Genomic DNA, 41,476 nt, shown 5'->3' with positions numbered 1-41,476 from the left:
TGCGCCCGGTCATCCTTGAGACGCTGATCGGCCGCGCGGGCGTCGGCGTTGGCCTGCCCCTGAAGCGCCTCGAGATCCGAGGCGGCGCGATCATCCTTCACCGCATCCGTCAGGATCGACCGGACCGCCAGCACGAGCGCTGCCACGGCGAGCAGGCAAAGCGCGATCCCGGCGATCCACGGCGCCGCCTTCGCCGCGGCGCTACAGGACAGCCCCAGGCCGACAAGGCAGCGCGCGATCCACGCGAACAGCATCAGGCCGCCAGTCCGGGCAGATACTGCACGCGCCCACCGCGCCGAACGGCAGTCAGCTCCATGTTGCGCATGCGGTGCGCGCTGAAGCTGGCGTGGATCCAACCACTCTCGCCGAATTCGTAAATGAGCTGGTCGTAATCGAGATTGTGCCAGATCCACTTGAAGACGACGATGTTGTGCTGGCCGAGAACCCGGAAGTCCGCTGCCTCGCCGTTGCAGTGCTGGCTCGTCTTCGATCCGCCGATCGTGACATTGAGTTGCGGGCAGCGATAGCCGCTGCTCACGATCACCGGGCTGTTGAAGTGCGCCCGTACCGGCTCGAGGACATGGACGCACAGTGCTTTGAGGTTGGCCACGACTTCAGGCGACGGGGTATTGTCGATGCCGAGGCGCGCCGCCGTTTGAGAGCGGACCATCTCCTCGAGCGTGAAGTTTTCGGACAGTTGCATGGGGTCAGTCCTTTCGGTGGGAGAGGAAGTCGAGAACGTGCGTCACCAGCCCGCGAAACTGCGGGTCGATGTCGACGATGCGCAGGTGCAGGCGAAGCGCGCGCCAGTAGCCAAAGGCAGACGCCGCGACCGACACCACGACGATCAGGACGACCCAGAAGACGGTCACGGCGTCTCGTCCTTCATGGCGCCGCCGTTCATCCCCATGCGCTTGCGCACGATCGTCTGCAGCGCATCAAGGAAGAAGGCGAAGCCCAGAGCGCCCAGCACCATCGAGAACAGCACGACCCCCTCAACCGGCCATGCCCGGATCTTGCCGACCATGACCGAGATCGTTGCGAAGGCGGGCAATGCCGATATCTCGGAGATCACCAGCCAGCGGCGCTTGCGGCGCCACAGATCAAGCGCGATGGGATCGGCCGGCGGCACGGGCGCCACGCCGAAGAGCAGCCAGCCCAAGCGCGCGCCGCAAAGGGCAAGGCCGCCGAACAGCGAAAGCAGCCAGAGTACGAAATCGTCGAACTTCACTTGAACTTCCCCCCATCGAATTGACCGGGCTGGATGGAAAGACCGCGGACCACTGCCTCAGTCGTCGCTGGGTGCCGGGTCGGCCGGCACCGCGGTGATGACGCCAGCAGCGATCTTGTGCGCCACGCCTAGCGCGACTTCCTCGACGCGGGCCTTGGTGGCGGCCTTATCGTAGGTGCCGTCAGCCTTCAGCACGGCGTTGACGTCGCGCTTGTGAACGATCTCGCCGCTGGTGAAGGTGACGGAGACGGCGCGGGTATCGGCGTTGAAGGCGCCGATCCTGAAGGTGAGTTCGGACACGGGAGGTTCCTTTCTAGGCTGGAGCGACCGGCCATTCGACGGCGGCCGGATCGGTGACGGTTTCGGGAAGATCGCGCAGGGCCTGACGGTAGGCGGCCCAATCGGCTCGGAGTTCATCGGTCAGCGGGCTGTCGGGCAGCTGCGTGAAGTCGGACGCGGCCAGCAACCGGTCGCGCTCCGCACGCAGTCGCCTGCGCAATTCGGCGTCGTCAGGCGGGGGAGGTTCCAGCGCTACCGGGTCGCCGTTCTCATTCGCAGCGATCAGCATTCCGGCGCTTGCGCTATCCATCAATTCGGCGTGCCGGGCGCGGGTAATTTCCCGCGCGTCACTTGGAATGACGGAATGCACGCCATCATCGAAAAAGCCGCAAATGCTCGCGCTAAAGAACAGTGCCATCTCGCTCTAATCCTTCAAACTTTGCCAATCGCGATCCACCAGGCGTTCCCGCCGCCCGGCGCTGCATTGTAAACGTTCATGTTCGTTGCCGATGCGCCGTAGGGGAGCGGGCCGTTGCCCTGGGCGTCTGCGTTGCCGACTTCCGTTGCGCAGCCGCTGTCGACGTAAAAAGGGGCCGCGCTGAACGCTATGGGGAAAGTCACGACGCCGTAGCCGGGGCGCGTCGTTAGGTTGATCCGTCCCCATTGCATGAGCAGCCCGCCGGTCAATTTCTGGTAGCCGGTGGCGGAATGGTCGGCCGCGAAGTCCGCGACTTTCGCGAGGGCGCTGGCCTGGTAGCCGTCCACGGTGTCCGCGTCCAAGCCGCTGCCGCTGCCATCGTTGCCAGCGTTCCAAACTTCATTACCGCCGGCCGTAACGCTTGCTGCGGCAAAATTGATAGCCGTCACGCTGTTGCCGGAACGTGTGATTTGCAGCGGGATAGAAGCGGACGATTGCGCGTCATTAAGCGCTCTTATCTGGAGAAGCCCAGATGATGCGCGAATATCCCAAATCTTTCCATTAACCCCCTCGTCAGACTCATTAAATACTAGGCGCGGCGCCGTATTGACTAGGGAAAGACTTCCACTGAACTCGTTGTTAGCGCTTAATTGGGCGAATGCGCTGGCTTGCTGTCCGTCGAGCATGTCCGCGTCCAAGCCGCTGCCGCTACCATCGTTAGCTTGGCCCCATAATATGCCCTGCGTAGCCGTTGACACGGAGCCACCATAAGTGGCCACCAAAGCATTAACAAAGTCAGATGCAAAATAGTCGCCCGAATACTGCAAAATTAGGCTGTTCGGCGACGATCCGTTGATAGTAGAAATCATGCGCCAAGAGGGGCCAGCGTTGCCGTCTAGCCTTATTTCCTGCGAGGTTGTCTTTTTGATGCGGAGATAGTCAGCAAACACATTGGCTGCGTCCGTCCTGGCGTAAAAACTACCCTGCACCCCATCCAGCAAATCGGCATCCAAGCCGCTGCCTGCGCCGTCGTTGGCTGCGTGCCAAACAGTCGCGCCGTTGAACGTAAGCGAGGACTTCACCTCCAGACCATTGTTCATCGTGACAAGGCCGGTCGCGAGCGTGATATTGAAGGGACGCAGGTTGTTGTAGGTGCCCGATGCTTCGGCCCCGGCATCACTCAGGAGGAGATAGAAGTTATTGGCATCCGCACGCACGATCGTGCTCGGGGCATTCGCCCCCGCATAATGGATGACAATTTGGCTGCCCGTCACGTCGAATATCTGGGGGACCGTGAACACGTTTTGCAGCGACATTCGCGCAAATGCGCTGCCGTGCAATCCGTCCAACAGGTCCGCGTCCAGCCCGCTGCCGCTGCCGTCGACCGTCAACAGTTTGCTTCTGACATCGCCCGCCGTGTAGCTGCCGGTAGGCAGGTAGTAGGCCCCCTGCTGACCGTCCAACAGATCCGCATCGAGACCGCTACCGCTGCCATCCTGCGCCAGCAGCCACCCGAGGATGGCGGCCTTGGCCGCTGCAGGCGTGAGAGCGCGCAAGGCGTCGATCCCGGCCTGTGCTTCCGCCGTGGTCGCCAATTCCACCACACCCTGCTGGCTGGTGGTGGCAGGGGGATTGAGGAAATTCGCATCGCCGAACGTCAGGGCAGCGGCATCGATGTCGGCGAACTGGACGTCGATCGCGAGCAGCATGAGTGCCTGCGCCGACTTCTCGACCAGCACATCCGCCTGCCCGTAGATCGCGAAGAGCGTGCCGTCACCGAGGTAGAGCGCAAGGCTGCGCACGGTGAAGACGTCGGCGGTTTCATCCCGCACGATCAGGTGGATCGTATCGTCGGCCACGACATCGCCCGACAGCGTGGCGATGCGCTTGAATTCGCCGGGCAGGTTCGTCGCCCTGACATCAGGCGTGACGGCCGTTTCAGTCAGGCCAACCTGCGCGATCGTAACCGGGGCGGTGCCGGTATTGGCCGCGTTCACAAGAGCGGCCCTGCCGGCATCCGTGACGATCATGTTGAAGGGCATGGCTTCTCCGCTCAGGTAGCTGCCGGCGCCGTGCAGGGCAGGCGGGCGTAGACGGTGGGACGCACGGCCGCGATCAGGCCGATATCGGCCTTCGCGTTGATGCCCTGCGTGAAGGTGAAGGTGCTGCGCACCGGCTTGGCGCGGTTGACCTCGGCGATGACCTGATCGACGAACGCGGCCGAAGCAGGTGCGTCCGCCTGGTCGAGGTTCAGGACAAGATCGAAGGTGTGGGGATCGGACTTCGGCTCGCTCTGCCACCATTCGCGAATGGCGACCGAACCGCCGAAGCTGGCAACGACCGATCGCACCGATTCCGCGGTGCCCTTGCGCCGCGCAATGGAAATTGCCTGCCGCACGCGCTCGCGCTTGATCGGCTCGGGCCAGTTGGTCGACCAGTTATCGAGGCTGAGGCCCCACGCCAGCCACGGCAGCAGCTCGATCGGGCAATCATCCGGCGACCAGACCGACCGGACAGCCGTTGCGATATCGAGCCGGGTGGCCGCGATCTGCTCGAGCGACTTCTCAAGCGGCGTGGATCCGGGAGGCAGGAGGCTCGGGTACGTCATTCCCCGGTCCCGGCATAATTGACCGTGGTGCCGGTGCAGTACGGCGCCTGCGTGCGCGAGATGACGATATCGGCAGCAGGCGTCGTCAGCTCGACATTCTGCACGCCTTCGACGTGGAGAGCCGCGAAGATGGCCGAGCGCGTGATGTCGCGGCCGATACGGTGGCTGGCCTCGATGTAGGCATCGAGGCTGTCCTGCGCTGCGGCCAGCACGACGCCGCCATCAGGCCCGCTGAAGGTGGTGAGCGTGGCATCGACCGCATATTCGACGATCTCGGCCGACTGGACGGTGACAAAGTCGGTCAGCGGGCGGCGGGTTTCGTCCGAGACGTAGGCATCGACGGTGTCGACCAGGTCGACCGAAGCCGCGCCGCTTCCAGTGCGTGAGAGGACAGAGACCAGCACCTCCCCGGCCGCCGGGCTGGTTGCACTGGCGTCCAGCACGTCCGCATCGGCCGAAAGCGCGTGGAAGATGTAGGCGCCTTCCGGCCCTGCGACCGAATAGCCTTCGGGCGCCAACACCATGCGGCGTCGGAAATCGGCATCGCTTTCCATGACGGCGGGAATGCCCAGCGCCTCGTCGGCCGGGGACAGGGTGAAACGGGTGATGCCGAACAGCGCGGCGATGTTGTCGAGGTCGGCGCCCACGGCATAGGCAGGCATAACGGCGCGCGCCGCATCGTTGATCCGCTGGCGCAGGAGCAATTCGCGGTAGGCGAAGAGCTGCAGCAGCTTGACGACCGGATCGCTCTCCACCGTCGCATCGAAGTCGGGCAGCAATTCCTGCAGCTGGTCCAGCGCGGCCGCGTAGATCGTCTCGAAGTCGAGCGCCTCGACGATATCGGGCGCATCGAGGCGGGACAGATCGACAGCGGTGAAGGTTGCATCGGCCATGTGGCAAGCTATCGGCCAGCCCCCGGCATCTCTGCCACCCGTGCGCGTTGTGAAAGCCGCGCTCTACAATACCACTGGGTGGCGGCATCGCGCGGCATCGGCATTTTCGCTGTCATGCGAACTCCACAGGACACGCCCACCGATCCCGATGCGCTGCTGCGCTACGTGACGATCGCCTCGGTCGACCTTGCCGCCGCGCGCTGCACGGTCACGATCGATGCGAGCGAAGATGGCGGCGCGGTGGAAAGCCCGCCCCTGCCCTGGCTGGCGCCGCGCATGGGCGAGACGAAAGCATGGCTGCCGCCGAGCGTCGGCGAACAAGCCCTCCTGCTCTGTCCCGGCGGCGAAATTGGCGCCGGTGTCGTCGTCGGCGGTCTCACCAGCAATGCCAATCCGGCCCCGATCGACGAGCCGGTCGTGCTGCTGCGCTTCAAGGACGGTGCGAGCCTGTCCTACGATCCCGAGGCGCACGAACTGCTGCTGCAGTTGCCTGCCGGCGGCACCACGGTGCTGGCCTCCGATGGCGGGATCGACCTGATCGGCAACGTCAACCTCACCGGAACACTCACGGCCAGCGAGGACGTGACCGCAAGCGGCGTGAGCCTGAAGAGCCACAAGCACGGCGGTGTCCAGGGCGGCAGCGGCCAGACGGGAACCCCGGTATGAAGCCGCGCTGGCTCATCGCCCTGGCCATCCTGACCTTGCCTGTTTGGTTCGTCCCTGTCTGCGCATGGGTCGGCATCCGCACGCATGGCAGAAACACCCTGCGCGATGTGCCCGGTGCGATCCGCTACGTCCTGCGGGGGCGCCTGTGACCAGTCTTACTGGCATGGCGCGCGATACCGGCGCACAGCTCCTGGGCGAAGATCACCTGGTCCAGTCGATCGGCGACATCCTCAGCACGCCGCTCGGCAGCCGGGTGATGCGCCGCGACTATGGCTGCCTGCTCTTCGACCTGATCGACCGCCCTGCGAACCGCGCCACGATGCTCCTGTGCACGATGGCCGTTGCCATGGCCCTAGCCCGTTGGGAGCCGCGCATCGCCGTGCGGCAAGTGGCCTTCGAAGGCGATCTCGCCGCCGGGCAAGGCACGGTCACGATCACCGGCAACCGCACAGACGTTGCCGCCAATGCCTTCACCCGCCTGACCATCCCGCTCACCCGATAGGAGCCGACCAATGTTGCACGGCATCAAGACAAATATCCTTACCGCAGGCACCCGCGCCATTGCCGCCCTGGCGAGCGGCGTCATCGGCATCCTCGTCACCGCCGACGATGCCGATGCGGTCGCGTTTCCCCTCGACACCCCGGTCCTCGTCACCGACCTGCGGGCCGCTCTCGCCAAGGCCGGGACCACCGGCACGATGAAGCCGTCGCTCGAGGCGATCTACGACCAGGCCAGCCCGATCCTGATCGTCGTGCGCGTTGCCGAAGACGATCTCGACCAGGACACGGTCGTTATCGGCGATGCGGGAACCTACACCGGCCTCTATGCTCTGCTCGCGGCGGAATCGGTCTGCGGCGTGCGCCCGCGCGTCCTTGGCGCGCCCGGCCTCGATACGCAGGCCGTCACTACCGCGCTCGTCACCGTCGCCCAGAAACTGCGGGGCATGATCTATGCCGCCGGCATCGGCGACACGATCGCGGATGTCGTGCTCTACCGCGCCAACTTCTCAGGCCGCGAGCTGATGCTGATCTGGCCCAACTGGTCGAACGGCTTTGCGGGCGATGCCGTCGCCCGCGCGCTCGGCCTGCGCGCCCGGATCGATGAAGAGACCGGATGGCACAAGTCGATCAGCAACGTGGCGGTGAACGGCGTTACCGGCATCTCCAAGAGCCTGTTCTTCGACATCCAGGACGAGACCACCGATGTCTCCACGCTCAACGATGCGCAAGTGACCGCGCTGGTGCGCTCGCCTGCAGGCGGGTTCATCTACTGGGGCAACCGCACCTGCTCGGACGAACCGCTCTTCGCCTTCGAGCCTGCCGTTCGCACCTCGCAGATCCTGCAGGACGAGATCGCGCAGGGCCTCGTCTGGGCGAGCGACAAGCCGCTCACCAAGTTCCTGATCAAGGACGTGCTCGAGACGATCAATGCACGGATCCGCAGCCTCGTCGTGCAAGGCCGCCTGATCGGCGGAAAGGCATGGTTCGATCCGGCCCTCAATGCCGATGCCGACCTCGCCGCCGGCAAGCTGGTGATCGACTACGAGTTCACCCCCGCCGCCCCGCTGGAGGGCCTGACGCTCAACCAGCGCATCACCGACAAGTACTACGCCGACCTCGCTGCCGAACTGGCCGCCTGATCGACCTGAAACAGGAGAAATACGATGGGCTTCCCCTCAAAACTGAAGGACATGAACCTGTACGGCGACGGCGACAGCTGGAAAGGCGAAGTCCCCGAAGTCACCATCCCCAAGCTCGTCCTCAAGATGGAGGAATGGCGCGGCGGCGGCATGCTCGGCCCGGTCATGATCGACCAGGGCTTCGACAAGATCGAGTTCGAGTTCAAGGCCGGCAGCCTGCTGCTCTCGCCGCTCAAGCAGTTCGGCGCCGTCACCGTAGATGCCGCGCAGCTGCGTTTTGCCGGTGCCTACCAGAACGATGCCACCGGCACGGTCAACGCGGCCGAGATTGTTGCGCGCGGCCGGTACAGCGAAGTCGACTTCGGCAGCCAGAAGCCGGGCGATGACACCGAGACCACCTACAAGATGGCCTGCAGCTACTACAAGCTGATCCTCGACAACCAGGAGCTGATCGAGGTCGACCTGGTCGCGGGAATCTTCACCGTCTTCGGCGTCGATCGCCGCGCCGAGATCCGCGAGGCCATCGGCTCGTAACGCCTTTCGGGGGCGTTTCCTTCCCCTGGGGCGCCCTCACCTTCCCCCTCCCGGCGAATTCTGGCGGGCGCGCCGGGAGGGGTTTTCCGTTTCGCCTGCCGCTGACAAGGAAAGTCCGCCATGGCCGAAGCCGCCACCCCCAAGCCGCCCCAGACCATCACCGTCACGCTCGCCGAGCCGATCAAGCGCACCGGCGGCGACATCGCCGAAGTGACGCTGCGCAAACCCAAGGCCGGAGAGCTGCGCCACCTCAAGGTCGAGGACCTGTTCGCGACGGACGTGAACGCGCTGATCGTACTGCTGCCGCGCATCACGAATCCGCCGTTGATCGTATCAGAGATCGAGCAGCTCGAGACCGAGGACCTTCTCGAGATCGCCGGTGCCGTGAAGGGTTTTTTTATGCCGGCAGCGATGAAGGAAGCCATCGCGAAGGCATTGGGCAACGACCAGACCTGATCGAGGAGTGGATCGCGGACATCGCCGCGATCTTCCACTGGCCCTTGCCCCACCTCGAAGCGATGGATCTGACCGAGCTGGCCATGTGGCGTGAGCTGGCCGTCAAGCGATGGAACCGGATGAACACGACGGAGAAATAAGGTGGCCGACAACAAGCTGAACCTGCTGGTGAAGTTCACCGGCATCGACAAGCTCTCCGGCTCGATCAGGAACATCGTCGGCGCGGGGAAAGCAGGCTCGGCCGCACTCAATGACCTGCGCAAACAGGCCGGCCAGGGCAAGGCGGCGATCCGCACGCTCAATACCGAGATCCGGGAGAACCAGAGCGAGCTCGCGCGCGTGCGGGCCGAGCTGACATCCGGATCCATGCGCAGCGGTCTTGTCATGGCCGAGCGGGAGCTGGTGCGCGCGATCAACGACGCCAACCGGCAGATCGGTGAGCAAGAAGCCGCGCTGGGCAGGCTCAATCGGCAGATGGATGCACAGAAATCGAAGCTTGAACGGATCAACAACATCCAGTCCCGCGCCTCACAGGTGGCATCGGCCGCTGGCAAGGCCGGTGCGGTCATGTCGGTGGGCATCACGGCCCCCGTTGTCGCCCTCGCTGGATCGATAGGCAATCTGGCTCAGCGATCCAAGGAATTGCAGAATGCGGCCTCCGTCGCCGGCACCGGCTTCGAAGCTTTCCAACGCGGCGCCTATGCCGCCAGTACCGTTGGCATCCAGTTCGACAAGTTCGGCGACATCCTCAAGGACACGCAAGACAAAATCGGCGACTTCAAGGCAACCGGCGGCGGCGAGGTTGCCGACTTCTTCCAGAACATCGCACCCAAAGTCGGAGTGACGGCGGACAGCTTCGCCAAGCTTTCCGGAGCGCAATCGCTGCAGCTCTATTACGATTCGCTGGTGAAGGCCGGGGTCAGCCAGAAGGAAATGGTCTTCTACCTCGAAGCAATCGGAGACGAAGCCAGCGCGCTCTCACCGCTACTTGCCAACAACGGCGCCGGCATGAAGGAACTGGGGGCAAACGCCGCCGTCATCAGCGAAGCCGACGCGGCCGGATTGAAGAAATACACCGATTCCCAGATCAAGCTCAGCAACTCAACGCAGAAGCTGCAGATCGCCCTCGCCAATTCTGGCCTGATCGATGTCATGACATTGCTGGCAGACAAGGGCGCGGCGGCGGCGGATTGGTTCGGCTCCCTATCGCCCGGCGTACAGCAATTTACCGTTGGCCTCGGGATGGTGGCCGCCGTGGCAGGGCCGGTCCTGATCTTCTTTGGCGCAATCGCTTCTGCTGTCGCCACGCTCGCCCCGATCGTCGTGGGGATTGGAGGCGTCTTCTCCGCTGCGGTGCCCATTATCGGCGGCGCGGTGACTGCGATTGTGGGCGCCGTGGGCCTGCCCTTCCTTGCAATAGCTGCAGCCGTCGCAGCGATCGGCGTCCTGATCTACGCGAACTGGGACACCATCAAGAGCGCCTTCATCACCGGGTGGGCAAAGGTGAAAAGCTTCTTCTCCGGGCTGCCTGACTGGCTCAAGACCATGGGGGCCATGATGATGGAGGGCTTGCTCATGAGCCTGAACCCCGTGTTGCTGGTAAACAAGCTGATCGGCATCGCCAAAACCGGCGTGACGGCATTCAAGAACTTCTTCGGCATCAAGAGCCCTTCGCGCCTGTTTATGCAAATGGGTGGCTTCATCAACGAGGGCCTTGGGATTGGTATCGAGCAGAACCAAGACAGACCGGGAAAAGCGGCCACAAACATGGCCCAAGCGGTAATGAATGCAGCGAAATTCCCAGAAGGCTTCGGCAAATCCAATGCCGCGCGCCTCATGGCGAAAGAGAATTTGGCTTGGAACATCGGCAAGCCGAAGATGGCAATCCAGGCCATGAAGGCCACGCAGATCCCGCAGGTGATCCTCAGGCCCAATGCCGCAAACCTTTGGGCAAAAAAGCAGCGGGTAGACAATGACGCCCCCGACGCCGGACCGTTCGCAGGGAATCGACAACGGGAACTATCCGTCGCCAGGATCGCCAGTGCGGGAGCCTTGATAGCCGCTCCTGCTGCGGCGCAACCCGCACAGGCGGCGGCACCATCGAAGATCGAGATCCACATTCATCAGCAGCCCGGTGAGGACGGCGAGGCGCTTGCTCAGCGCGCGGTGCGGATCATCGAACAAAAACAGCGCTCCCAGCGCCTTGGCCGATTTGAGGACAGCTTCTGATGCTCGCAGCCCTTGGCATGTTCGTATTCGAGACCAACTCGGCCCTGTTCGATCGCATGGGTCGCGATCGCGACTGGCGGCATGAACGCACGCCCCGCTTCGGCGCGCGCGCCGCCAGCCAGTTCACCGGCCCCGGCGAGGACCGGATAACGCTGGTCGGCACGCTGGTACCGGAAATCGCAGGATCCTATTCGGCGATCGAGAAACTCGCCGAAATGGCGGACGAAGGCGAAGCCTGGCAGCTCGCGGACGGGCGCGGCAACATCTACGGAACCTACACCATCGACCGGATGAGCGAGGACAGGACCAACCTGCTCGACGATGGCGTTGCACGGCAGACCGGCTTCACCATCGAACTTTCGCGCGTGGCCTGATGGCGGGATCCACCTACAGCCAGGCGAAGGCCGCGTGGAAGGTGACGCTCGACGGCAAGGACCTGACTGCAAAGCTCGCGCCGCGCCTGATCTCGCTTCGCCTCTCGGAGAAGAACGGCGAGGAAGCCGACGAGCTGGAGATCATCCTCCACGATGCCGATGGCAAGGTCGCCATCCCACCCGAAGGTGCGGTCCTGCGCGTCCAACTGGGCTGGGAGCGCGGCAGCGCTGTAACGCCAGGTCTGGTCGACAAGGGCAGTTTCACGGTCGACGAGGTGGCTTGGGACGGCCCGCCCGACCGGCTGTCGATCCGCGCCCGCTCGGCAGACCTCAAGGACAGCTTCCGCACCAGGCGCAACAGGACGTGGAAGGACACGACCATCGGCGCGATCGTTGACGACATCGCAGTTCGCCACAGCCTGACGCCGCGGTGCCATGCAGACCTGTCGGGCAAAGCGATCCTGGCCGCCGAACAGGGCAACAAGAGCGACATGCAGTTCCTGCGCGACCTTGCCCGGCGCTACGACGCTACCGCGACCGTTAAGGCCGGGACGTTGATCTTTGCCCCGATCGGCGCGGCGACCACGGCCACCGGTGCCACGATCCCGACCTTGACGATCTCCCGGCAGCAATGCTCAAACCACTCCTGGCGGCGCGCCGCGCGCGAAAAGGCGCAGGACGGTGTCGAGGCGCAGTGGCATGACAAGGACGGCGCAACCCGCAAGACGGTCAGCACCGGCGGCACGAACCGGAAGCGCCTCAAGAAGGTCTATTCCAGTGAGGTGGATGCCAAGGCGGCAGCTGTGGCGGAATCGAAGCGGCTCAAGCGCGCCGCGGCCAATCTTGAGCTGACGATGTCATATGGCGATCCGCGCTTGGCGCCGGGCATGAGGATCAGCGTCTCTGGCTTTAAGTCAGAAGTAGACGGCACGTTGTGGGTGATTACGAGCACAGACCACGAAATGGGCGATCGTGGTCTATCGAGCCGCTTGTCTCTTAAAGTCTTGGCATAATGCTGAACGCTTAGCTGGCATTCGAACGAACTCCCAAGAAACCCAAACGATATTCATCGCCGTCAAAAAAGGCCTTCGCCCTGAGCCCACAGGGCCCATGAACGAGCACGTCATGCAACCGAAGGACCGCAACCATTTGCACGGAGTTTCTACCGTTTTCATCGTGAAGATCCGGAAATTTCGTATCTACCGGTAGGCCAGGCCAAGCCATCTCTACTTCGGCAACAACCTTGCTTTCACCATTCGTGTCTTGTGTAATCTTGATACCAAGAGGCTGTTCAGGGGTGTCGGGGTCAATTCGGAAGTGCACCTCCACACACAACAACGGTATCCTTGAAGGATAATTAGCTGATAGAATTATTTCCGAATTATAAACTCCAACTAAAGTCCTCTTTCCAGTAACTTCTTCTCGAATATCATCGCAGAAAATTGCATTACCATTGGGTAAGGGTGGATATTTTATCATGCCGCGATACCATCTGTTTCAAATACAGTTACGCTTACACGCGGAGTCTGACTTTCTGAGCGGGGAATAGATATCACATCTAGGGAAGATCTTGTCGAATCCGGATATACGATGCCATGAGAAGTATAGACTTTCTCACTTGAATAATCTTTCGCAGAAATCTGAAGTTCGACTCCCAGAGCCGAAGCAAGATCAGAGACAGTATTCATTTCCCAATTTGGAGTTCCATTAAACCAACGAGAGATCACAGATTTGTTAACACCTAGAGTATCAGCAAGTCGCTGAAGAGTATACCCTTCTGGCCCCTTCTTTTTCTCAGAAATAACAGACCAAAATAGGCTCACCATCTCAGATTTGAGAATGGTCCTATCATATTCCTTGGCGTCGACATCGAATCCTGAATTAGCCATTGTCCAGATCTCTCATCACATGACCTAAATAGTCGGAATTGCTATCAGATCTCAGCGGCCGAATACCACCAGTTTCTCCATCCCAATGCTCAGCAACTTCGCTTGCCATCCGATGATAGTTACTTTTTGCCCCCAAATCGCTTCGCAAATAGAAACGAGTGCCAACAAAAACATCTTTATGAACGAAGCGACCAAGAAGCCGTGCCTGAAAATCTTTCGGCTTTCGAACGGCAAACGTCCAAACTTCATCTAGATCTTCAAGCAGCTTAAAATCTGGCGCGCCGTCCTCGCTCCTACCCACCGAAACGAGGTAACCGGCCTTAAACGTATCGAAAGACATAGCAGCCGTGGTGCGAGGGAACGGAGGAGAAGGCGCTGAGAGCATGGAGGCAATGGCATCGGTAACCATCAAAATCCTCCTTCGCTCGTACCCAAGCTTCTGACGAGCGAATTCAAGCTCGACAAACCCCGCTTTCTTCAACTGTTCAACACATAATGGTGTTGATATAAAAGTCAACTTCTTACCCCTGAGCTGGCGTTGACGCCCTTCCTCGAAACCGCGAACATGGTTAGAGCAACCATCAGATGTCGCCTTCAACCCGCTCCGAGGCAGCCGGAATTTCGATTTCGACTAGATCCCACCCCACCCCATCGCGTTTAAAAATCATGCGAGGTACCTTTTCACCTTCGTCCACTTCGGGCACGGCGACAAAGCGGTCAAAGCCGTGGCGCTCGATCACCCACTCGACGTCCCTGCCGCCACCTGATGAAGTATCCTCGGGCCCCTTCATCTTCCCACTCTCGACCATAGCCTTCATGCCTTCGGGAGAGACGATGCCATCGATCAGATTGTCGACCAATGACATAGCAAAGGCTGCACCTAGGGCGCCGAACGGATTGTCGTCCTTCTCCTTGGCCATCTCTGCAACGAGGTAAGCGCGCATCTGGCTCTTCAGGGACTCGCGCACCGAAGGAAAATCGACGCGTTCTTTCATCTCGTCCTTGTCGCCACTCATCACCGCGTCGTGCAGTCCGGACATCGCGAGTACTGGCGACGCCAAGTACCAGGCACCTGCAGCGATAAGCAGCCCCACCGTGCCGCCCCATATGACCCTTTTCATGCTTTCCTTCGATCAGTTCACTTGGCCGTCGCGTCCAGCTCGCTCACCCGCCCCAACAACGCGTCAGCGTGTTGGTAAATGTCGATCGGTCCCGCCACTGAGTAACGTTCCTCGTCCTTGCCTGAGAAGAGGCCGAGGTAGCGGGCGGTTGGGCTGTTGAAGTGTAGGCGCGCGATCGTGCGGCGGTTGTTGTCGTCCAGGAGAACGGCGCAATAGGACTTTGCATCGCGCATCACGATACGCTCCGGGTTCACCGACTTTGAGCAAATGGCCCGGATGATGTTGAAGCCGTCGATCTCAACCTGCGTGGTTTCGATGCCGTCGCTTTCGGCCGTCGGCTCGTCGACTGGTTCGGGGTCGTCATTGCGGTTCATGGCGTTTTGCAGGCGCTCGTCGATGCCTTGCCGGATGATCGCACCGATCGCCTGAGTGATTGCGCCCTGGTATTTCTCACGCACCTGCTTGGTGAGCATGCCGTCGTGCAGACGCGAGGCCACTACGCGCACGAACTCCTCGGAAGGTTCGGCAAACTCCTTCTTCAGTTCGGCCATGACCTGGGACTGCAGCTTGAGTGTACCGGCTTGGGCGACGATGCGATCGACATCAAACTCGGCCTTCTGGAAGGCGCTGAGATGGCGCAGGTCCGACTTGCGATACTCGTCGAGGTTGAACGTGAAGAACGGCTTCTCGTCCATCATGTTGGCTTTGTCGGAGTCCGTGAAGAACTTGTAGACGACGCCGTTGGTGAGGAGCGCGACACGGGCATCGGTCGCCGCAAAATATCGGAAAAGCTGGCTGGCGTGCTTGATCGACAGATCGCCGTTGACGGGTTTGCACTCGACCAGAACAGTGACCTCACCGCCTACGCAGAGGGCATAGTCGACTTTCTCGCCCTTCTTCGTGCCAACATCGCAGGTAAATTCTGGTTTCACCTCGGCCGGATTAAAAACATCGAAGCCCAACGCCCGCAAGAATGGCATAACTAGCGTCGTCTTTGCGGCCTCTTCAGTTTCGAGAATTTCGCGGTGCTGGCGTAGACGAGCCTGCAACTCGGCAATGTTGGTTTCGAAATCCATGGTCCCCCCTCAGCATTCAGGCCAAATGCCGCGACCGTTCCATGTGCGCGACAAATCAAGGCCCCTACTAAGGCAAATGAGTTTGAACGTGATCTCGATTAAGAAATTTTAGAGCGGTTTTCGACCGTTCTGAATCGGCATGGGATTCCCTTTGGTCACGATTTCTGATTCAGAATCCGTGCTGGTGAAGGAGGCCGGCATGGATGGCTCTTTCGATGGATTTGCGCACTCGGCTCTTGGCAGCGGTGGATAGTGGATCGAGTTGTCGTGCTGCGGCGGCCCGGTTTGGTGTTGCACCATCAACGGCGGTCCGCTGGCGGGCACAGCAGCGCGAGACGGGTGACATTGCCCCAAAGCCTCTAGGCGGCGATATGCGTTCGCGGCGGATGGAAGAGCGGGCAGCGGACATTCTGGCCATTTGGGAGGAGCGCAGGGACATCACCCTCGGAGAACTGCGCTTGGCGCTGGCAGACAAGGGTATGGACGTTTCCGTTGCCGGGCTACATCGCTTTTTTGTTCGCCGTGGACTGACGCGCAAAAAAAGACAGGCCATGCGATAGAGCAAGATCGACCCGACATCCTTAAGCAGCGTCAGGACTGGTTCGAGGGTCAACTCGATTTCGAACCGGAGCGTCTGGTCTTCATCGACGAAACCTGGACCGCGACCAATATGACCCGCAGCCACGGTCGTTGCCCGAAAGGCGAGCGGCTGCGGATGGGCTTCCCGCACGGCCACCGCAAGACCACCACCTTGGTCGCCGGCCTGCGCATGACCGGCATGGTCGCGCCCATGGTGCTCGATGGGCCGATCAACGGCGACTGGTTTGAAGCCTACGTCGCCAAGGTCCTCGTCCCGGAACTGCGGCCCGGCGACGTCGTCATCATGGACAACCTGTCGAGCCACAAACGCGCATCGGTGCAGGTGCTCATCGAGACCGCAGGCGCAACCCTGCGCTTTCTCCCACCCTACAGCCCTGACTTCAATCCGATCGAGAAAGCGTTCTCCCGCCTCAAGGCCATGCTCCGTAAAGCGGGTGAGCGTACAGTTAGTGGTCTGTGGAGCTTGATCGGTAAACTCATCGATATCTTCCAGCCCCACGAATGCGCCAACTACTTCAGATCATGCGGGTACGAACCAGAATGATCGAAAACCGCTCTAATATGCCGAAAGTTCGAAGCGCATCACGAAACCGGGAAACAAGATTGCGATATTTCTATCCCCTTTGGAATGCGGTCCCTATACCCAATTGCAGACTAATCATGCGAGTAGAACACTTTGACGCTGGCGATCGGCGAAATCTTGATCCGTGAGGTGCAGGCAGGTGAATTGCCAGCGCTACATCACGTAATCGAACGAGCCTTTCGTGGGAAAACCGCAAGAGCGGGTTGGTCTCACGAAGGAGCAGTCGTGCCTGGTCGCAGAATAGAAATGTCAGTGCTCGAAGCGATCCTCAATGATGATCATGAACTATTGTTGGGCGCTTTTATCGAGAACAAGCCGGTCGGCTGCGTCAGGATCACGCAGAAGGACGAATCTGTCTGCGAAATTGGTCTGTTGACCGTCGATCCGGATACTCAAGCGATGGGGTTGGGAGATACGCTACTGACTGCTGCCGAGCGTAAAGCTCTTGATCGATTTGGCGCAAGCCTGACTGAGTTATCAGTGATCATCCAGCAACCCAAACTGACCGAATATTACAAGCGCAGAGGATATCAGATTACCGGGCGGACTAAGCCCTATCCGATTCAGATCGATCCGCCCATGGAGTTCGCGATCTTCCAAAAAGTGCTCTGAATCAACTGCGTCAGACTATGCGAGGAAACTGCTTTCTGAGCTGACCGAAATTCACATTTTCCGAACAGTAGCAACCACGCGACCTAGGATGTGCATTTCGTCGTCGTAGGCAGTGGCGTTGGAGACGTGGGGGTTGTCGGCCATCATTTCTACGCCGCCGTTCGGGAGGGCGCGGAGGCGTTTGATGGCGCCTAGGCCGGCGTAGGTTATGGCCCAGATCTTGTCGCTGATGTTGAGGCTTTGCTGCGAGCAGTCGATCAGGAGTAGATCGCTATCACGGAGGGTGGGCTCCATCGAGTCTCCTGCCCCCTGGGCGAAGAATAGCTGCTCTGGAGCTGCTCGCGTATAGAGGCGAAGCCACTCTATTGGGAAGTGACGGATCGTCTCCGTGACGGGAACATCTAGATAGGTAGAACCCATACCGAGCGAGAGATCGATCTCCCGTACCGGCACGAGACCAAGATCCGCGGCGACAGCTTCTGTTGATGGAACTGGAACGTAAGAGTCGGAAGGATCGTCGGTCTCGCCTTCGAGATAGGCAGGCGTCGTCTGCAATTCGCGAGCGATCTTGTGCAGATGCTTCGAGCCAACCTTATTCCGGTTTATCAATGAGTTGATAGTTGGCTGAGCCAGGCCAACTCGACGCGCGAGTTCAGCCTGAGACATGCCAAGCTCGGTGAGACGATCTGCGATACGCTGCCCTATTCCCATGGGAATGGACCCTATAGCTTTGCCGATAGGTCGAAACTTCGGTTTTGCAATTGACAAGGGTATAGCTTTAGCAATACCTGTGGGTCATGCCCGACGCCATCACACCATATGAAGCCCTTCTCCAGGCAGTCGAAACTGCCGGGTCGCAATCCGCTCTCGCTCGAGCTTGTGGCGTCGGGCAACCCGCCGTCTGGAAATGGCTCCAGGTCAAGCGCCTGCCCGCTGAGTACGTCCTGCGTATCGAAGCCGAAACCGGCGTATCGCGCCATGACCTCCGCCCTGACATCTACCCTCGCGAGGTGCCCCATGCTCCCGACGCATTCACAGGGGTAGACCGGGGCACGGCCTGCGTCTTCTTCAATGGACGCGCCTTTTCGCAGCAGGCCCGCGCATGACGAAGCGCCGCGAACCCCTCACCTACCAGCACACGCTCACTGGCGTTGCCTCCCTGATCGGGTGGGATCGTTGCGGGGCGATTTGCGGCGTCTCTGATCGAAGTGTGCGTAACTGGTCCGATCCCGATTGCGAGATCGAGATCCGCATGATCGATGCCGAACGGCTCGACCGCGCCTACATCGAACATGGCGGCACTTACGCGCCGTTCCATCGCCTGATGAGCCTGCGCCTCGAACTTGCGGTAAAGGAAGCTGCACAGGCCGACATGGCGCGCGCCGCGGCGGACGCTGCGAAGGAGAGCGGTGAGGCCGTTGCAGCGCTGATCGAAGCGTCAATGTCTCCCGATGCCGAAACCCGTCGCCGCGCCCGCAAGGAAGCGGAGGAAGCGATCTCCTCGCTAACCTCTGCGCTGCGCGCCGTCGATCGGCAGGAAGCCCTCGGGGGCTGAGCGATGCCCGGGACGAACATACAGGCACAGGCGCCGCAGCTGCCGATCGTCGCAGACGACGATGCGGGCCGCTTTGCGCCGCTCTATTGCCCGCACTGCCGGGCGCGCGGCCTCGTGCGCTCCAGCAAGCAGGTCACCGGGCAGCACCGCGACATGTACTACCAGTGCTGCAACATCGCTTGCGGCCATACCTGGCGCGCCTCGCTCGCCTATGACTACGGCATCGTGCCGAGCGCGATCCCGGATCCGCGCGTGAACCTGCCGCTGCGCCAGATGACGCGGCAGCAGGCGCTCGAATCGATGCGTGAGCGCGACCCGAACCAGCCCGACATGTTCGACGCCGATCCGGACCCACCCAACATCGCGGATACCGCCTAGGCGCCGGGCTGATCCCGGCCGCCCCTACCCAAACGCCCGCCAGCTGCCCGCCAACCAGCTTTGACCGACCCGCCACGCGGGAATGGAGTGTTGCGCCGTGCCCAAGTCATCGATCCATCCGAGCCATTGCCGCTGCCTCCGCTGCGCACCCCGCCATCCTGCGGGGAGCAATCGCGTGCCCTCGCCCTGGGCTTTGCTGCTCGCGGCCGCCGCGCTGGCAATCGCCTCGGTCGCCCTGCGCGACTGCTTCTCCACCTGGTCCAGCTTCTAAGAATCGGGAGACGCTCCATGCGAACGCATAAGCACATCCAGACGAAAGCCCGCGTCGTCGGCTTTCACTTCACCTTCCAGTGCACGGCCTGCGAGGCCGTGGAGCATCGCCGCACTCCAGCGCTTCCCGCTGGATGGATGGCGGTAGAAGCGGCCGAGGACGTCTACGCCTATTGCGGTGAGTGTGCCCCGGTCCTGCCGGTAGGGGGCGTGCAGTGACCGTCGCCGCACTGTGGCGCAGCACGCCTGCACCGCTTCGCAGGGAGACGGCGGCATTCGCCGTCTGCGTACCCGCGATCCTCGCGGCCTTCGCGTCCCTCTGGGCGATGCTGCCGGCATGATTCGGATCGCCGAACACATCCGCGAAGGACGCGATGCCGTGATCGCAGAAAGGCTGCTGAGCGGGGCGCCAGCCACCAATCCCTACGCCCCGCGAAGCAAGCGCGGCCTCTTCTGGCAGCGCGGCGCCGAACAGGCGCGCGAAGCCATCGAAAAACTCATGAGGATCGGAGCATGAAAACTGCACAGCAGACCACGCTGCCCGTGGAGATCGGGGAAAGCCGACGCCCCGTCGACGATCGCCTGCGGCTCCTGATCGAGCGGATTGAGCGCCTCGAGGAAGAGAAGAAGGGCCTGAGTGACGATATTCGCGACGTCTACTGCGAGGCGAAGGCGGTCGGCTACGACGTCAAGACGATGCGCCAGATCGTGCGGCTGCGGAAGATGCGGCCCGACGACCGGCGCGAAATGGACATGATCCTCGATACCTACAAGTCGGCGCTGGGGATCGACTGACCATGGCTCGCACTCCCGCAGCATTCCGCCAGGCCGATGTCGTTCGCGCAGTCAAAGCCGTGCGCGCGGCGCAGATTGCCGTCTCCGGCGTAGAGATCACGCCAGACGGGACGATTCGCGTCCTGACCGGCACCGCGCCGGAAGCCCCCTCCTCCCCCTTCGATGATTGGAAGCAGAAGCGCCATGCGAATGCGTCTTAAGGGAATCAACCGTACGACGCGCAAGCTCTCGTCCGGCAAGACCGTCACCTACTACTACGCCTGGAAAGGCGGCCCGCGCCTGGAAGGGACACCCGGTTCGCCCGAGTTCGTCGCCAGCTACAACCGAGCCGTCAATGCGAAGATCCCGCCGCGCAAGGACCAGTTGATGTCGGTCCTCGACCTGTTCGAGGATTCGACCGAGTTCACCGACCTCGCCGAGCGCACCCGCAAGGATTACCGCAAGCACCTGCGCGTGATCGCGGCCGAGTTCGGAGACTTCCCGGTCAGCGCGCTCGAGGATCGCCGCACGCGCGGCGAGTTTCTCGCCTGGCGCGAACGCCTCGCGATCAAGTCGCGGCGGCAAGCCGACTATGCCTTTGCCGTCCTCGCCCGCTCGCTTTCATGGGCGTATAACCGCGGCCTCGTCCCGGTGAACCCCTGCGAGCGCCCCGGCCGCCTCTATCGTGCCGCGCGCTCCGAGAACGTCTGGACGGACGCCGATGAGAAGGCCTTCCACGCAAAAGCACCGAATCACCTGCGGCTCGCCCTGACCCTCGCGCTCTGGACCGGCCAGCGGCAGGGAGATCTCCTTCGCCTGAAGTGGGCTGCCTACGACGGAGAAACCATCCGCCTGCGCCAGCGCAAGACGAAAGTGCCGATCGTGATCCCGGTGGGCGCCCCCCTTAAGGTAGCGCTCAAAGCTGAAAAAGACCGATACGCGCAGGAAAACAAGGACCTGCCCGAAACCATCCTGGCGACCGTGCATGGCACCGCGTGGACCGAATCGGGCTTCCGAGCCTCGTGGCGCAAGGCCTGCATCAAGGCAGGCGTGACCGACGTCACATTCCACGACCTGCGCGGCACCGCCGTGACCCGCCTGGCCATCGCCGGCGCCACGGTTCCAGAGATCGCAGCGATCACCGGACACAGCATGAAGGAGGTCGGGAGCATCCTCGACGCCCACTACATGCACCGCGATCCGGCACTGAGCGAAGCGGCCATCCGAAAGCTCGAAGGGAGAAGAATTTCTCCCAACTAAACGCCCAACTGCCCGGGCGACCTTGTCTTAAATCTGGGAAAAATGCTTTAAAATCAATGGTAGCGGAGGAGGGACTCGAACCCCCGACACGCGGATTATGATTCCGCTGCTCTAACCGGCTGAGCTACTCCGCCATACCATATGGCCTGTTCCGGCCGCCCCGGTTTGCCCGGGGCAGGCCGCGTCCTTTAGGGGGGAGGTTGGGATCGGTCAACACCTGAAATGCGGAATTATCCGCGAAAAGGAATCGTCCTGATTTCACGCCACAAGCCGTCCTCCCAGGCGTAGAGACCGAAGCCGCGAAAACGGAACGTGACAGGCTGCAATTGCGGGGCCAGTTCGGCCTGCAGCCCCCTCGCCGCCTCGCCCGTCACCTTGTTCTGGATCGTGATGTGAAGGCGTAGCGGCCTTGCGTCCTGGTTGGTCAGCAGGCCGTGCATCCGCTCGGCAATCACGCCGTGCATTTCGACGACCTCGCGCGATTCGACCGCAAGCGCGGTGCCATGCCCCAATTTCATCAGGCCGGTCATGCGCGCTGGCGGTGGCGGGCTTGCGGCAAGGTCCTTCAGGACCTGCACCAGTTCCTCCTCCACGGAAGCCGGAAGGGCATGAAACAGGGTAACATGGGCGCGCAGGCGGTTGCGTTCGGGAGGATAATGTGCGCGGCGCAGGCCGTCGGCCCAGAACAGGACGTCTGGCGGAAGTTCGGCCGTGACCAGCAAGGGCGCCCCGGGCTTGCGCGCGGGGCTCAGGGTCTGTCCGGGCAGGTTTACACCGATGTCTGGCCTCCTTGGATTGCGCGCCTTCAGTGGCGTGCCCGGCAGCCTAGCGCATCAGGCTTCAGAGTTCACCGCGTTGACGACGGATCGCAAACCACTTCTTCACGTTGTCGTTATGCTCGGCGAGCGTCCCGGCAAAGGCATGGCCGCCGGTGCCGTCCGCGACCATGTAGAGGGCATCGGTCCGGGCAGGGTGCAGGACCGCCTCGATCGAGGCGCGGCCGGGATTGGTTATCGGATGCCTGGGCAGGCCGACCATCGTGTATGTATTGTAGTCGTTGACCGCCTGGATCTCGGATTGGAGGATGCGGCGGCCCAGCGGCTTGCCCCTGGTGATCGGGTAGATGATCGTCGGGTCCGCCTGCAACAGCATGCCTTCCTTGAGGCGGTTCGAATAGAGCCCGGCCACCATGCGCCGCTCGGAAGCCTTGCCGGTTTCCTTCTCGACGATCGAAGCGAGGATCAGGGCTTCCTCGGGCGTCTTCACGACGAGGTCCTTGCCACGCTGCGCCCACAGTTCGTCCATCGTACGGGCCATCGCCGCCTGCATCCGGCGCAGCACGTCCTCGCGGCTGTCACCCGACTGGTAGGCATAGCTGTCGGGCAAGACCGAGCCTTCTTCGGGCACCGAGACTTCGCCGGTCAGTTCCGGCGTCGCCATCAAACGCTCCTGCACCATGATCGAGGGCATGCCCTCGGGAATGGTCACGTAGCGGCGGATCACGTCATCGCTGGTGATGATGTCCAGCACCCGCGAGGGGCTTGCGTGGGCGGGAATGGCGAACTCGCCCGCCTTGATCGCACCGCCGCCACCGAAGATGCGCGCGCGCAGCGCAAAGCCAGAGGCAGAGCGGATGACGCCCTGCTCTTCCAGCCGCTCGGCAACGGCCGTGAGGCTGGCGCCCGCCGGCACGATGAAGTTGCGATCCTTCTCGAGCGGGCCGGAACCGAACCAGCCGCCCAGAAAGCTCCAGAGGGCCAGGAGGACGGCCGCGGCAATCACCGCGGCCAGAACCCATCCGCGCCGGGACATCATCGGCCCGTCCGCTCCATCGGCTATCGCCTCAGTCGATCTTGCGCATCACCAGGCTGGCGTTGGTGCCGCCGAACCCGAAGCTGTTGTTGAGCACGGCGCGCACTTCGCGCTTCTTCGCGGTGTGCGGCACGAGATCGACGCCCTGGCAGCTCTCGCTCGGGTTATCGAGGTTGAGCGTGGGCGGCACGATCTGGTCGCGCAGCGCGAGGATGCAGAAGATCGATTCGACCGCGCCCGCGCCGCCGAGCAAGTGGCCGATCGCCGACTTGGTCGAGCTCATCGAAACATCCGCGATGGCGTCGCCAAAGAGGCGGCGCACCGCGCCCAGCTCGAGCTCGTCGCCAAGTGGCGTCGAAGTGCCGTGGGCGTTGATGTAGTCGATGTCCTTGGGCTCGACACCGGCCTTGCGCAGCGCCATCGCCATCGAGCGGTACGCGCCCGAGCCTTCGGGGTGCGGCGCAGTGACGTGGTAGGCGTCGCCCGACAGACCGTAGCCGATCACTTCGCAATAGATCTTGGCGCCACGAGCCTTCGCGTGCTCGTACTCCTCGAGCACGACGACACCGGCGCCCTCACCCATGACGAAGCCGTCGCGGGCCTGGTCGTAGGGGCGGCTGGCCTTGGTCGGATCGTCATTGAAATTGGTCGACAGCGCACGGGCCTGCGCGAAGCCGGCAATGCCGATCGGGCAGATGGTGCTTTCGGCGCCGCCTGCCAGCATGATGTTGGCATCGCCATCCTTGATCATGCGCGCAGCATCGCCGATCGAGTGGGCGCCGGTCGAACAGGCGGTAACGACCGCGTGGTTCGGACCCATCAGGCCGTACTTGATCGAGACCTGGCCCGAGATCAGGTTGATCAGGCGTCCGTGGACGAAGTGCGGCGAGACACGGCTCGGGCCCTTCTCGGCCAGCACGAGCGATTCGCTTTCGATGCCCGGCAGACCGCCGATACCCGAACCGATCGAGCAGCCGGCCATGAGGCGGGTTTCCTCGTCCATATCAGTGAGACCGGCGTCTTCGATCGCCTGGCCCGCAGCATCGATACCGAAGACGATGAACGGATCCACCTGACGCTGGACCTTGTGGTCGACGCGCTTGTTGGCGTCGAAGCCATAGTCGTGATCGGCCGGCTTCACTTCGCAGGCGATACGGCATTTCTGGTCCGAGGCATCGAACTTGGTGATCGGCCCCGCGCCGCTCTTGCCGGCGAGGATATTGGCCCAGGTGGTCTCAACATCGGCACCCAGCGGGGTGACAAGACCAAGTCCGGTAACGACGACGCGACGCATTCATGCTCTCCAAAAATGCAGTTGGCCGGTAATGCATCTGGCCAGGGTAATTCAGTTGGCCGAAACGGCAACAGGCCCGCCCCTTAGAGGTCGAGCCTGTCGATATCAATCCGGGTTCCGGTATCCCGCCCCCTGACACACGCCAGGGAAGCGGCGAAACCGAAGGACTGGCTCAGCCCTTGTTCTCTTCGATGTACTTGATCGCATCGGAAACGGTGCTGATCTTCTCAGCAGCATCGTCCGGGATCTCGACGCCGAATTCTTCTTCGAAGGCCATGACCAGCTCGACAATGTCGAGGCTGTCTGCGCCCAGATCGTCGATGAAGCTTGCTTCTTCGGTCACCTTGTCGGCTTCGACGCCGAGGTGCTCAACGACGATCTTCTTAACCCGATCGGCGGTATCGCTCATTTGAATAGACCCCTTCTCAATCCGGAGGATAAAATCTCGAAAGTCGCCCTAATGAGAACGAGTCGAGCTGGCAAGCCTCCCGCTGAACTTAGGAGGATGTCGGCACGGTGACATACCCCCTGTTATCCACTGTCCAGGCGGGATTCCAGGCAATTTCCCAGGCATGGCCATCGGGATCGGCAACGTAGCCGCGGTAACCGCCGTGGGTTGGACTGTCCGCGGCCCGCAACAGCGAGGCACCGGCAGCAACCAGCCGGGCGATCGTGGCATCGACCGCCTCGGCGCTTTCCACGTTGTGCGCCAGTGCAAAGCTGCCGGAACCGCCCGCCTCGCGCTGCATGTCCTGAGCCAGATCGTCGCGCCCCCAGATGCCGAACACGAAGCCGTTCATCTGGAAGAAGGCCACGTCGTCCATCTCGAAGGCCGGCTGCCAGCCGAACCCTTCGCGATAAAAACCCTTGGACCGCCCCATGTCGGCGACGCCCAGCGTGATAAGTGCAATCTGCTGCTTCATCGTGCAAGCTCCGGGCTGTGCCGGAACGACCACCGTTCCGGTTGCAAGGCCATGGGGCTCGCCGACCGGCTGCCTGGTCGCGCACGGCCCGGACCTTCTGCCCGGGCGGATGCGCGGGCCGACTCAACCGGAGCCGGCCTACCCATTTCAGGCTGGAGCCAGTCTATCAGCCCGCGTCGGGAGCGACAACGTGGCCCGGCGTGGAGGCAGCGGGCTTAACCGGATCGACCACGCGCAAGTGCAGTTCGCGAAGCTGCTTGAGTTCGGCCGGCGACGGCGCGCCCATCAGCAGGTCTTCGGCGCGCTGGTTCATCGGGAACAGCGTGATTTCGCGCAAGTTCTGCGCACCGCACAGGAGCATGACGATGCGGTCGACGCCCGCGGCCATGCCGCCGTGCGGCGGGGCGCCGTACTGGAAGGCGCGGTAGAGACCGCCGAAACGATCTTCGACGTCCTGCTTCGACAGGCCGACCTTCTCGAAGGCCGCGACCATCAACTCGGGGCTCTGGTTACGGATCGAGCCGGAAGCGATCTCGTAGCCGTTGCACACGAGGTCGTACTGGAACGCCTTGATCGTGAGCGGGTCCTGCGAGGTGAGCGCGTCCATGCCGCCCTGCGGCATCGAGAACGGGTTGTGCGCAAAGTCGACCTTCTTGTTGTCTTCGTCCCATTCGAAGAACGGAAAGTCGACGATCCAGCACAGCTCGAAACGGTCCTTGTCGATCAGGTCAAGCTGCTCGGCGACGCGGGTACGGGCGAGACCGGCGAGCTTGGCCGCCTGCTCTTCCTTGCCCGCAGCGAAGAACACGCCGTCGTTGGGGCCAAGGCCCAGTGCCTCGATCAGCGCCGCGGTCTTCTCCTCGCCATGGTTCTTGGCGATCGGGCCGCCGGGGACGCCGTCCTTGATGTTGATGTAGCCAAGGCCAGAGAAGCCCTCGCCGCGCGCCCAGTTGTTCATCTCGTCGAAGAACTTGCGGCTGCCCGCACCGGCGCCCGGCGCCGGGATCGCGCGGATCTTGCCGCCGTTCTCGACGATGCCGGCGAAGATGCCGAAGCCCGAGCCCCGGAAGTGATCGGTCACGTCCTTGATGATGATCGGGTTGCGCAGGTCCGGCTTGTCCGAACCGTAGTCCAGCATCGACTGGGCATAGGGAATGCGGCGGAATTCGCCCGAGGGGGTGACCGGTTTGCCCTTGGCGAACTCGGCGAAGACGCCCTGGATCACCGGCTCCATCGTTTCCCAGATTTCCTCCTGGGTAACGAAGCTCATCTCGAGGTCGAGCTGGTAGAATTCGCCCGGCAGACGGTCGGCGCGCGGGTCTTCGTCGCGGAAGCACGGCGCGATCTGGAAGTAGCGGTCGAAACCGGCGACCATCAGCAGCTGCTTGTACTGCTGCGGGGCCTGTGGCAGCGCGTAGAACTTGCCCGAATGGATGCGGCTGGGCACGAGGAAGTCGCGTGCACCCTCGGGCGAAGACGCGGTCAGGATCGGCGTCGAGTACTCGGTGAAGCCGATGCCTTCCATGCGGCGGCGCATGTCCGAGATGATCCTGGTGCGCGTCACGATGTTGGCGTGAAGCGTCTCGCGGCGCAGGTCGAGGAAGCGGTACTTGAGGCGGATGTCCTCCGGATACTCCTGCTCACCGGCAACCGGCATCGGCAGCTCCTCGGCCCTCGACAGCACCGTGGCAGCGCGCGCATAGACCTCGATCGCGCCGGTCGGCAGGTTCGGGTTCACGGTCGCCTCGGTGCGCGCCTTCACGTTGCCCTCGATGGTCACGACACTTTCGAGGCGCAGCGAATCGAGAATTTCGAGCGCGGGGCTGTCCGCGTCGGTCACCACCTGGGTGATGCCGTAGTGGTCGCGCAGGTCCACGAAGAGAACGCCGCCGTGGTCGCGCTTGCGATGCACCCAGCCGGACAGGCGGACGGTCTGGCCGACATCGGCCGCAGTCAGGGCGCCGCAAGTGTGGGAGCGATAGGGATGGGTCATGGCGTTGTCGCGCTTCTTCTCAAGAAAACTGGTTGCAAGCGCAGCCCCCTAGAGGACTGCCGCCACGATTTCCAGATGGCGTTTGCCGTGAGCCGATTTCCGGCCCCGCTTGAGGGCCTGCACACGGTCGGGCGTTACCCGAAATTAATCCCGTAACCCGAAATAAACGATTGCACTTCTATCTGCGATCCTACGGGTCATCAGGAGACAATAACATGCTGGCCGAAATCACGATCGACGGAATGGTCGATGAGGAATTCCGCCACGCCATCGAGGTCCTACTGCGCGAAGGCCAGGCCGAACAGGCGGAAACCTGGCTGCGAAGCCGAATCGCCATGGTCAGCGGCCCCGGACTTCCCCTGCCCGAACGATTCCCGCAGCTTACCGCAGCTGACCTGTCGATCACCGGATGGGAAGACATTGCCGGACGGCTGGCGCATCTGGACACGCTCGGCGCACCGATCACCGCCATTGGCATCGACCTCAGCGACCCGGACCACATCGGCCTGTCGCCCGAACCTTCCGGCCTGATGCCGCTGCACGTCGAGACCCACTACTACACCGATGACGCCTGGCCCTTCTCGCGCTGCGACCGCGCTTCGCTGACGGGCGGCTACGTTGGCTCCGGAAGCCGCTGGACGGATCGATTCGTCGAAGTGGACGACACGATCGGCATTGCCGGTATCGACGATCTCTATGGTACCGTCTTTGCGCTGGAGCATCGCTGCCGCCCCGGCGGCGATGCCAGCGAGCAAGAGCGCCGCGCCTATATGCTCGGCGCCAGCTTCATCGCCGTCCTGGCCCATATCGCGATCCGCGACACCGCCATGCGCGAAGGCCTGCCGCGTCCGATGGCGGTTCTGGTCGGCAGCAACGAATCCTATCCTTTCGTCTCCGCCCCGGCAGTGGCCGCGCCCAGCGCCTTCGTGTGCGCACCCACACCGCAGACGGTACCGATCCCGGGCCCGGTCGCCGAGACACCCGCCCCCGACTACGGCAGCTTCGCACCGGCGGCCCATCAGCCGTCGCCCGGCTTCGAAGAAGCCTTCGAGGACCCTCGCCCGTTGGAGGAAACGGCGGCTCTTCTGGAACTGCGCGAACTGGCAGATCCGGGCGCCGATCCGGGCATGGAACCCGAAGCCTGGGAACTTCCGGAAGTGCCGTCGCACACCACCGGCACGCAGTTACGCAGGCGAATCGTCACTCCCGAAAGTATCGCCGAACTCGAAGCCTTGGAAAAACCGGGCCTCTTCCAGAGAATATTTCGTCGCAAATAGTGGGGGAGGCTTCCCCCAAACCTTGTGAGAGAGCGTTGATCCTGCGTCCTGTTAGGCGTAACGCCGCTGTTCAATGATCATTCATCCGCTCATAACCCAGACCGAAGATCTCGCAGCCCTGTGCGAACGCCTGGCAAAATCCGATTTCGTCAGCGTCGACACAGAATTCATGCGCGAGAACACCTATTGGCCCGAACTCTGCCTCGTGCAGATCGCCAATACGGAGGAAGCCGCTGCGATAGACCCGATGGCCGAGGGCCTCGACCTGTCGCCGCTGCTCGACCTGCTGACCGACAACGAGGAAGTCCTGAAAGTCTTCCACGCGGGCGGGCAGGACGTCGAGATCATCTTCAACGCGACCAGTCGCACCCCGCACCCGATCTTCGACACGCAAATCGCAATGATGGCGATCAGCCAGTCGGAGCAGATCGGCTATTCCAACCTCGTCGAATCCTGGCTCGGCCTGACGATCGACAAGGGCGCGCGCTTCACCGACTGGTCGCGCCGTCCGCTCACCGAGCGGCAGATCGAATATGCCATCGGCGACGTCACCCATCTTTCCAAGATCTTCCCGAAGATCCTCAAGCGCCTGATCAAGACCGGGCGCGGGTCCTGGCTCAACCAGGAGATGGAAAAGCTCGCCGATCCGGAGAACTACCGCAACGATCCGACCCAGGCGTGGAAACGGATCAAGGCGTCTGGACGCAATCCGGCCATGCTCGGTCGCCTCAAGGCGATCGCCGAATGGCGCGAACATGAAGCGCAGGGCAAGAACATCCCGCGCGGTCGCATCGCCCGCGACGAGACGCTGGCCGACCTTGCCAACCACCCGCCCAAGCAGCAGTCGGACCTCGCCAAGGTGCGCGGCCTGTCGCAAGGCTGGAAGGACAACGAGATCGGCAAGCGCCTGATGGCGACGATCGCCAAGGCCCAGCCGCTTCCCGACGACGAGCTGCCGCCGCGCGCACCGCGCGGTGCCCCGCTCGGCAAGGAAGGCGCGCTCGTTGCCGACCTGCTCAAGCTGCTGGTGAAGATCCGCGCGCGCGAGATCGACGTTGCCGCCCGCCTGCTCACCCGCAGCGACGAGCTGGAACTGCTCGCAGCCGGCGTGCGCAAGAACCTGCCGATCCTGCAGGGCTGGCGCTACGAGGTCTTCGGCAAGGACGCTCTCGACCTGGTCGAAGGCAAGCTGGCCTTCGCGGTGGAGAACGGCCGCCTCAAGATGACCCACGTCGATGACGAAAGGCCGCAGGAAGCGGCCGAGGAAACCGGCGAGATGGCTACGGCAGAGGAAGAAGGCGGCCAGGCCACCGGATGACCGTCTACCAGCCCACGCTCAAGCAGCTGCAGTACCTCGTGGCCCTGCACGAGCACGGGCATTTCGGACGCGCCGCAGAAGCCTGCTTCGTCTCGCAGTCAACGCTTTCGGCGGGTCTGCGCGATCTCGAGGCGCTGCTGGACGTGACGCTGGTCGAGCGCACCAAGCGCGCGGTACGCTTCACCCCGCTTGGCAATGCCGTCGTCGCCAAGGCGCACCGCATCCTGCGCGAGACCGAGGAACTTTCCGAACTGGTCCAGTCGAGCGGCAAGCCGCTCTCGGGCGAAGTCCGCATGAGCGTGATCCCGACCATCGCACCGTTCCTGCTTCCCCGGATGCTGCCGCGCCTGCGCCGCGAAAGGCCCAACCTCAAGCTGTTCCTGCGCGAGGAGCCCAGCGCCGCGGCGATCGAATCGCTGCATCACGGCCGGGCCGACTGCGTCCTGCTCGCCCTCCCCTACACGACCGGGGAAGTGGAGAAGGAGACGATCGAGCTCGACGCTTTCTACGTCGCCTTCCCGCACGATGACCCGCGCAATCCGCCCGAGGAAGTCGCGCCCGACGTCATCGACGAGAACCGCTTGCTGTTGCTTGAGGACGGGCATTGTCTCAAGGACCATGCGCTGGCTGCCTGCAACCGCCCGGAGCTGCGCGCCAGCGCGACGATGATCGGCACCAGCCTGCACACGCTCGTCCAGATGGTCGACAATGGCCTCGGGCTGACGATGCTGCCCGAAATGGCGCTCGACGCCGGCATCCTCAACGGCACAAACGTCGTTGCCCGCCCCCTCGTCTCGCCCAACGCCAACCGCGAGATCGCGCTGGTGTGGCGCAAGAACTCCCCGCGTTCGGACGAATTCCGGATGCTGGCGGACGAATTGCGGGCGGGATAATCCCGAGGCGATCCTCTGGGAATGCCGGTATCGCGACGATGGCCCGACCGGGCCACCGCGTCAGTCCATGTGCTTGAGGCCCACGCGCATGTAGTCCCAGCCGGTGATGATCGTCAGCGCCGCCGCCGCCCAGAGCGTCGTCAGGCCGACGGTATGCGGCAGGTTGATCTCGATTCCCGCGAAGGGCACGTTCCACCAGGGCATTGCCCCGCCGAGGATCAGCGCGCCCAGCGAGATCATCTGGAAAGCCGTTTTCCACTTGGCAAGCTTGCTGACCGGAACCGAGACCTGCAGCGGCCCGAGAAATTCGCGCAGGCCCGAAACGGCGATCTCGCGCACGAGAATGATCAGGCCTGCGATGACGTGCATGTCGCCCACATAGGGGCCGCGCAGGATGCCCTGCGCCGTCAGCACGAGGATGACCGCAGCCACCATGATCTTGTCGGCGATCGGGTCGAGGAAGATGCCCAGCTTCGAGACCGTCCCGCTCGACCGGGCGAGATAGCCGTCGAAATAATCGGTTATGCCCATGAGGCAGTAGAGCCCGAAGGCCAGGCCGTATCCGAACTCCCAATTCGGCCACCACAAGAGAAATGCCAGAAGCGGCACGGTCAGGATGCGTGACAGCGTGAGGAGATTCGGCAATGTGAGCATTCAGGCAATGCCCATAGCCGGTAACGCAGGGAGGAATAAAGTGCCGATCAGGGGTTGTGCCCCTCGCCCACCGCTTTAAGTGTCCGCGCACCAGAATTAGAGGCCGGTTGCAGATTAACAGATGACAACGACGTCAAAACTCATTCGGGCCCGACGTTTCCTGCCGCTGTTCGTCACACAGCTTCTCGGCGCGTTCAACGACAACCTGTTCAAGAACGCGATGGTCCTCTACGTCGTCTACAGCGTCTACAACTCCGAGGCCGATGAAGCCCGGTTCAGCGCGCTGGCATCGGCGATCTTCATCATTCCCTTCTTCGCGCTCTCGGCACTGTCCGGCCAATTGGCCGACATGCGCGACAAGGCAAAGATCATCCGCATCATCAAGTTCTGCGAAATCGTGATCATGCTGGTGGGCGGCGCCGGACTGGCACTCGCGTGGCAGGGCATCGGCCTGCACACCATCGCGATCCCGCTGATGCTGCTCGCGCTATTCGCGATGGGCGTCCATTCGACCTTCTTCGGCCCGATCAAGTACGCCATCCTGCCGCAGCACCTGCACGATGGCGAAGTGCTTGCGGGCACCGGCCTCGTCGAGGCAGGGACCTATATAGCGGTGCTGGCCGGTACCATTGTTGCGGGGTGGATCAGCGTCGATGCCGCGGCGATCAGCGTCTTCGTCGTCGCCTGCATCGGCTATGTCGCCGGACGGCAGGTCCCGCCCGCACCGCCGATGTGCAAGCCCGAACCGCTCGACTTCCATATCTGGCGTTCCTCGATCCAGCTTGTGCGCACGACGATGCAGGACAAGCGGGTGTTCCTGGCCATCTGCGCCATCAGCTTCTTCTGGGCAATCGGCACGGTCCTGTTCATCCAGTTCCCGCCGCTCGCCAAGAACATTCTGGCCGCCAGCAAGGAAGTCGCCAGCCTGTTCCTGGTGATGTTCTCGGTCGGCGTTGCCATCGGCTCGATTGCGATCAACGCCCTGCTCAAGGGCACCGTCTCGGCCCGCTTCTCTCCGCTCTCGGTGATCGGCATGGGCCTGTTCCTCTTCGCGTTCGAAACCGTCTGCAGCGCGTGGCCCCCCCACGGTGCGCCGGGCGAACTGATGAACGTGGCCACCTTCCTCTCGCAACCGCTGGCGGTGCCGCTGTTGCTGACGCTTCTGGGCATTGCCGTATGCGGCGGCATGTTCGTGGTGCCGCTCTATGCCTTCCTGACCACTTTCGTGGACAAGTCGCAGACCGCGCGCACGGTCGCCGCCAACAATATCGTCAATTCCGGCGCGATGGTGATGGGCTCTTTGCTGACCGGCCTGCTGACCCTGCTCGGGCTTGCGATCGTCCAGCAATTGCTTGTCGTGGCGGCCTGCTGCGTCGCTTCCGCCTGGCTCGGCTACCTGCTGTTTCGCGCAGAAAAGGCCGCAGAAGCGGCCTGACATTCACCACCGGTGGAACCGCCCCGTCAGGCGATGAAGACGAGCATTGCGACCAGCGATGCGCAATAGGCCTGCAGGAAACTCTGCCAGTCCCCGCCTGTCATTTTCCAGCGCAACTTGGCCAAGGCGTTGTCCTGCTGCACCTCCTGACCCAGCGGCGCCAGCCGCACGTGGGCCGGAAGCGAACGCCGGAAGGGATGCCGGGCAGCTTCATCGGACAGGACAAGGGCGCGTCGCTTCATGGCTTTCATGAGGCGGAAATTAAGACTTTGTTTACTTTTGCCGCAAGCCGCTTGTCGCACCCCTCCCAATACGGGACGGCTCGCGCGGGGAGGTATAACGGCGCTGCAACCCATGACCCGGGAACGCAAAAGGGCCGCCTTGCGGCAGCCCTTCAACCGGTTTCCTTGCGGAACCTGCATGCGGCCTAGACCTTGTCGCCCAGCGCGCCCTTCACCTTCCCCTTGAGGTTCTGCAGTTCGCCCTTTTTCTCCTGGGCCCTGCCTTCCGCTTCGAGGGAGGGATTGTCAGTCGCGTCGCCTGCAGCCTGCTTGGCGTTTCCGGCGATTTCGTTGCCAAGGCCCTTGGCTTTGTCCTTCAGTTCACCCATTTCATTATCTCCTTGTTTCAGAGGAATAAATTTCCTTCCGAGACACGGATGAAACGGGCTGAATGGCGATCCGGTTGCCGTGGTCGCGCCCGGCCGTTCTGCAGGCGCGACCAATCAATTCACCGCAAGCTCACCCACCGGACTTGGCGATGAGGTAATCCCATTCCTCAGGCGTGATGACCGCAACCGAAAGCCGCGAAAGCTTGACCAGTTCGATCTCGGCCAGTTCGGGATCGGCCTTGATCTCCTTGAGCGTGACAGGGTTCTTCAGCTTGCGCACCGGCTTGACCTTCACGGCCGCCCACTTGCCTTCCGGGTCGGTGGGATCGGCAATCCCCGCCTTGCTGATCGTGACGATGCCGACGATCTCCTTGCCGATGTTCGAATGGTAGAAGAACGCCTCGTCGCCCACTTCCATCGTGCGCAGGTTGTTCGCCGCGCGGTGGTTGCGCACGCCGTCCCAGGTGCCTTCGCCCTCATCGACGAGGTCGTCCCAGCTGTATGCGTCGGGTTCTGACTTCATCAGCCAGTAGCGCTTGGCCATCTTTCGCCTTTCCGTTTCGACTAAAGCCCAGAAACAAATTAGGTAGGCCGCATAACGATTCACTACGGAATGCACCACCATGGACCTTGCCGAAATCCCCGTCCTCAGCCTCGACGCCGACCGCGAGGCCCTGCCCGCGCTCATCGGCGAGAGCTTTCGGACCTTCGGTTTCGCCATGGTCCGCGATCACGGCATCGACCGGGACCTGATCGACCGCGCCTGGGAACTGACCCGGGAGTTCTTCGCGCTGCCGGTCGAAACCAAGATGCACTACTTCAAGGCCGGCCAGGGCGGGGCGCGCGGCTACACGCCGTTCCGTACCGAAGTCGCCAAGGGCGCGACGGAGAAGGACCTCAAGGAGTTCTGGCACATCGGGCGCGACCTGCCTGACGGGTCACCGCTCGCAGCAACCATGCCGCCCAACGTCTGGCCCGCGGAAATCGAGGACTTCCAGAAGACCTTCACCCGGCTCTACGCGGCTTTCGACAGGGTCGGCGCCGAACTGCTCTCGGCGATCGCCATCGACCTCGGTCTCGATGCGCGCTGGTTCGACCCTGCCATCGAGGACGGCAACTCGGTCCTGCGCCTGCTGCACTACCCCCCGGTCGGCGGCGATGCCGGCGGCGCAATCAGGGCCGGGGCGCACGAGGACATCAACCTCATCACCCTGTTGCTGGGAGCGCAGGAGGCCGGTCTCGAACTGCTTGGAAAGAACGGCCAGTGGCTCTCGGTGGCGCCGCCCGAAGGGGCGATGGTCGTCAATATCGGCGACATGCTGCAACGGCTGACGAACCATGTCCTGCCTTCGACCACGCACCGCGTCCGCAATCCTGCCGGAGATCGCAGCACGCACAGCCGCTTCTCGATGCCGTTCTTCCTGCACCTGCGCAGCGATTTCCGCTTCGTTACCCTTCCCCAGTGCATCAGCGCGAAGAACCCGGATCGCTATCCGCAAGCGATCACCGCTGACGACTATCTGCAGGAGCGTCTGCGCGAAATCGGACTTATCGCATGATAACGGGCGGTTGAGAGGCCTTGATCGGGTACGGTGACAAGGCCCCTCCACGACAATAACGGCAGGCTTTACGGAAATTTCAGCTTAACCCGGTAAATACCCCAGCACATTCCAGTTCCGGGGGGATTTTCGGTGACAGCAACCAAGGTGGCAGACATTCAGGACGTCTGCGCCGATCACGCAGAGGACCGTCAGATCGACGTCGTCGCACTCGGCATTGTCACCGCCGCGATCCTGCTGTTCGTCGCGACCGGCAGCGAAGTCGGTCCCGCCGTCGTGCGCTCGATCCTCGAGCGCGGCCCCGGGCCGGACAACTTCATCCTCAACGCCTTCCTGCTCAACATCGCCATCATCATCTTCGGCTGGAGCCGCTATCGCCAGCTCTGCGACGAGATCAAGCTGCGCAAGCGCGCCGAGCGGCAAGCCCGCCTGCTGGCCGAGACCGATCCGCTGACCGGCTACCTCAACCGCCGCAGTTTCAACACCGGCGTCGCCAAGCTGCTGGCGGACAACCAGGTCGACGATCGCGCGGTCGTTCTGATGATGATCGACCTCGACAACTTCAAGCAGATCAACGACTACAATGGCCACAAGACCGGCGACCTCCTGCTGCAGGAATGCGCGCGCCGGATTTCGGCGAGCCTGCCCCAGCAGGCGATCATCGGCCGAATCGGCGGCGACGAATTCGCCGTCGCCCTCGCTTTCGACACGGGTCGCGACGAGTTCCTCGACCAGATCGCGGAATCCCTTGTCGACCGGATGAGCCGCCCGATCGCCATCGAGGCCCTGCGGCTCGAAGTGACCGCCTCGGTCGGCCTCGCCCGATCCGACCTGCTGGGCATCGACGACCAGTTGCCCGATGCACGCACGCTGCTCGAGCGCGCCGACATCGCGATGTACCACGCCAAGCGCCGCGGCCGGAACAGCTACTACTGGTTCGAAGCGCAGATGGCGGACGAGATGCGCTTTCGCAGCGAGATCGAGCACGGGATCCGGCAGGGCATCCCGCGCCAGGAATTCGTGCCCTTCTACGAACAGCAGATCGACCTGCAGACCGGCAAGCTGATCGGCTTCGAGATGCTCGCACGGTGGGATTCGCCCAAGTTCGGCATCGTCGCGCCGGACCTGTTCATTCCCATCGCCGAAGAGATCGGTGCCATTGCCGACCTGTCGGAAAGCGTGATCTCGCAGGCGCTCGAGGACGCCAAGACCTGGGACGATCATCTCACCCTCTCGGTCAACATCTCGCCCTTGCAACTGCGCGATCCCTGGTTCGCCCAGAAGCTGATCAAGCTGCTGATCGAGGCGAAATTCCCGCCGCACCGGCTGGAAATCGAGATTACCGAATCGTGCCTGCACCAGAACATCGCCCAGGTCCGCTCGCTGATCACCAGCCTCAAGAATCAGGGCATCAAGGTCAGCCTCGACGATTTCGGCACCGGCTACAGCTCGCTCGCGCAGCTTCGCAGCCTGCCGTTCGACCGCATCAAGATCGACCGCAGCTTCGTCTCCAGCCTTGTCGACAACAAGGACAGCGCCGCAATCGTCAATGCCATCGCCCAGCTCGGCAAGGGTCTGGACATGCCGATCACTGCCGAAGGCATCGAGAACGGCGCGGTGCTTGAACGGCTGATGGAATTCGGCAGCATTACCGGCCAGGGCTACTACTACGGCAGGCCGCAACCGGCCCGCGAAGTCAGCGAATGGCTGGGCGGCATCGAACTGATCGCCAACCGCCAGTTCCTCGAAAGCGAACTGCCGCAGCTACGCCGCAGCGCTGCGCCGGATCTGCCCACCGCGCAGGCGGACACGCAGGACACGCCTGCCGATCCCGCAATCAAGCCGGCAAAGCGCGCCTGACCAGCGCTTTTCCGACGCATCACCACTGGACCTGAAGGCCGCCAACGCATAGATCGCGCGCCATGCGGATCGAATTCACCAAGATGCATGGGCTGGGCAACGACTTCATCGTGCTGGACGCGCGCGAACGCGCCCTGCCGCCGATCGACTCGGCCGCCGCAGCTGCACTTGCCGACCGCCATACCGGCATCGGCTGCGACCAGCTGATCCTGCTCGAACCCTCTACCGAGGGCGATTTCCGCATGCGCATCTTCAATGCCGACGGCAGCGAGGTGGAAGCCTGCGGCAATGCCACCCGCGCGGTCGGCCTGCTCCACGGCCGGCCGGCCCGGATCGAGACGCTGGGCGGCCTGCTCCACGCCTCGCCGAGCGATAACGGTATCTCCGTCGAAATGGGCAAGCCCCGCTTCGACTGGGACCGCATCCCGCTCGCCTATGCGATGGACACCCATTCCATGCCGGTCGGCTGGGACGAACTGACCGATCCCATCGCCGTCAACGTCGGCAATCCGCACGTGATCTTCTTCGTCGCCGATCCCTATGCGGTCGACATGGACCGGCTCGGCCCGCTGATCGAGACCGACCCGCTGTTCCCCGAAAGGATCAACGTCAATGTCGCCGCGGTGACCGCGCGCGACGCGATGACCTTGCGCGTCTGGGAACGCGGCGCCGGTCTTACCCGCGCCTGCGGCACCGGCGCCTGCGCGACGGCTATCGGGGCGATGAAGCGCGGCCTCGTCGACCGCCGCGTGACCGTGACCCTTCCCGGCGGCCCACTCGTCATCGAATGGCGCGAGGACAGCGAGATCGTCATGACCGGTCCAGCGACGGAGAGCTTCCGCGGCTCGTTCGATCCGGCCGATTACGGGATGCCTGCGGGCGGGACCGGGGCTTGACGGTCGAAGTCCATTCACTCGGCTGCCGCCTGAACATCGCGGAAAGCGAATCCCTGCGCGGCCTGCTCGGCAAGGCGGACGACCTTGTCGTGATCAATTCCTGCGCCGTGACGGCCGAAGCCGTGCGCCAGACCCGCCAGGCGATCCGCCGTGCCCGCCGCGCCCGGCCTGACGCGCGCCTGATCGTCACCGGCTGCGCTGCCGAAGTCGAGCGCGAGATGCTGGGGCAGATGCCCGAGGTGGACGGCCTCGTCGCCAATACCGCCAAACTCGATCCGCGCGCCTGGAACGTGCCTGCCGCACCGCCGCTTCGCGCAAAGCGCGGCTACACGCGCGGCTTCGTGCAGGTACAGAACGGCTGCGATCATTCCTGCACCTTCTGCGTGATCCCGCAGGGGCGCGGCCCGAGCCGTTCGCGCAGCGTGGCCGAAGTGCTCGAAGACATTTCCGTGCATGTCGATGCCGGAGTCGGCGAGATCGTCCTTACCGGCGTCGACCTCACCTCATGGGGCAGCGACCTGCCGGACGTTCCGCGGCTGGGCGCGCTGTGCGAGGCGATCCTCGCCCGCTTCACCACCCTGCCCCGCCTGCGTCTGTCCTCGATCGACGGGGCAGAAGTGGACCCCGCGCTGTTCGAACTGCTCGCGCACGATCCGCGCATGATGCCGCATGTGCATCTATCGCTGCAGCATGGCGACGACCTGATCCTCAAGCGGATGAAGCGCCGCCACAGCCGCGACGATGCCATCGCGCTTGTCGAGGGGCTGCGGGCGCATCGCAGCGATCTGGCCGTGGGCGCGGACATCATCGCCGGATTTCCCACCGAGGACGAAGCCGCGCACGCCAACAGCCTTTCTATCGTCGAAAGCCTGCAGATCGTGCACGGGCACGTCTTCCCCTACTCGCAGCGACCGGACACCCCGGCCGCACGCATGCCGCAGGTCAGCCCGCCGCTGGTCAAGGCCCGCGCCGCCGAACTGCGCGACGGCATCGCCCGCCAGCGCGACGCATGGCTGAGAGGCCTTGTCGGCAAGGCACTATGGGTGCTTGCCGAGAAAGGCGGGACCGGCCATGCCGAAAACTTCGCGACCGTGCGCCTGCCCGAGGGCACGCAGCCCGGCGCACTGCTACGCATCACGCCTCGAATGGCAGTCGAAGGAATACTGGAAGTATGAGTGACGAAGGCGCCCCCAACGACGCCTGGTCCGAACGCCTCTTCGGAGGTTTTCGCAAGACCTCCGAACGGCTGACCGGCAACCTCGCCGGTATCGTCGGCAAGACCCGCCTCGACGATGGCCAGCTCGACGATATCGAGGACGCCCTGATCATGTCGGACCTCGGCCCCCGCGCCGCGGCCCGCATTCGCGAGCGACTGGCCCAGGAACGCTTCGAGCGCGATGCCGACGAAGGCGCGATCATGGAAGTCGTCGCGCGCGAGATCGCGGATATCCTGCGCCCAGTTGCCAAGCCGCTCGATGTCGTCGCCTTCCCGCGCCCGCAGGTAATCCTCGTGATCGGCGTCAACGGATCGGGCAAGACGACGACGATCGCCAAGCTGGCGCACCTGTTCCAGGAACAGGACTATTCGGTCATGCTGGCGGCGGGCGACACCTTCCGTGCTGCGGCTATCGGCCAGCTCGGCGTCTGGGCCGACCGGCTGGGCGTTCCCATCGTCAAGGGCCCCGAGGGCGGCGATCCCGCTTCCGTGGTGTTCGACGCGGTCAAGGCCGCGACCGACCAGGGCATCGACGCGCTGATCGTCGACACCGCCGGACGCCTGCAGAACAAGCGCGAGCTGATGGACGAGCTGGCCAAGATCCGTCGCGTGCTCGGCCGCCTCAATCCCGAAGCGCCGCACGACGTGGTCCTTGTGCTCGATGCCACCAACGGCCAGAACGCGCTGTCGCAGATCGAGATCTTCAAGGAAGTCGCCGGTGTCTCCGGGCTGATCATGACCAAGCTGGACGGCACCGCGCGAGGCGGCGTCCTCGTCGCGGCGGCAGAGCAATACGGCCTTCCCATCCATGCCATCGGCGTCGGTGAAAAGATCGACGACCTGCGCCCCTTCAACCCGGACCTCGTGGCCCGCGTTATTGCCGGAATCGCCTGATGACCCAAGCATCCCCCGCCAAGGCCGAGGAAAAGCCGCGCAATTCCTGGCTGAACCTCGTGGTGGACTATGGCCCGCTGCTGATCTTCTTCCTCGCCTACCGGCACTATTCGCCTGCCGACAGCGAGGACAGCATCGCCACGGTGGCGGCCGTCATCAAGGGCACGCTGGCCTTCATGGCGGCGACCGTAGTCGCCCTCGTCGTCTCCAAGTGGCGGCTGGGCCATATCTCGCCCATGCTATGGCTGACGACCGTGCTGATCATCGGTTTCGGCGCGCTGACCGTGTTCTTCCACGATCCCTTGTGGATCATGATCAAGCCGACGGCAGTGTACCTGATGTTCTCCGGCGTCCTGTTCTTCGGACTGTGGCGCGGCAAGCCGATGCTCAAGTACCTGCTGCAGTCGGCGTTCGAGGGCCTGGACGAAACGGGCTGGATGAAGCTCTCGCGCAACTGGGCGTGGTTCTTCCTGTTCCTGGCGGTGCTCAACACCACGCTGGTCTATGCCAAGCACATCGGGATCATCACCTTCGATACCTGGCTTCAGGCAAAGCTCTGGGGCTTCACCGTGATCTCCTTCCTCTTCACCTTCTCGCAGCTGCCCATGGTGCTCAAGCACGGCATGGGTGAGAACGCGAAGGAAGAGCTGATCGAGAACCCCCCGCACGACTGACCGCGCGGGCGCCCCCGCCTCCTTTAAAATCATGTGACAAGTCGTGCCGGAAACGCGATAGTGCGTTGTCGGCCAATGGTTAGCGCCAAAAAGCGGGGGGCCGACGACAGAACATAAAGGGGGATGCAATGGCGAAACTTTTCGGAAACCTGAATCTCGTCCTGGGCGTGGGCATTGCGCTCGCAGTCCTGATCATGCTGGCCTTCGCGCCATATTCACCGGTCAATCTCAATTCGGTGTTCCGCTGGCTCCATGTCTTCTTCGGAATCCTGTGGATCGGCTTGCTCTACTACCTGAACTTCGTGCAGGTGCCATTGATGCCGTCGATCCCGGCGGAGCAAAAGGGTGCCGTCACCGGGCACATCGCACCCAAGGTGCTGTTCTACTTCCGCTACGCGGCACTGTTCACGGTCATCACCGGCCTCGTCGTCGCGTGGGTTAGCGGCTACCTCGTCCAGGCGCTCAGCTTTGCGGGCGTTGGAGCCGTCGCGCTGATCGGCGTGGGCATGTGGATGGCCCTCGTCATGGCCTTCAACGTCTGGTTCATCATCTGGCCTGCCCAGAAGAAGATCCTGGGCATCGTCGAGGCCAGCGCCGAAGAGAAGGCTGCCGCAGCGCCGCGCGCCCTAATCGCCAGTCGCCTCAACACGCTGCTGTCGATCCCGATGATCTACTGCATGGTCAGCGCCAACCTGGGCTGATCGGCTGGCAGAAACGAAAAA

Annotated in this window: 56 protein-coding genes and 1 tRNA gene; 31 read left to right on the top strand and 26 right to left on the bottom strand. The window is 62.9% G+C overall.

Annotation, left to right across the window (positions count from 1 at the left end; genetic code table 11):
* From SPHV1_RS15940 to SPHV1_RS15905, 9 genes are all read right to left on the bottom strand, one after another.
* Positions 1–254, bottom strand: a 254-nt coding sequence (locus SPHV1_RS15940) for a hypothetical protein (RefSeq protein ID WP_156367369.1), incomplete at its 3' end; no start/stop codon positions are given.
* The gene (locus tag SPHV1_RS15935) at positions 254–703 is read right to left on the bottom strand and encodes a D-Ala-D-Ala carboxypeptidase family metallohydrolase (protein ID WP_054947019.1); all 450 of its coding nucleotides are present in this window, start codon (positions 701–703) and stop codon (positions 254–256) included. The genes SPHV1_RS15935 and SPHV1_RS15940, both read right to left, overlap by 1 nt.
* Before the next feature lie 4 nt (positions 704–707).
* A complete protein-coding gene (locus tag SPHV1_RS25055; protein WP_156367368.1) occupies positions 708–872 on the bottom strand; it encodes a hypothetical protein in 165 nt (54 codons plus the stop codon).
* Positions 869–1,231 (bottom strand): hypothetical protein, encoded by a 363-nt coding sequence (locus SPHV1_RS15930; RefSeq protein ID WP_054947018.1) that lies wholly within the window; start codon positions 1,229–1,231, stop codon positions 869–871. The genes SPHV1_RS25055 and SPHV1_RS15930 overlap by 4 nt, the downstream gene beginning before the upstream one ends.
* A 57-nt stretch (positions 1,232–1,288) precedes the next feature.
* Entirely contained in the window at positions 1,289–1,531 is a 243-nt protein-coding gene (locus SPHV1_RS15925; protein WP_054947017.1) for a hypothetical protein, read from the bottom strand.
* Between the two features lie 13 nt (positions 1,532–1,544).
* Positions 1,545–1,928, bottom strand: a complete 384-nt coding sequence (locus SPHV1_RS15920) for a tail fiber assembly protein (protein WP_054947016.1) — start codon at positions 1,926–1,928, stop codon at positions 1,545–1,547.
* 14 nt (positions 1,929–1,942) lie between these two features.
* Positions 1,943–3,970 (bottom strand): hypothetical protein, encoded by a 2,028-nt coding sequence (locus SPHV1_RS15915; protein WP_054947015.1) that lies wholly within the window; start codon positions 3,968–3,970, stop codon positions 1,943–1,945.
* A gap of 11 nt (positions 3,971–3,981) precedes the next feature.
* Positions 3,982–4,536, bottom strand: coding sequence for a phage tail protein I (locus SPHV1_RS15910; RefSeq protein WP_054947014.1), 555 nt, complete (start codon positions 4,534–4,536; stop codon positions 3,982–3,984).
* Positions 4,533–5,429 carry a baseplate J/gp47 family protein gene (locus SPHV1_RS15905; RefSeq protein ID WP_054947013.1) on the bottom strand — a complete coding sequence of 299 codons (897 nt, stop codon included), beginning with the start codon at positions 5,427–5,429 and terminating at the stop codon, positions 4,533–4,535. Before SPHV1_RS15905 ends, SPHV1_RS15910 begins: the two co-directional genes overlap by 4 nt.
* A gap of 114 nt (positions 5,430–5,543) precedes the next feature.
* Here SPHV1_RS15905 and SPHV1_RS15900 point away from each other — a divergent pair, with 114 nt between their 5' ends.
* The 10 genes from SPHV1_RS15900 to SPHV1_RS15865 all read left to right on the top strand — a co-directional run bounded on the left by SPHV1_RS15900 (position 5,544) and on the right by SPHV1_RS15865 (position 12,341).
* Positions 5,544–6,095 carry a phage baseplate assembly protein V gene (locus SPHV1_RS15900; protein WP_054947024.1) on the top strand — a complete coding sequence of 184 codons (552 nt, stop codon included), beginning with the start codon at positions 5,544–5,546 and terminating at the stop codon, positions 6,093–6,095.
* A complete protein-coding gene (locus SPHV1_RS25050; RefSeq protein ID WP_156367367.1) occupies positions 6,092–6,244 on the top strand; it encodes a hypothetical protein in 153 nt (50 codons plus the stop codon). Before SPHV1_RS15900 ends, SPHV1_RS25050 begins: the two co-directional genes overlap by 4 nt.
* Positions 6,241–6,597: a GPW/gp25 family protein gene (locus SPHV1_RS15895; RefSeq protein ID WP_082431036.1), complete on the top strand. Its 357-nt coding sequence runs from the start codon at positions 6,241–6,243 to the stop codon at positions 6,595–6,597. Before SPHV1_RS25050 ends, SPHV1_RS15895 begins: the two co-directional genes overlap by 4 nt.
* Positions 6,598–6,607: 10 nt before the next feature.
* The gene (locus SPHV1_RS15890; protein ID WP_054947011.1) at positions 6,608–7,735 is read left to right on the top strand and encodes a phage tail sheath subtilisin-like domain-containing protein; all 1,128 of its coding nucleotides are present in this window, start codon (positions 6,608–6,610) and stop codon (positions 7,733–7,735) included.
* Between the two features lie 24 nt (positions 7,736–7,759).
* Entirely contained in the window at positions 7,760–8,269 is a 510-nt protein-coding gene (locus SPHV1_RS15885; protein ID WP_054947010.1) for a phage major tail tube protein, read from the top strand.
* Positions 8,270–8,389: 120 nt separating this feature from the next.
* Positions 8,390–8,725, top strand: a complete 336-nt coding sequence (locus SPHV1_RS15880) for a phage tail assembly protein (protein ID WP_054947009.1) — start codon at positions 8,390–8,392, stop codon at positions 8,723–8,725.
* A complete protein-coding gene (locus SPHV1_RS24510) occupies positions 8,704–8,865 on the top strand; it encodes a GpE family phage tail protein (RefSeq protein ID WP_369817928.1) in 162 nt (53 codons plus the stop codon). Before SPHV1_RS15880 ends, SPHV1_RS24510 begins: the two co-directional genes overlap by 22 nt.
* A gap of 1 nt (position 8,866) precedes the next feature.
* Complete coding sequence (locus tag SPHV1_RS15875) at positions 8,867–10,954, top strand: hypothetical protein (protein WP_054947008.1); 2,088 nt, start codon at positions 8,867–8,869, stop codon at positions 10,952–10,954.
* Positions 10,954–11,328 carry a phage tail protein gene (locus SPHV1_RS15870; protein WP_054947007.1) on the top strand — a complete coding sequence of 125 codons (375 nt, stop codon included), beginning with the start codon at positions 10,954–10,956 and terminating at the stop codon, positions 11,326–11,328. Before SPHV1_RS15875 ends, SPHV1_RS15870 begins: the two co-directional genes overlap by 1 nt.
* Positions 11,328–12,341 (top strand): contractile injection system protein, VgrG/Pvc8 family, encoded by a 1,014-nt coding sequence (locus tag SPHV1_RS15865; RefSeq protein WP_054947006.1) that lies wholly within the window; start codon positions 11,328–11,330, stop codon positions 12,339–12,341. The genes SPHV1_RS15870 and SPHV1_RS15865 overlap by 1 nt, the downstream gene beginning before the upstream one ends.
* Before the next feature lie 10 nt (positions 12,342–12,351).
* Here SPHV1_RS15865 and SPHV1_RS25045 read toward each other — a convergent pair whose 3' ends face one another.
* From SPHV1_RS25045 to SPHV1_RS15850, 5 genes are all read right to left on the bottom strand, one after another.
* A complete protein-coding gene (locus SPHV1_RS25045; protein WP_156367366.1) occupies positions 12,352–12,807 on the bottom strand; it encodes a hypothetical protein in 456 nt (151 codons plus the stop codon).
* Positions 12,804–13,217, bottom strand: a complete 414-nt coding sequence (locus SPHV1_RS24505; protein ID WP_082431034.1) for a helix-turn-helix transcriptional regulator — start codon at positions 13,215–13,217, stop codon at positions 12,804–12,806. Before SPHV1_RS24505 ends, SPHV1_RS25045 begins: the two co-directional genes overlap by 4 nt.
* Positions 13,210–13,734, bottom strand: a complete 525-nt coding sequence (locus SPHV1_RS25040; protein ID WP_231634706.1) for a hypothetical protein — start codon at positions 13,732–13,734, stop codon at positions 13,210–13,212. Before SPHV1_RS25040 ends, SPHV1_RS24505 begins: the two co-directional genes overlap by 8 nt.
* Before the next feature lie 64 nt (positions 13,735–13,798).
* Positions 13,799–14,338, bottom strand: a complete 540-nt coding sequence (locus tag SPHV1_RS15855; protein WP_082431033.1) for a DUF2939 domain-containing protein — start codon at positions 14,336–14,338, stop codon at positions 13,799–13,801.
* Positions 14,339–14,355: 17 nt separating this feature from the next.
* Positions 14,356–15,414 (bottom strand): type I restriction endonuclease, encoded by a 1,059-nt coding sequence (locus tag SPHV1_RS15850; RefSeq protein ID WP_054947003.1) that lies wholly within the window; start codon positions 15,412–15,414, stop codon positions 14,356–14,358.
* 203 nt (positions 15,415–15,617) lie between these two features.
* On the opposite strand from SPHV1_RS15850, the gene SPHV1_RS24500 reads away from it, so the two are divergent.
* Positions 15,618–16,558, top strand: a protein-coding gene (locus SPHV1_RS24500) for an IS630 family transposase (RefSeq protein ID WP_231634705.1) whose coding sequence is annotated in 2 segments (ribosomal slippage) — positions 15,618–15,963 and positions 15,963–16,558 — 942 coding nt in all. Because the reading frame shifts where the segments join, the coding sequence is not laid out codon by codon here.
* Positions 16,559–16,690: 132 nt separating this feature from the next.
* Complete coding sequence (locus SPHV1_RS15835; protein ID WP_231634704.1) at positions 16,691–17,209, top strand: GNAT family N-acetyltransferase; 519 nt, start codon at positions 16,691–16,693, stop codon at positions 17,207–17,209.
* A 51-nt stretch (positions 17,210–17,260) separates the two neighbouring features.
* Here SPHV1_RS15835 and SPHV1_RS15830 read toward each other — a convergent pair whose 3' ends face one another.
* Positions 17,261–17,920 carry a S24 family peptidase gene (locus SPHV1_RS15830; RefSeq protein ID WP_054947000.1) on the bottom strand — a complete coding sequence of 220 codons (660 nt, stop codon included), beginning with the start codon at positions 17,918–17,920 and terminating at the stop codon, positions 17,261–17,263.
* A gap of 86 nt (positions 17,921–18,006) precedes the next feature.
* Here SPHV1_RS15830 and SPHV1_RS24495 point away from each other — a divergent pair, with 86 nt between their 5' ends.
* The 8 genes from SPHV1_RS24495 (at position 18,007) to SPHV1_RS15785 (ending at position 21,446) form a co-directional block, all read left to right on the top strand.
* Complete coding sequence (locus tag SPHV1_RS24495) at positions 18,007–18,315, top strand: helix-turn-helix domain-containing protein (RefSeq protein ID WP_082431032.1); 309 nt, start codon at positions 18,007–18,009, stop codon at positions 18,313–18,315.
* Positions 18,312–18,764, top strand: a complete 453-nt coding sequence (locus SPHV1_RS15820; protein ID WP_054946998.1) for a hypothetical protein — start codon at positions 18,312–18,314, stop codon at positions 18,762–18,764. The genes SPHV1_RS24495 and SPHV1_RS15820 overlap by 4 nt, the downstream gene beginning before the upstream one ends.
* A gap of 3 nt (positions 18,765–18,767) precedes the next feature.
* Entirely contained in the window at positions 18,768–19,142 is a 375-nt protein-coding gene (locus SPHV1_RS15815; protein WP_054946997.1) for an ogr/Delta-like zinc finger family protein, read from the top strand.
* Between the two features lie 288 nt (positions 19,143–19,430).
* Positions 19,431–19,631: a hypothetical protein gene (locus SPHV1_RS15805; RefSeq protein WP_054946995.1), complete on the top strand. Its 201-nt coding sequence runs from the start codon at positions 19,431–19,433 to the stop codon at positions 19,629–19,631.
* Between the two features lie 118 nt (positions 19,632–19,749).
* The gene (locus tag SPHV1_RS15800) at positions 19,750–19,929 is read left to right on the top strand and encodes a hypothetical protein (protein ID WP_054947022.1); all 180 of its coding nucleotides are present in this window, start codon (positions 19,750–19,752) and stop codon (positions 19,927–19,929) included.
* Entirely contained in the window at positions 19,926–20,207 is a 282-nt protein-coding gene (locus SPHV1_RS15795; RefSeq protein WP_054946994.1) for a DUF2312 domain-containing protein, read from the top strand. The genes SPHV1_RS15800 and SPHV1_RS15795 overlap by 4 nt, the downstream gene beginning before the upstream one ends.
* A gap of 2 nt (positions 20,208–20,209) precedes the next feature.
* On the top strand, positions 20,210–20,407 hold the full coding sequence (locus tag SPHV1_RS15790; RefSeq protein WP_054946993.1) for a hypothetical protein: 198 nt from the start codon (positions 20,210–20,212) through the stop codon (positions 20,405–20,407).
* Positions 20,391–21,446: a tyrosine-type recombinase/integrase gene (locus SPHV1_RS15785; RefSeq protein WP_054946992.1), complete on the top strand. Its 1,056-nt coding sequence runs from the start codon at positions 20,391–20,393 to the stop codon at positions 21,444–21,446. The genes SPHV1_RS15790 and SPHV1_RS15785 overlap by 17 nt, the downstream gene beginning before the upstream one ends.
* A 57-nt stretch (positions 21,447–21,503) precedes the next feature.
* Here the strand turns inward: SPHV1_RS15785 and SPHV1_RS15780 are convergent.
* From SPHV1_RS15780 to aspS, 7 genes are all read right to left on the bottom strand, one after another.
* Positions 21,504–21,580, bottom strand: a tRNA-Met gene (locus tag SPHV1_RS15780).
* A gap of 96 nt (positions 21,581–21,676) precedes the next feature.
* Positions 21,677–22,168, bottom strand: coding sequence for a 2'-5' RNA ligase family protein (locus SPHV1_RS15775; protein ID WP_079731577.1), 492 nt, complete (start codon positions 22,166–22,168; stop codon positions 21,677–21,679).
* A gap of 118 nt (positions 22,169–22,286) precedes the next feature.
* Positions 22,287–23,261 carry an endolytic transglycosylase MltG gene (gene mltG / locus SPHV1_RS15770; protein WP_054946990.1) on the bottom strand — a complete coding sequence of 325 codons (975 nt, stop codon included), beginning with the start codon at positions 23,259–23,261 and terminating at the stop codon, positions 22,287–22,289.
* Between the two features lie 28 nt (positions 23,262–23,289).
* On the bottom strand, positions 23,290–24,552 hold the full coding sequence (gene fabF, locus SPHV1_RS15765) for a beta-ketoacyl-ACP synthase II (RefSeq protein WP_054946989.1): 1,263 nt from the start codon (positions 24,550–24,552) through the stop codon (positions 23,290–23,292).
* A gap of 172 nt (positions 24,553–24,724) precedes the next feature.
* Positions 24,725–24,961: an acyl carrier protein gene (locus SPHV1_RS15760; RefSeq protein ID WP_007013838.1), complete on the bottom strand. Its 237-nt coding sequence runs from the start codon at positions 24,959–24,961 to the stop codon at positions 24,725–24,727.
* A gap of 88 nt (positions 24,962–25,049) precedes the next feature.
* The gene (locus SPHV1_RS15755) at positions 25,050–25,475 is read right to left on the bottom strand and encodes a VOC family protein (protein ID WP_054946988.1); all 426 of its coding nucleotides are present in this window, start codon (positions 25,473–25,475) and stop codon (positions 25,050–25,052) included.
* Positions 25,476–25,641: 166 nt separating this feature from the next.
* Positions 25,642–27,468, bottom strand: a complete 1,827-nt coding sequence (aspS, locus tag SPHV1_RS15750) for an aspartate--tRNA ligase (protein WP_054946987.1) — start codon at positions 27,466–27,468, stop codon at positions 25,642–25,644.
* Positions 27,469–27,683: 215 nt separating this feature from the next.
* Between aspS and SPHV1_RS15745 the strand changes: the two genes are divergently transcribed.
* From SPHV1_RS15745 to SPHV1_RS15735, 3 genes are all read left to right on the top strand, one after another.
* Positions 27,684–28,745 (top strand): hypothetical protein, encoded by a 1,062-nt coding sequence (locus SPHV1_RS15745; protein WP_054946986.1) that lies wholly within the window; start codon positions 27,684–27,686, stop codon positions 28,743–28,745.
* A gap of 73 nt (positions 28,746–28,818) precedes the next feature.
* Entirely contained in the window at positions 28,819–30,063 is a 1,245-nt protein-coding gene (gene rnd, locus SPHV1_RS15740; protein WP_054946985.1) for a ribonuclease D, read from the top strand.
* Positions 30,060–30,956: a hydrogen peroxide-inducible genes activator gene (locus SPHV1_RS15735; protein WP_054946984.1), complete on the top strand. Its 897-nt coding sequence runs from the start codon at positions 30,060–30,062 to the stop codon at positions 30,954–30,956. Before rnd ends, SPHV1_RS15735 begins: the two co-directional genes overlap by 4 nt.
* A 60-nt stretch (positions 30,957–31,016) precedes the next feature.
* On the opposite strand, the gene pgsA is transcribed toward SPHV1_RS15735, so the two are convergent.
* The gene (gene pgsA / locus SPHV1_RS15730) at positions 31,017–31,610 is read right to left on the bottom strand and encodes a CDP-diacylglycerol--glycerol-3-phosphate 3-phosphatidyltransferase (RefSeq protein ID WP_054946983.1); all 594 of its coding nucleotides are present in this window, start codon (positions 31,608–31,610) and stop codon (positions 31,017–31,019) included.
* Positions 31,611–31,731: 121 nt separating this feature from the next.
* On the opposite strand from pgsA, the gene SPHV1_RS15725 reads away from it, so the two are divergent.
* Entirely contained in the window at positions 31,732–33,045 is a 1,314-nt protein-coding gene (locus SPHV1_RS15725; RefSeq protein ID WP_054946982.1) for an MFS transporter, read from the top strand.
* Between the two features lie 26 nt (positions 33,046–33,071).
* Here the strand turns inward: SPHV1_RS15725 and SPHV1_RS15720 are convergent, their stop codons facing one another.
* The 3 genes from SPHV1_RS15720 to SPHV1_RS15710 all read right to left on the bottom strand — a co-directional run bounded on the left by SPHV1_RS15720 (position 33,072) and on the right by SPHV1_RS15710 (position 34,199).
* Positions 33,072–33,287, bottom strand: coding sequence for a hypothetical protein (locus SPHV1_RS15720; protein WP_231634703.1), 216 nt, complete (start codon positions 33,285–33,287; stop codon positions 33,072–33,074).
* Positions 33,288–33,472: 185 nt separating this feature from the next.
* The gene (locus tag SPHV1_RS15715; RefSeq protein WP_054946980.1) at positions 33,473–33,655 is read right to left on the bottom strand and encodes a CsbD family protein; all 183 of its coding nucleotides are present in this window, start codon (positions 33,653–33,655) and stop codon (positions 33,473–33,475) included.
* A gap of 130 nt (positions 33,656–33,785) precedes the next feature.
* A complete protein-coding gene (locus tag SPHV1_RS15710) occupies positions 33,786–34,199 on the bottom strand; it encodes an EVE domain-containing protein (protein WP_054947021.1) in 414 nt (137 codons plus the stop codon).
* 79 nt (positions 34,200–34,278) lie between these two features.
* Here SPHV1_RS15710 and SPHV1_RS15705 point away from each other — a divergent pair, with 79 nt between their 5' ends.
* The 7 genes from SPHV1_RS15705 (at position 34,279) to SPHV1_RS15675 (ending at position 41,455) form a co-directional block, all read left to right on the top strand.
* Positions 34,279–35,214 (top strand): isopenicillin N synthase family oxygenase, encoded by a 936-nt coding sequence (locus tag SPHV1_RS15705; protein WP_054946979.1) that lies wholly within the window; start codon positions 34,279–34,281, stop codon positions 35,212–35,214.
* Positions 35,215–35,361: 147 nt separating this feature from the next.
* Positions 35,362–37,074 (top strand): EAL domain-containing protein, encoded by a 1,713-nt coding sequence (locus SPHV1_RS15700; protein ID WP_054947020.1) that lies wholly within the window; start codon positions 35,362–35,364, stop codon positions 37,072–37,074.
* Between the two features lie 62 nt (positions 37,075–37,136).
* A complete protein-coding gene (gene dapF, locus SPHV1_RS15695; RefSeq protein WP_054946978.1) occupies positions 37,137–37,970 on the top strand; it encodes a diaminopimelate epimerase in 834 nt (277 codons plus the stop codon).
* Positions 37,967–39,145: a MiaB/RimO family radical SAM methylthiotransferase gene (locus SPHV1_RS15690; protein WP_054946977.1), complete on the top strand. Its 1,179-nt coding sequence runs from the start codon at positions 37,967–37,969 to the stop codon at positions 39,143–39,145. Before dapF ends, SPHV1_RS15690 begins: the two co-directional genes overlap by 4 nt.
* The gene (gene ftsY / locus SPHV1_RS15685) at positions 39,142–40,080 is read left to right on the top strand and encodes a signal recognition particle-docking protein FtsY (protein WP_054946976.1); all 939 of its coding nucleotides are present in this window, start codon (positions 39,142–39,144) and stop codon (positions 40,078–40,080) included. The genes SPHV1_RS15690 and ftsY overlap by 4 nt, the downstream gene beginning before the upstream one ends.
* Entirely contained in the window at positions 40,080–40,754 is a 675-nt protein-coding gene (locus SPHV1_RS15680; RefSeq protein WP_054946975.1) for an inner membrane-spanning protein YciB, read from the top strand. Before ftsY ends, SPHV1_RS15680 begins: the two co-directional genes overlap by 1 nt.
* A gap of 128 nt (positions 40,755–40,882) precedes the next feature.
* Positions 40,883–41,455 carry a urate hydroxylase PuuD gene (locus tag SPHV1_RS15675; protein WP_054946974.1) on the top strand — a complete coding sequence of 191 codons (573 nt, stop codon included), beginning with the start codon at positions 40,883–40,885 and terminating at the stop codon, positions 41,453–41,455.
* Positions 41,456–41,476: the final 21 nt, after the last annotated feature.

The sequence above is a fragment of the Novosphingobium sp. KN65.2 genome (assembly GCF_001368935.1).
Classification (GTDB): Bacteria; Pseudomonadota; Alphaproteobacteria; order Sphingomonadales; family Sphingomonadaceae; genus Novosphingobium; species Novosphingobium mathurense.
The sequence above is the reverse complement of the archived record's forward strand: the minus strand, read 5'-3'. Positions and strand labels throughout refer to the sequence as shown.

Excerpts from the sequence above, each read along its gene's own strand:
- SPHV1_RS15920 (WP_054947016.1), bottom strand. The coding sequence starts at position 1,928 with ATGGCACTGTTCTTTAGCGCGAGCATTTGCGGCTTTTTCGATGATGGC.
- SPHV1_RS15735 (WP_054946984.1), top strand. The coding sequence starts at position 30,060 with ATGACCGTCTACCAGCCCACGCTCAAGCAGCTGCAGTACCTCGTGGCC.
- SPHV1_RS25045 (WP_156367366.1), bottom strand. The coding sequence starts at position 12,807 with ATGATAAAATATCCACCCTTACCCAATGGTAATGCAATTTTCTGCGAT.
- SPHV1_RS15715 (WP_054946980.1), bottom strand. The coding sequence starts at position 33,655 with ATGGGTGAACTGAAGGACAAAGCCAAGGGCCTTGGCAACGAAATCGCC.
- SPHV1_RS15870 (WP_054947007.1), top strand. The coding sequence starts at position 10,954 with ATGCTCGCAGCCCTTGGCATGTTCGTATTCGAGACCAACTCGGCCCTG.
- SPHV1_RS15885 (WP_054947010.1), top strand. The coding sequence starts at position 7,760 with ATGGGCTTCCCCTCAAAACTGAAGGACATGAACCTGTACGGCGACGGC.
- SPHV1_RS15905 (WP_054947013.1), bottom strand. The coding sequence starts at position 5,429 with ATGGCCGATGCAACCTTCACCGCTGTCGATCTGTCCCGCCTCGATGCG.
- dapF (WP_054946978.1), top strand. The coding sequence starts at position 37,137 with ATGCGGATCGAATTCACCAAGATGCATGGGCTGGGCAACGACTTCATC.
- SPHV1_RS15710 (WP_054947021.1), bottom strand. The coding sequence starts at position 34,199 with ATGGCCAAGCGCTACTGGCTGATGAAGTCAGAACCCGACGCATACAGC.
- ftsY (WP_054946976.1), top strand. The coding sequence starts at position 39,142 with ATGAGTGACGAAGGCGCCCCCAACGACGCCTGGTCCGAACGCCTCTTC.
- SPHV1_RS15720 (WP_231634703.1), bottom strand. The coding sequence starts at position 33,287 with ATGAAGCGACGCGCCCTTGTCCTGTCCGATGAAGCTGCCCGGCATCCC.
- SPHV1_RS15880 (WP_054947009.1), top strand. The coding sequence starts at position 8,390 with ATGGCCGAAGCCGCCACCCCCAAGCCGCCCCAGACCATCACCGTCACG.
- SPHV1_RS15855 (WP_082431033.1), bottom strand. The coding sequence starts at position 14,338 with ATGAAAAGGGTCATATGGGGCGGCACGGTGGGGCTGCTTATCGCTGCA.
- SPHV1_RS15830 (WP_054947000.1), bottom strand. The coding sequence starts at position 17,920 with ATGGGAATAGGGCAGCGTATCGCAGATCGTCTCACCGAGCTTGGCATG.
- SPHV1_RS15850 (WP_054947003.1), bottom strand. The coding sequence starts at position 15,414 with ATGGATTTCGAAACCAACATTGCCGAGTTGCAGGCTCGTCTACGCCAG.
- SPHV1_RS15785 (WP_054946992.1), top strand. The coding sequence starts at position 20,391 with ATGCGAATGCGTCTTAAGGGAATCAACCGTACGACGCGCAAGCTCTCG.
- SPHV1_RS15935 (WP_054947019.1), bottom strand. The coding sequence starts at position 703 with ATGCAACTGTCCGAAAACTTCACGCTCGAGGAGATGGTCCGCTCTCAA.
- SPHV1_RS15805 (WP_054946995.1), top strand. The coding sequence starts at position 19,431 with ATGCGAACGCATAAGCACATCCAGACGAAAGCCCGCGTCGTCGGCTTT.
- SPHV1_RS15745 (WP_054946986.1), top strand. The coding sequence starts at position 27,684 with ATGCTGGCCGAAATCACGATCGACGGAATGGTCGATGAGGAATTCCGC.
- fabF (WP_054946989.1), bottom strand. The coding sequence starts at position 24,552 with ATGCGTCGCGTCGTCGTTACCGGACTTGGTCTTGTCACCCCGCTGGGT.
- SPHV1_RS15915 (WP_054947015.1), bottom strand. The coding sequence starts at position 3,970 with ATGCCCTTCAACATGATCGTCACGGATGCCGGCAGGGCCGCTCTTGTG.
- mltG (WP_054946990.1), bottom strand. The coding sequence starts at position 23,261 with ATGATGTCCCGGCGCGGATGGGTTCTGGCCGCGGTGATTGCCGCGGCC.
- SPHV1_RS15800 (WP_054947022.1), top strand. The coding sequence starts at position 19,750 with ATGATTCGGATCGCCGAACACATCCGCGAAGGACGCGATGCCGTGATC.
- SPHV1_RS15900 (WP_054947024.1), top strand. The coding sequence starts at position 5,544 with ATGCGAACTCCACAGGACACGCCCACCGATCCCGATGCGCTGCTGCGC.
- SPHV1_RS15865 (WP_054947006.1), top strand. The coding sequence starts at position 11,328 with ATGGCGGGATCCACCTACAGCCAGGCGAAGGCCGCGTGGAAGGTGACG.
- SPHV1_RS15815 (WP_054946997.1), top strand. The coding sequence starts at position 18,768 with ATGCCCGGGACGAACATACAGGCACAGGCGCCGCAGCTGCCGATCGTC.
- SPHV1_RS15795 (WP_054946994.1), top strand. The coding sequence starts at position 19,926 with ATGAAAACTGCACAGCAGACCACGCTGCCCGTGGAGATCGGGGAAAGC.
- SPHV1_RS15910 (WP_054947014.1), bottom strand. The coding sequence starts at position 4,536 with ATGACGTACCCGAGCCTCCTGCCTCCCGGATCCACGCCGCTTGAGAAG.
- pgsA (WP_054946983.1), bottom strand. The coding sequence starts at position 31,610 with ATGCTCACATTGCCGAATCTCCTCACGCTGTCACGCATCCTGACCGTG.
- SPHV1_RS15675 (WP_054946974.1), top strand. The coding sequence starts at position 40,883 with ATGGCGAAACTTTTCGGAAACCTGAATCTCGTCCTGGGCGTGGGCATT.
- SPHV1_RS15890 (WP_054947011.1), top strand. The coding sequence starts at position 6,608 with ATGTTGCACGGCATCAAGACAAATATCCTTACCGCAGGCACCCGCGCC.
- SPHV1_RS25050 (WP_156367367.1), top strand. The coding sequence starts at position 6,092 with ATGAAGCCGCGCTGGCTCATCGCCCTGGCCATCCTGACCTTGCCTGTT.
- SPHV1_RS15820 (WP_054946998.1), top strand. The coding sequence starts at position 18,312 with ATGACGAAGCGCCGCGAACCCCTCACCTACCAGCACACGCTCACTGGC.
- SPHV1_RS24495 (WP_082431032.1), top strand. The coding sequence starts at position 18,007 with ATGCCCGACGCCATCACACCATATGAAGCCCTTCTCCAGGCAGTCGAA.
- SPHV1_RS15680 (WP_054946975.1), top strand. The coding sequence starts at position 40,080 with ATGACCCAAGCATCCCCCGCCAAGGCCGAGGAAAAGCCGCGCAATTCC.
- SPHV1_RS15725 (WP_054946982.1), top strand. The coding sequence starts at position 31,732 with ATGACAACGACGTCAAAACTCATTCGGGCCCGACGTTTCCTGCCGCTG.
- aspS (WP_054946987.1), bottom strand. The coding sequence starts at position 27,468 with ATGACCCATCCCTATCGCTCCCACACTTGCGGCGCCCTGACTGCGGCC.
- SPHV1_RS15760 (WP_007013838.1), bottom strand. The coding sequence starts at position 24,961 with ATGAGCGATACCGCCGATCGGGTTAAGAAGATCGTCGTTGAGCACCTC.
- SPHV1_RS24505 (WP_082431034.1), bottom strand. The coding sequence starts at position 13,217 with ATGGCTAATTCAGGATTCGATGTCGACGCCAAGGAATATGATAGGACC.
- SPHV1_RS15755 (WP_054946988.1), bottom strand. The coding sequence starts at position 25,475 with ATGAAGCAGCAGATTGCACTTATCACGCTGGGCGTCGCCGACATGGGG.
- SPHV1_RS15790 (WP_054946993.1), top strand. The coding sequence starts at position 20,210 with ATGGCTCGCACTCCCGCAGCATTCCGCCAGGCCGATGTCGTTCGCGCA.
- rnd (WP_054946985.1), top strand. The coding sequence starts at position 28,819 with ATGATCATTCATCCGCTCATAACCCAGACCGAAGATCTCGCAGCCCTG.
- SPHV1_RS15705 (WP_054946979.1), top strand. The coding sequence starts at position 34,279 with ATGGACCTTGCCGAAATCCCCGTCCTCAGCCTCGACGCCGACCGCGAG.